Origin of the sequence: Acidisphaera sp. L21 (assembly GCF_009765685.1) — a bacterium.
In the GTDB taxonomy this organism is placed as follows: domain Bacteria; phylum Pseudomonadota; class Alphaproteobacteria; order Acetobacterales; family Acetobacteraceae; genus LMUY01.
Genome location: NZ_LMUY01000015.1, coordinates 160,876 through 218,546, shown reverse-complemented (window position 1 = coordinate 218,546; position 57,671 = coordinate 160,876). Strand labels below are relative to the sequence as shown.

The 57,671-nt window shown below is 67.2% G+C and carries 42 protein-coding genes (1 of these 42 running past the window's edge); 14 read left to right on the top strand and 28 right to left on the bottom strand.

Going from position 1 to position 57,671, the window contains the following annotated elements:
* The 4 genes in view from GSQ76_RS04165 to GSQ76_RS04150 are tightly spaced (at most 43 nt apart) and all read right to left on the bottom strand, a layout consistent with a single transcriptional unit that may run on beyond the window.
* A protein-coding gene (locus GSQ76_RS04165) for an MFS transporter (protein WP_216850887.1) crosses the window boundary here: on the bottom strand, positions 1-965 show its 5' portion. 454 nt of this gene lie to the left of the window's left edge; 965 of the gene's 1,419 nt are visible here — the first part of the coding sequence; the start codon lies at positions 963-965; the stop codon falls past the left edge of the window.
* A gap of 43 nt (positions 966-1,008) precedes the next feature.
* Positions 1,009-2,175, bottom strand: coding sequence for an acyl-CoA dehydrogenase family protein (locus GSQ76_RS04160; protein ID WP_158742639.1), 1,167 nt, complete (start codon positions 2,173-2,175; stop codon positions 1,009-1,011).
* Positions 2,176-2,189: 14 nt separating this feature from the next.
* Positions 2,190-4,271 (bottom strand): acetate--CoA ligase family protein, encoded by a 2,082-nt coding sequence (locus tag GSQ76_RS04155; RefSeq protein ID WP_158742638.1) that lies wholly within the window; start codon positions 4,269-4,271, stop codon positions 2,190-2,192.
* A gap of 13 nt (positions 4,272-4,284) precedes the next feature.
* Entirely contained in the window at positions 4,285-5,073 is a 789-nt protein-coding gene (locus GSQ76_RS04150) for an enoyl-CoA hydratase/isomerase family protein (protein WP_158742637.1), read from the bottom strand.
* Between the two features lie 117 nt (positions 5,074-5,190).
* Between GSQ76_RS04150 and GSQ76_RS04145 the strand changes: the two genes are divergently transcribed.
* Positions 5,191-6,609 (top strand): MmgE/PrpD family protein, encoded by a 1,419-nt coding sequence (locus GSQ76_RS04145; RefSeq protein ID WP_158742636.1) that lies wholly within the window; start codon positions 5,191-5,193, stop codon positions 6,607-6,609.
* A 7-nt stretch (positions 6,610-6,616) separates the two neighbouring features.
* On the opposite strand, the gene GSQ76_RS04140 is transcribed toward GSQ76_RS04145, so the two are convergent.
* The 5 genes from GSQ76_RS04140 to GSQ76_RS04120 all read right to left on the bottom strand — a co-directional run bounded on the left by GSQ76_RS04140 (position 6,617) and on the right by GSQ76_RS04120 (position 11,409).
* Positions 6,617-7,393 (bottom strand): GntR family transcriptional regulator, encoded by a 777-nt coding sequence (locus GSQ76_RS04140; RefSeq protein WP_158742635.1) that lies wholly within the window; start codon positions 7,391-7,393, stop codon positions 6,617-6,619.
* 71 nt (positions 7,394-7,464) lie between these two features.
* A complete protein-coding gene (locus tag GSQ76_RS04135; RefSeq protein WP_216850886.1) occupies positions 7,465-8,565 on the bottom strand; it encodes an ABC transporter ATP-binding protein in 1,101 nt (366 codons plus the stop codon).
* Between the two features lie 4 nt (positions 8,566-8,569).
* On the bottom strand, positions 8,570-9,652 hold the full coding sequence (locus tag GSQ76_RS04130) for a PotD/PotF family extracellular solute-binding protein (RefSeq protein WP_158742634.1): 1,083 nt from the start codon (positions 9,650-9,652) through the stop codon (positions 8,570-8,572).
* Between the two features lie 18 nt (positions 9,653-9,670).
* Positions 9,671-10,474, bottom strand: a complete 804-nt coding sequence (locus GSQ76_RS04125) for an ABC transporter permease (RefSeq protein ID WP_158742633.1) — start codon at positions 10,472-10,474, stop codon at positions 9,671-9,673.
* Positions 10,474-11,409: an ABC transporter permease gene (locus GSQ76_RS04120; RefSeq protein WP_216850885.1), complete on the bottom strand. Its 936-nt coding sequence runs from the start codon at positions 11,407-11,409 to the stop codon at positions 10,474-10,476. Before GSQ76_RS04120 ends, GSQ76_RS04125 begins: the two co-directional genes overlap by 1 nt.
* A 263-nt stretch (positions 11,410-11,672) precedes the next feature.
* On the opposite strand from GSQ76_RS04120, the gene GSQ76_RS04115 reads away from it, so the two are divergent.
* The 4 genes from GSQ76_RS04115 to GSQ76_RS04100 are packed head-to-tail and all read left to right on the top strand — an operon-like array spanning position 11,673 to position 19,102.
* A complete protein-coding gene (locus GSQ76_RS04115) occupies positions 11,673-13,748 on the top strand; it encodes a hydantoinase/oxoprolinase family protein (protein WP_158742632.1) in 2,076 nt (691 codons plus the stop codon).
* A complete protein-coding gene (locus GSQ76_RS04110) occupies positions 13,745-15,406 on the top strand; it encodes a hydantoinase B/oxoprolinase family protein (protein WP_158742631.1) in 1,662 nt (553 codons plus the stop codon). The genes GSQ76_RS04115 and GSQ76_RS04110 overlap by 4 nt, the downstream gene beginning before the upstream one ends.
* Complete coding sequence (locus GSQ76_RS04105; protein WP_158742630.1) at positions 15,403-17,481, top strand: hydantoinase/oxoprolinase family protein; 2,079 nt, start codon at positions 15,403-15,405, stop codon at positions 17,479-17,481. Before GSQ76_RS04110 ends, GSQ76_RS04105 begins: the two co-directional genes overlap by 4 nt.
* A gap of 10 nt (positions 17,482-17,491) precedes the next feature.
* Positions 17,492-19,102 (top strand): hydantoinase B/oxoprolinase family protein, encoded by a 1,611-nt coding sequence (locus GSQ76_RS04100; RefSeq protein WP_158742629.1) that lies wholly within the window; start codon positions 17,492-17,494, stop codon positions 19,100-19,102.
* 242 nt (positions 19,103-19,344) lie between these two features.
* Here GSQ76_RS04100 and GSQ76_RS04095 read toward each other — a convergent pair whose 3' ends face one another.
* The 6 genes from GSQ76_RS04095 to GSQ76_RS04070 form a co-directional block, all read right to left on the bottom strand.
* A complete protein-coding gene (locus tag GSQ76_RS04095; RefSeq protein ID WP_158742628.1) occupies positions 19,345-19,524 on the bottom strand; it encodes a hypothetical protein in 180 nt (59 codons plus the stop codon).
* Between the two features lie 44 nt (positions 19,525-19,568).
* Entirely contained in the window at positions 19,569-20,516 is a 948-nt protein-coding gene (locus GSQ76_RS04090) for a 2-hydroxyacid dehydrogenase (RefSeq protein ID WP_158742627.1), read from the bottom strand.
* 72 nt (positions 20,517-20,588) lie between these two features.
* Positions 20,589-21,791 (bottom strand): pyridoxal phosphate-dependent aminotransferase, encoded by a 1,203-nt coding sequence (locus GSQ76_RS04085; RefSeq protein WP_158742626.1) that lies wholly within the window; start codon positions 21,789-21,791, stop codon positions 20,589-20,591.
* A 17-nt stretch (positions 21,792-21,808) separates the two neighbouring features.
* A complete protein-coding gene (locus GSQ76_RS04080; RefSeq protein ID WP_158742625.1) occupies positions 21,809-22,915 on the bottom strand; it encodes an amino acid ABC transporter permease in 1,107 nt (368 codons plus the stop codon).
* Complete coding sequence (locus GSQ76_RS04075) at positions 22,912-24,087, bottom strand: amino acid ABC transporter permease (RefSeq protein WP_158742624.1); 1,176 nt, start codon at positions 24,085-24,087, stop codon at positions 22,912-22,914. Before GSQ76_RS04075 ends, GSQ76_RS04080 begins: the two co-directional genes overlap by 4 nt.
* Positions 24,088-24,106: 19 nt before the next feature.
* Positions 24,107-25,120 carry an amino acid ABC transporter substrate-binding protein gene (locus tag GSQ76_RS04070; protein ID WP_158742623.1) on the bottom strand — a complete coding sequence of 338 codons (1,014 nt, stop codon included), beginning with the start codon at positions 25,118-25,120 and terminating at the stop codon, positions 24,107-24,109.
* Positions 25,121-25,236: 116 nt separating this feature from the next.
* On the opposite strand from GSQ76_RS04070, the gene GSQ76_RS04065 reads away from it, so the two are divergent.
* Positions 25,237-26,160 (top strand): branched-chain amino acid transaminase, encoded by a 924-nt coding sequence (locus tag GSQ76_RS04065; RefSeq protein WP_158742622.1) that lies wholly within the window; start codon positions 25,237-25,239, stop codon positions 26,158-26,160.
* A gap of 1 nt (position 26,161) precedes the next feature.
* On the opposite strand, the gene GSQ76_RS04060 is transcribed toward GSQ76_RS04065, so the two are convergent.
* Positions 26,162-27,388 (bottom strand): PLP-dependent aminotransferase family protein, encoded by a 1,227-nt coding sequence (locus GSQ76_RS04060; protein ID WP_158742621.1) that lies wholly within the window; start codon positions 27,386-27,388, stop codon positions 26,162-26,164.
* 26 nt (positions 27,389-27,414) lie between these two features.
* Positions 27,415-27,837, bottom strand: coding sequence for a GNAT family N-acetyltransferase (locus tag GSQ76_RS04055; protein ID WP_158742620.1), 423 nt, complete (start codon positions 27,835-27,837; stop codon positions 27,415-27,417).
* Between the two features lie 146 nt (positions 27,838-27,983).
* Here GSQ76_RS04055 and GSQ76_RS04050 point away from each other — a divergent pair, with 146 nt between their 5' ends.
* Positions 27,984-29,888 (top strand): methyl-accepting chemotaxis protein, encoded by a 1,905-nt coding sequence (locus tag GSQ76_RS04050; RefSeq protein WP_216850884.1) that lies wholly within the window; start codon positions 27,984-27,986, stop codon positions 29,886-29,888.
* Between the two features lie 33 nt (positions 29,889-29,921).
* Here GSQ76_RS04050 and ltaE read toward each other — a convergent pair whose 3' ends face one another.
* Both ltaE and GSQ76_RS04040 read right to left on the bottom strand, forming a co-directional pair.
* Positions 29,922-30,965 carry a low-specificity L-threonine aldolase gene (gene ltaE, locus GSQ76_RS04045; RefSeq protein WP_158742619.1) on the bottom strand — a complete coding sequence of 348 codons (1,044 nt, stop codon included), beginning with the start codon at positions 30,963-30,965 and terminating at the stop codon, positions 29,922-29,924.
* Between the two features lie 17 nt (positions 30,966-30,982).
* The gene (locus tag GSQ76_RS04040; protein ID WP_158742618.1) at positions 30,983-32,752 is read right to left on the bottom strand and encodes an ABC transporter ATP-binding protein/permease; all 1,770 of its coding nucleotides are present in this window, start codon (positions 32,750-32,752) and stop codon (positions 30,983-30,985) included.
* 261 nt (positions 32,753-33,013) lie between these two features.
* Here GSQ76_RS04040 and GSQ76_RS04035 point away from each other — a divergent pair, with 261 nt between their 5' ends.
* Both GSQ76_RS04035 and GSQ76_RS04030 read left to right on the top strand, forming a co-directional pair.
* Positions 33,014-34,030: a hypothetical protein gene (locus GSQ76_RS04035; protein ID WP_216850883.1), complete on the top strand. Its 1,017-nt coding sequence runs from the start codon at positions 33,014-33,016 to the stop codon at positions 34,028-34,030.
* A gap of 80 nt (positions 34,031-34,110) precedes the next feature.
* Positions 34,111-34,803: a glutathione S-transferase family protein gene (locus tag GSQ76_RS04030; RefSeq protein ID WP_158742616.1), complete on the top strand. Its 693-nt coding sequence runs from the start codon at positions 34,111-34,113 to the stop codon at positions 34,801-34,803.
* A 66-nt stretch (positions 34,804-34,869) separates the two neighbouring features.
* Here the strand turns inward: GSQ76_RS04030 and GSQ76_RS04025 are convergent, their stop codons facing one another.
* The 7 genes from GSQ76_RS04025 to GSQ76_RS03995 all read right to left on the bottom strand — a co-directional run bounded on the left by GSQ76_RS04025 (position 34,870) and on the right by GSQ76_RS03995 (position 41,416).
* On the bottom strand, positions 34,870-35,697 hold the full coding sequence (locus tag GSQ76_RS04025) for an aldo/keto reductase (RefSeq protein ID WP_158742615.1): 828 nt from the start codon (positions 35,695-35,697) through the stop codon (positions 34,870-34,872).
* Between the two features lie 12 nt (positions 35,698-35,709).
* A complete protein-coding gene (locus GSQ76_RS04020) occupies positions 35,710-36,702 on the bottom strand; it encodes a WD40 repeat domain-containing protein (RefSeq protein WP_174247286.1) in 993 nt (330 codons plus the stop codon).
* Positions 36,699-37,673: a GTP-binding protein gene (locus GSQ76_RS04015; RefSeq protein ID WP_158742613.1), complete on the bottom strand. Its 975-nt coding sequence runs from the start codon at positions 37,671-37,673 to the stop codon at positions 36,699-36,701. The genes GSQ76_RS04020 and GSQ76_RS04015 overlap by 4 nt, the downstream gene beginning before the upstream one ends.
* Complete coding sequence (locus GSQ76_RS04010; RefSeq protein WP_158742612.1) at positions 37,673-38,881, bottom strand: O-antigen ligase; 1,209 nt, start codon at positions 38,879-38,881, stop codon at positions 37,673-37,675. Before GSQ76_RS04010 ends, GSQ76_RS04015 begins: the two co-directional genes overlap by 1 nt.
* A complete protein-coding gene (locus GSQ76_RS04005) occupies positions 38,875-39,876 on the bottom strand; it encodes a glycosyltransferase family 4 protein (RefSeq protein ID WP_158742611.1) in 1,002 nt (333 codons plus the stop codon). Before GSQ76_RS04005 ends, GSQ76_RS04010 begins: the two co-directional genes overlap by 7 nt.
* A 62-nt stretch (positions 39,877-39,938) precedes the next feature.
* Positions 39,939-40,775 (bottom strand): VOC family protein, encoded by an 837-nt coding sequence (locus GSQ76_RS04000; RefSeq protein ID WP_158742610.1) that lies wholly within the window; start codon positions 40,773-40,775, stop codon positions 39,939-39,941.
* On the bottom strand, positions 40,772-41,416 hold the full coding sequence (locus GSQ76_RS03995) for a glutathione S-transferase (protein WP_158742609.1): 645 nt from the start codon (positions 41,414-41,416) through the stop codon (positions 40,772-40,774). The genes GSQ76_RS04000 and GSQ76_RS03995 overlap by 4 nt, the downstream gene beginning before the upstream one ends.
* Positions 41,417-41,490: 74 nt before the next feature.
* Between GSQ76_RS03995 and GSQ76_RS03990 the strand changes: the two genes are divergently transcribed.
* The gene (locus tag GSQ76_RS03990; protein ID WP_158742608.1) at positions 41,491-42,816 is read left to right on the top strand and encodes an aspartate aminotransferase family protein; all 1,326 of its coding nucleotides are present in this window, start codon (positions 41,491-41,493) and stop codon (positions 42,814-42,816) included.
* Positions 42,817-42,846: 30 nt separating this feature from the next.
* Here the strand turns inward: GSQ76_RS03990 and GSQ76_RS03985 are convergent, their stop codons facing one another.
* A complete protein-coding gene (locus GSQ76_RS03985; protein ID WP_158742607.1) occupies positions 42,847-43,626 on the bottom strand; it encodes a DUF3108 domain-containing protein in 780 nt (259 codons plus the stop codon).
* Positions 43,627-43,721: 95 nt separating this feature from the next.
* Between GSQ76_RS03985 and GSQ76_RS03980 the strand changes: the two genes are divergently transcribed.
* The 4 genes from GSQ76_RS03980 (at position 43,722) to GSQ76_RS03965 (ending at position 57,043) form a co-directional block, all read left to right on the top strand.
* Positions 43,722-44,654, top strand: a complete 933-nt coding sequence (locus tag GSQ76_RS03980; RefSeq protein WP_158742606.1) for a 2-hydroxyacid dehydrogenase — start codon at positions 43,722-43,724, stop codon at positions 44,652-44,654.
* A 147-nt stretch (positions 44,655-44,801) separates the two neighbouring features.
* Positions 44,802-54,122: a non-ribosomal peptide synthetase/type I polyketide synthase gene (locus GSQ76_RS03975; protein ID WP_158742605.1), complete on the top strand. Its 9,321-nt coding sequence runs from the start codon at positions 44,802-44,804 to the stop codon at positions 54,120-54,122.
* Positions 54,123-54,125: 3 nt separating this feature from the next.
* Positions 54,126-56,132: a condensation domain-containing protein gene (locus GSQ76_RS03970; protein ID WP_158742604.1), complete on the top strand. Its 2,007-nt coding sequence runs from the start codon at positions 54,126-54,128 to the stop codon at positions 56,130-56,132.
* Positions 56,129-57,043: a dienelactone hydrolase family protein gene (locus GSQ76_RS03965; protein WP_158742603.1), complete on the top strand. Its 915-nt coding sequence runs from the start codon at positions 56,129-56,131 to the stop codon at positions 57,041-57,043. The genes GSQ76_RS03970 and GSQ76_RS03965 overlap by 4 nt, the downstream gene beginning before the upstream one ends.
* On the opposite strand, the gene GSQ76_RS03960 is transcribed toward GSQ76_RS03965, so the two are convergent.
* On the bottom strand, positions 57,009-57,671 hold a 663-nt coding region (locus GSQ76_RS03960; protein WP_216850882.1), incomplete at its 5' end, for a 4'-phosphopantetheinyl transferase superfamily protein. The two genes, GSQ76_RS03965 and GSQ76_RS03960, sit on opposite strands and share 35 nt — an antisense overlap.

Genomic DNA, 57,671 nt, shown 5'->3' with positions numbered 1-57,671 from the left:
AAGGCCAAGGCGATCAGTGAGCCGACCGGGCCGCCAAAGGACAGGATAGTGCTGAAGGCGAGCGAGGTGCTGACATCCAGGCCCTGATGCACCAGGAAGCTCGGCACCCATTGCACGAAGCCGTATAGGCCGAACCCAAGCACAATGTTGATGAGGATCCCGAGCATCGTGCGACGGATGACGGGCTTGCTGAACAGCACCCAGATTGAGACCGGGGCGGCTGCGACCACGGGGCGGGCGATGACGGGCGGCAGCGGGCCACGCTTGGCGGCCTCCGCCTCCAATGCACTGACGACCGCGTCGGCTTCGGCGTAGCGGCCCTTGCTTTCCAGCCAGCGCGGGCTTTCCGGCATGCCCTTGCGCGCCACCCACAGCGCCATCGCGGCGATGCCGACGCCGGCGAACATAGCGCGCCAGCCGAGGTTGGGGATGACCCAGAGCGAGATGACCGACGAGACGGCCAGGGCGGAGTTGGTGGTCGTCGCCACCACCACCATCCAGCGGCCCCGGCTGCGGGCGGGCACGAACTCCGCCAGGGTCGCGTAGCCGACGACGATTTCGGCCCCCAGCCCCATGCCCATGACGAAGCGCAGCGCCACCAGGATGGTCATTGTGGGTGCAAAGGCGGCGGCTATGGAGGCGAGGCCAAAGAGGGCCAGGTTGAACTGGTAAGAGAAGCGGCGGCCGTAGCGGTCGCCCATGACGCCTGCGACCCAGGAGCCGACCACCATGCCCAGGAAGGTGGCGGAGATGAAGCTGGCATTGGCCGTCATCGTCGACCAGCCGCTTTTCACCAACGCGGCCAGCACGCCGCCGGCCAGGTAGATGTCGAACACGTCGATGAACAGGCCGAGCGCAATCAGCACCACGACGCGGGTGTGAAAGGAGGAGAACGGCAACCGGTCCAACCGGCTGCCGATGGTGCTTCGGTGATCCACTGTTGCAGACATGGACGTTGCAGACATGGACGTTCCTCTCTGGGACTCGGTCTTGGACAGCAGGCTTAGGCTAGGAGAACGACTTCAGCATCTTGCGGGCGATGGACATGCGGTGGACTTCGGTCGGACCTTCGTAGACGCGCATCAGGCGGACCTGCTGGGCGAACAGCTGCAATGGCATTTCTTTCGTCATGCCCATGGCGCCGAAGGATTGCATGGCGTTGTCGACCACCGTGGTCGCCATCTCCGTGCCAAACACCTTGATCATCGATGCCTCGGTCCGCACGTCGCCACCACGGTCCAGCGTGGCGGCGGCAGCCTGCACCATCAGGCGGCAGGCGTGGATTTGCGTGGCGGCGTCGGCGATCCACCACTGGATGGCCTGGCGGTCGGACAGCTTGACGCCGAATGTGCTGCGCTGCTGGGTGTATTCGCACATCATCTGCAGCGCACGCCGCGCGATGCCGACGCAGCGGGCGCCCATCTGCAGGCGGCGCACGTTCAGGCGCAACTGCATCGGTTCGTAGCCGCGGCCCAACTCGCCTAACACCTGGGTTTCGGGGACGCGGCAGTTTTCGAACACCAGCTCGTAGGTGCGGCGGCCACCGAGCATCTGGATTTCGCGTTCGATGATGAAGCCGGGCGTGTCGCGCTCCACGATGAAGGCGGTGACGCCCTCGGCGCGCTTGCCCTCGCCGGTGCGGGCCATGAGGATGATGAAGTCGGCGGAAGGCACCCGGCCGACCCAGATCTTGCGGCCGTTGATGACCCAGTCGGTGCCATCCTTGACGGCGCGGGTGATCATGCCCGCCGGGTCACCGCCAGCGCCGGGCTCGGAGATGCCGATGGCGGATTTCATGCGGCCCTCGGCGTAGGGTTTGAGGTATTTTTCGGTCTGATACTCGTTGGCGACGGCGAGCATCATGTGCAGGTTCGGCGAGTCCGGCGGGAAGGTGAACGGCACCAGGGTTCGGGCAAGTTCCTCCTCCACCCGCATCAGGGCCGTGGCCGGCAGATTGGTACCGCCGAGGGCTTCTGGAACGTCCAGGGCCAGCAGGCCGAGTTCCTCGCACTTGGCGAGAAGGGGCGCTTCTTCCTCGTCGGTGAGGGAATATTTGCCGCCGGAGGCTTCGCGGGCGAGGATGATGGATTCGAGCGGCATCAGTTCCTTGTCGACGAACTTCGCCACCAGGTCCTGCAGCATCTGCTGTTCATCATTGCCGACTTGCATGTCCATGTCTGCGTCTTCCTTCAATTCGCTTTGGTTGCGGCGACGACCACCAGGCCATCCACCGCGACGGCGCCCTGCCCCGCTGCCCGCACGATCAGGGGGTTGATTTCGGCGTCCTGCACATCCGTTGCGGCCAGCATCGACAATGCGCTCACGGCGCGGGCGAGCGCGGTGACGTCACCGCGAGGCAGGTTGCGGAAGCCGTCGATGAGGCGGAGTTCGGGGAGTTCGGCGATCATTTCGCGGGCCGTTGCCTCGTCCACCGGGGCGAGGCGGACGGATAGGCTGCGCTTAAGTTCGGCCAGCACGCCGCCCATGCCCAGCATGACCACGGGGCCGACTTCCGGGTCTTGCCGGTAGCCGAGGATGACCTCCACCAGGCCGCGTTGCATCGGCGCGACCAACACGCCTTTGATGCGCGCCTGCGGGAAGGCTTGTTTCGCGCGGGCCAGCAACTCGGATACCGCGGTGGCGATCGCTTCGCGGCCCTGGACGTTCAGCCGCACCAGGCCAGCGTCGGTCTTGTGCAAGATGTCGGGCGAGAGAACCTTCACTGCCACGGGGCCGTCGAAGCTGCCGAGTTGTGCCGGGTCGGTGACGACTTGGCTGCCTGGTCCCGCTATCCCGAGTTCGGCGAAGACGGCGCAGGATTCCACCTCGTCCATCGCGCCGGCGCCGTGCGCGGCCAGCATGTCGGCGGCACGGCCCAGGACCGGTTGCGGCATCGGGCGCGGCGTTTGCCAGGTGAGGTAGGCATGCAGCGCATCGGCACAGGCCTCGGGCGTGCGGAACCCGGCGACGCCGGCATCGTCCAGTTTCTGCAAGCCCGCCTCAGCCTGCGGGGCGATGAACACGGCCAGCGGCTTGGTGCCGCGCTCGACGGACAGGATGTTCTCGTCCACCTGGCCCGGGCGCAGCCGCGTGGTGGAGCCCAGCACCGCGAGCACGGCGTCGCAATGGTCGGAGGCGCAGAGTTCGGCCAGCACGGCGTTGTATTGCTGGCGGGTGCCGCCCATCGGAAGGTCGATCAGCGGCACATCGGGCAGCACGACGATGGGCGCCAGCTTGTCCCGTATTTCCTTCGACGGACCGACGACGCTGTCGCCCAAGCCGCCCAGCCGGTCCAGCACCAATGCCGCCGCCCCGCCCGTGCCCGTGATGGCGCCGACCCGGCGGCCCTTTGGCGGGGATTGGCCGAGGATGAGGCGCGGCAACTCGACCAACCCTTCCAGCGAGTCGGCGCGCATGATGCCGTGGTCGCGGAAGAAGGCGCTGGCCAACTCGTCGCCGCCGAGCATGGCGCCGGTGTGAGAGGCGGCGAGTTGGCGGCCAGTTTCGGAGCGGCCGAGTTTGAGCGCGACGACAGCTTTGCCGAGGTCGTGGGCGCGCCTCGCCGCGCGGGCCAATGGCGCGGAATCACGGAACGTTTCGATGAACAGCATCAGCACGCGGGTCTGCTCGTCCTCGACCAGCATTTCCGCCAATTCGCCGACGCCGATGTCGCACTCGTTGCCGACCGACACCATGCGGGAGAAGCCGAGGCCGCGGGATTGGATGCGCGTCATCAGCGCGCCCATCATGCTGCCGCTTTGCGAGACCAGGCTGATGTAGCCGGGGCGCAGCGGCTCCGCCTCCATCGCCGCGTTCACCGTCAGCGGCACGCTGCCGGCGACGTTGAACAGGCCCAGGCAGTTCGGCCCGAGGATGCGTACGCCGCCGGTCCGGGCGATATCGAGCACACGCTGTTGCAACACGGCGCCATCGGCCCCGAGTTCGGCGAAGCCGGCGGTGAAGATGGTGGCGACTTTGACGCCCGCCGCGACGCATCCGGCCATGGCATCCGGCACCGCGGCAGAGGGCACCATGATGAAGGCGTGGTCGATCGGGCCAGGCGCATCCTGCACGCGGGGGAACGCGGGCAGACCCATCACCTCCGACCGGGTTGGATTGATGGGGATGATGCGGCCGGTGTAGCCAACCTTGTTCAGCAGGCGTTGCGCGCGGGAGTTGTTCTTCGCCGGGTCGGCAGTGGCGCCGATGAGCGCGACGGAGCGCGGTTCGAACAGCGCTTGCGACAGGCTCGCCTGGGTGGGGGTTATCATGCCATCCATCCGCCTAGGCTCCGGTGAAGTTCGGCGTGCGACGGTCCTTCATCGCGGCGACGCCCTCCACGTAATCGGCGGTCTGGCGCTGCCAGGCCTGCTCGGTGAACTCGCGTTCCGTGGCGGCCTCGTAGGCGTCGGCGAGGCCGCGTCGCAGCGTTTGCCTGACGCCCATGACGGCAAGTGGGGCGTTGGTCGCAATTTCGGCGGCCAGGGCCATCGCCGTGGCCCGGACTTCGGCTTCCGCAACCAGGATGTCGGCCAGGCCCATCGTCACCGCCTCGTCACCGGCGATACGGCGAGCGGTGTAGAACAACAGGGCAGCGCGCTGCTTGCCGATCAGCGCCGGTAGCGTGGTGGTGAGGCCGAAACCGGGATGGAAGCCCAGCCGGGTGAAATTGGCGCTGAAGCGCGCCGTGGCGCAGGTGACGCGAAAATCCGCCGCGACCGCCAGGCCGAGCCCGGCGCCGATCGCTGCGCCATGCACCGCCGCCACGATCGGCTTGCGCGTGCGCAGCAACCGAACGGCCTCGGTATACAATGTGCGGCCGGTCTTTTCGTCGCGCGGGACAGAGGCGCCGGGGGCGCGGTTCACCAGGTCGGCCCCCGCGCAGAAATGCCGGCCGCGACCGGCCAGCACGATGGCGCGGGTGTTCGGATCCTCGTCCAGCCGCTCTAGCGTTGCCGCGAGCGTTTGCACCAGGGTGATGGTGATGTGGTTGTTCGGCGGCCGATCGATCTCGAGCAAGGCAACGTGATCTGAATGGCTAACATGCAGCTCGGTCGAGCTTGCATCGTCCATGGTGCTTTCCCCCTCCGGCGAAAATTTCTTTGCGCCGCCGCTTGTGAGCTTTATATTGCTGTACGGACAGCATGACAAGCTCGCGGCGCGCGCGACGGTTTAACGAGGAGACGAAATATGGACCTTCCCGTCCAGCACGAAGTCCTGTTGCAGCCCGGCCCAACCCGGCAGTTGGCCGATTTCGTCGCGAATTTGCGCACGGGCGAGATCGACGCCTTCGCCCGCCGGGCCGCGACCCGCCACCTGATCGATACGCTGGGCGCCATCATTGCCGGGGCGCCGCAGGATTCGACGCAGGCGGTTGCCAAGGCGTATGCGCGCGCCGGCGTGGGTAGCGGGCCGATCGTCGTGCCGGGTATGGCCACGCGGTTCGACGCATTGCACGCCACCTATATCGCGGGTGCAGCCGGGCATGGGTTGGAGGTGGATGACGGCTACCGCCCCGGCTCCGTACATCCCGGCGGGGTGGTCGTGCCAGCAGCGTTGTCGCTGGCGGCGCGCACGGGGGCATCCGGGGAGGATCTGATCCGCGCCATCGTCGCCGGGTATGAGGCAGTTTGCCGGATCGCAGCAGCCTGCCATCCGCGGGCGCGGTGGCGGGGGTTTCATAACACGGGGATTGCCGGCGTGTTCGGGTCGGCGGCCGCGGCGGCGGTGCTGCTGGGGTTCGATGCGGACCAGGTGGAGAATACGTTCGGGCTGGCCGGGTCCGGGGCGGCCGGGCTGTTCTCCTTCGCCGCGGGGGGCGACGTGAAGCGCATCCATCCGGGGCATGCGGCGCGCGAGGGCCTGCTGGCCGCGCTGCTGACGGAGGGCGGATTGGCTGGGCCCCGCGGCGTGTTGGAGTTCAAGGAGGGGTTCTTCAACGCGTTTGCCGGCGGCGATAGCGGGGAGAAGGATTATCGGGCGATCGACCTGCTGGGTACTGGCAACAACAACCCGAAATCACCCTTCGCGGTCGCCAATTGCTACATGAAGCCACATGCCTGCTGCCGGCACATCCACTCCGCCATCGATGCGGTCCTGGATATTGCCGAGGCAGAGGCCATCAGCGCCGAGGATGTGGAAACCGTCCGCATCGGCACCTATGCGGTTGCAGCCTCGCACGCCAAGATCGGCTGGTCGGAGATGACGACGGCGCAGATGAGTTTCCCCTTCGTCATCGGCATCGCGCTCACGCGCGGCCATGTCGGGCTGCATGATTTCGACGACGCCGCGCGGCATGACGCAACTGTATTAGGGCTCACCCGGCGCATTCAGGTCTCTACCGACGCCGAATGCGATGCGGATTACCCCCGGCTGGGCGCCGCGCGGGTGGAATTGGAAACCAAAGGCGGCAAGCGGTTCAGCCGTTACGTGCCGGAGCCCTATGGCGGCGCCGACAAACCGCTGAGTGACGCTGCGCTGGACACGAAGTTCCTGGGCCTGGCTATACCGCAAATTGGCGAGGCGAAATCCCGCGTGGCGCTGGGCATGCTGTGGGGTGTGGAGACGCTGCCGGACGTGACGGACCTGGCGGAAGCGTTGGCGGGATAGGCGGCGCCTACTCCGCCTCGCCGCCAAGACGCAGGGCATAGGCGAACCGGTCGGCGGCGGCGTGCACGTTCAGCGTCGCCTCCACCAGCCGGCCGCCCGCGGCGTAGAAGCGCCGGCGGATGTGCAAGCCAGGGCTGCCGGGTGCGCTGCCCAGCACGGCGGCTTGCGCCTCGCTCAGGGCGATGGCGCCGATCTCCTGCTTGATCTCCGCCACCACAATACCGAGCTGCTGTGCAACCAGGCGGTAGGCCGCGATGGTGACGAGCGCCGGGTCGTCGGCGATGGCGGCGAATTCGGCCGCGATATACAGGTCGACGCAGGAAATTGCCGCCTTGTCCGACCGGCGCACGCCCACGACGTGGCACCAGCCGGAGCCTTCCTCGCATCCCAGCCGATGGGCTAGGGCGGCGTTGGCGACGACGTCGTCGCGCCCGGTGATCTCCAGCGATGTCGGCCCGGCATAGCCCATGACGTCGGCGATGGATTGCGCAGCCAGAACATAATTGCTGCGCGGCTGGTCGGCGATGATGCGGGTGCCGACACCGCGGATCGCCTCCACCAGCCCCAATTCCCGCAGGCGCCGCAACGCCTCCCGCACGGTGGAGCGGCTGACGCCGTAGGTGACGCATAGCTCGCCTTCGGGCGGCAGCATCTGGCCGACCGGGCGGCGGCCGTCCAAAATGTCCGTTGCGATGGCGGTGGCGACCGTGGCGTAGCGGGGCTGCAGATCGCCCACGGCCTGGAGGGCGCGGGCGGCGGGGGCCGTCGGGTCGGTGTTTGACAAGGGCTCGGCTCAGGGTTTCAGGAGGCCTCGTTGTGGCGTGATCTGGGCCAGGACACAAATCGGCCGTGCGGCTAGCGATCCGCCACCAGGTGGTTGTTCTCCTCCGTCCAGCGGGCCACGACGCGGCCGCCGGGTGACAATTCGGCCGGCGCACGCTCCCCGGCGCGGTTCTGGTGGAAGGCCAGCAGAGGCGCGCCATCGTCCAGCCGCAGATACAGATGGGTCAGCGACCCGCGGTAGATGATCTGCTCGATGGTGGCCTGGGTGGTGTTGGGGGCGGCGTCGTTCTGGCCGGCGAAGGGCTGCACCTGGATCGCCTCCGGGCGCAGGGCGACCATTACCTCCCCGGACGCGCCGGCCTGCGTCGGCACCGTGACGCGGGCGCCGCCCTGCAGCGCCACCAGCGTCGTGCCGCCATCGGACCCGGCGACGTGGCCGCGCAGGAAGTTGGACGCGCCGATGAACCCGGCGACGAAGCGGGAGACCGGACGGGAATAGATCTCCTGCGGGGTGCCGATCTGCTCCAGCTTGCCGGCGCGCATGATGACGATGCGGTCGGCGAGCGTCAGCGCCTCCTCCTGGTCGTGGGTGACGATCACCGTGGTGATGCCCAGGCGCTGCTGCAATTGGCGTAACTCGACCTGCATGCTCTCCCGCAGGCTTTTGTCCAGCGCGCCCAATGGCTCGTCCAGCAGCATGACGCTGGGCTCGATCACCAGCGCACGCGCCAGTGCCACGCGTTGCTGCTGGCCGCCAGACAGGGCGGTGGGCAAGCGCTCGGCCAGATGGTCCAGTTGCACCAGGGTGAGTGCGTCCGTCACGCGCCGGGCAGCTTCTGCCTTGCGCACGCCGCGCATTTCCAGCCCGAAGGCGACGTTCTGCCCCACGCTCAGATGCGGGAACAGCGCGTAGCTCTGGAACAGCATGCCGATGTTGCGCTTGTGCACGGGGACATTCACGATCGACCGGCCGCCGATGAGGATGTCGCCGCCGCTCGGCTCGATAAGCCCGGCGATCATCCGCAGCGTCGTTGTCTTGCCGCAGCCGCTGGGGCCGAGCAACGCCACCATCTCCCCAGTGCCGATCCGGACCGTGACATTGTCGACGGCGAGCGAGTGGCCGTAGGTCTTGGTCAGTCCCGAGAGGGCGAGGTCGGCGGATTTTATCTCCAACGGTTCAGGACCCGAAGACCTGGTTGTATTTTTCCACGATGGCGCCGCGCTTCGGATTGATCAGGCTCCAATCGATCGTCATCAGCTTCATCTCGTCCATCCGTGATTCCGGGTAGGCGGCGATGGCGGCGGTTTCGGCGTTGAGCGTGATGTTCTTTACCGTGGGGGCGGAGAAGACGTATTCCGCCAGCGCCTTCTGAATGCCGTCATCCAGCATCCGGTTGGCAAAGGCGGCTGCCAGATCGGGGTTGGGGCAGTTCTTCACCACGGTGACGGTGTTGACCCCACCGAAGACACCCTCCTTCGGGGCGGACATGGCGAGGGGCGCCTTCTTCATGGCGTAGGGCATGATCGTCTTGGAGAAATCCGGGCCGCCGATATCGGCCTGGCCCTGCGCGATCTGCAGCACGGCGGTGACGTTGTTGTCGTAGACGGTCTGCACGTTCGGCTTCAGCGCGGCCATTTTCTCCCAGCCGGAATCGATCAGGTATTGGGCTTCCTGGAACGTCTTCTTCGTCGCCAACGCGGTGGCGGCGACCAGCAATTGCACGCTCTGCGTCTGCTTCGGCGTCACCAGCATGACGCGGCCCTTGTATTTCGGGTCCCACATGTCCTCCCACGTCTCGATCGATTTGACCGCCTGGGTGTTGTAGAACGGCGCGATCGTGGATACGGCGAAGGCCGCGGCATAGCCATCATTCAGCACGAAGCGAGGAATGACGTTTGCCAGGTTCGGCATCTTGTCTTTCGGCAGCGGGGCGATCAGGTCTTCGTCCTTGGCGACGGGCACGCCGACATCGTCCATGAACATCACGCTGTAGGTCGGGTTCGCCTTCTGCGTCCGCAGGATGGCAATCTGGCCCAACGTCACGTTCTCGGTCTGGAACACGCGGCAGCCGAATTCGGACTGGAACTTAGGAATGACCTGGCGACGAATGAACTCGCCCTGCGGGCCGGTGTAGGTGCCGACGTTGATCGACTTTGCCTGCGCCCAGCCATTGCGGATGAAGAACATGGGCGCGGCCAGCCCGGCGCCCAGGACGGTGACGGCACGACGGCGGCTGAGCTTGTAATCGAAATCCATCATGCGTCTCCGTTGCGTTGCTTAGATACCCATGGCCCGGCGCAGCCCGACCAGCCGTTCCAGCACGACCACGGCGGCGGCGCCGACCAGAATCATCAGGCTTGCCATGGCGGCGATGGAGGGGTCGAATACGCTGGACATGCGCTGGAATAATAGGATCGGCAGCGGCACCGCGCGTGCGTCCGACAGCCACATCGAAATCGGGTAGTTGTCCAGCGACACCATGAAGGCAAATAGCGCTCCAGCGGCGACGCCGGGTGCGATTTGCGGAATGGTGACCCGTCGGAATGTGCGCCAGCGGTCGGCGCCAAGGGTGCGGGCAGCCTCCTCCAACGAGCGATCGACCAGTTGCAGGCTGGCGGTGACGGTACGCACCACGTAGGGAAGCGTCACCAACGTATGGCCGATGTAGAGGTTGACCACAGCCTGCTGCATGTTGGCGGCGGAATAGAATTGCAGCAGCGCCAGGCCGGTGATGAGCACCGGGAAGATCAGCGGCGATAGCAGCACGCCTTGCATCACAGACGCCGCCGGAATGTTGGACCGTTGCAGCGCCAACGCCGCGGGCAGGCCCAATGCGACCGATGTAACCGTGGACGCCAACGCCAATCCAATGCTGAAGCTGAAGGCGTCGATGAAGTCCGGATCCACGAGCACCTGGCGATACCAGTCGAACGTGAAGCCCTGCGGCGGGAAGCTGGCGAAGGGGGCGGCGGAGAACGAGATCGAGATCGCCACAAGCAACGGCGCCATGACGAACACCATCACGCAGGCAGTGATGCCGTAGACCAGCCAGGCGGTGCCACCGGACAACCTGCCGCCCATCAGCGTGCCTCCGACAAACGGCGCCGGGTTTTGAGGCGGCGTTCGAGCAGGAAGACGGACAGGCCGTTCACGACGAAGGTCAGCACCACCATCACCACCGCGATCGCGGAGCTGAGCGGCCAGTCGTAGACGCTGACGACCTGCTGCTCCAACAAATTGCCCAGCATCTGCGCGTAGTTGCCGCCCAGGATGGCTGGCGTGACGTAGGAGGCCGCCGTCAAGGAGAACACGATGGTGAGACCGGCAATCAAACCGGGGATGCTGAGCGGGAAGGTGACCCGGGCGAACACCCGCCAGGCAGGGGCGCCGAGGGTGCGGGCGGCTTCCTCCAGCGACGGGTTGATCCGCGCCAGGGAGGAGGCGAGCGGCAGCACCATCATCGGCAGGAACACGTGCAGGGAGCCGACGACGACGGCGGTTTCGGTATACATCACGCGTAGCACCGCCGGGCCGAAGCCCAGGAAGCTGAGCACCCAGTTGGCGACGCCAGAATGGTTGTTGGCCAGCACTAGCTGCCAGCCATAGGTGCGGACCACGATGCTGACGACCAACGGCGCGACCAGGATGATCGTGACGATCCGCCCCACCAGGGGGGTGCCGCGCACGATGGTGAGCGCCACCGGGTAGCCCAGCAACACGGATAATCCGGCCGTCCACAGGCTGATGCGCAGGGTGATGGCCAGCACGTGGAGATAGAGCGGCGTGTCGAGCAGGTGGCCATAATGGCTCAGCGTGAGCGGCAGGCCGATGACGCCGTTCTGCGGCTGCGTGAGCACGCTGTAGGAGAACAGGATGGCGACGGGGACGATGAAGAACACGACGAGGAAGATCAGCGCTGGCAGCACCATCAGTGCGCCGCCACTGCGTGCACGGCCAAGCGGGCGGCGCGCGCCAGCCTGGGGCAGTGCGAGGGACGGTGCGGTATCCGTGGTCACTGGGCTCCTTCCCGCGAGGTCTGCGGTTCCGTGGTAATCTGCGGTTCCGTGCTAACATGCAGCAAGGCGCATGCCACGGCGCTCGGGCACGATTTGACGGGCGTTTGCGCAGATTGGTGCTGGTTGATTGTGCAATGCACACAGGATAGCCAGAACGGGGCCGGTTATTGGCCAGTTACAAAGCATCTGCGATTTTTCGCCTTGTCAGCGCCGTGTCATGCGCGGACAGTCCGGCCGGATTTTGCAGGGATGTGCGACGACCCATGGCCTCATCCACCCGGCTTGCCGTCGACATAGGCGGCACCTTCACCGATGTCGTGCTGGACCACCACGGCACCATCGTTTCGACCAAGGTGTTGACCACCCATGAGGCGCCCGAGCGGGCGGTGATCGAGGGAACGGCGGCGATCCTGGCGCAGGCCGGCGTTGCGGCGGCCGAACTGGGTCTCGTGATCCACGGCACGACGCTGGCCACCAACGCGCTGATCGAGCGCAAGGGCGCGCGGACCGCGCTGGTGACCACCCAGGGGTTCCGGGATTCGCTGGAAATCGCCTACGAGCACCGGTTCGAGCAGTACGACCTGTATATGGAACGGCCGATTCCGCTGGTGGAGCGGGATTTGCGGTTCGAAGTGCCGGAGCGTCTGGCGGCCGATGGCTCCGTGTTGTTGGAATTGGACGAGGCGGCGGTGCTGGCGCTGGTCCCTGCCCTGCGCGCGCACCGGGTGGAGGCGATCGCGATCTGCTTTCTGCACGCCTACGTCAACCCGGCGCACGAGGAGCGGGTGCGCGACATACTGGCGGCAGCGCTGCCGGATATGGGGATCTCGATTTCAGCCGAGGTGTGTCGGGAAATCCGCGAGTATGAACGGACGTCGACCACCGTGGCCAATGCGTATGTGCTGCCGTTGATGGCGAGCTACCTGGCGCGGATGCAGGACGGGTTGGCAGCCTTGGGGGCGGCGTGCCCGTTGCTGCTGATGATGTCGTCGGGCGGGATTACGACGGTGGAGACGGCGCGGCGGTTTCCGGTACGGTTGGTGGAGAGCGGGCCGGCGGGCGGCGCGATCCTGGCGCGGCACGTGGCGGCTCGGAATGGCGTGGACCGGGCGATCGCGTTCGACATGGGCGGCACCACGGCGAAGCTGACGCTGATCGACGATTATACGCCGCAGCAGTCGCGACATTTCGAGATTGCGCGGGCCTATCGCTTCGTGCGGGGCAGTGGCATCCCGGTGCGCATTCCGGTGATCGACATGGTGGAGATCGGGGCGGGCGGCGGGTCGATCGCGCGGGTGGACCAGTTGCGGCGGATCGCGGTCGGGCCGGATAGCGCCGGGTCCGAGCCGGGGCCGGCGTGTTATGGCCGCGGCGGCACGCAGGCGACGGTGACGGATGCGGATGTGGTGCTGGGGCGGATCAACCCGGCGCGGTTCGCTGGGGGCAAAGTCACGCTGGATGGGGCGGCGTCGCACAAGGCGGTGATGACATCCGTGGGCGAGACGCTGGGCATGGAAGCGGCGGAGGCAGCGCGGGGGGTTGCGGAGATCGTGGACGAGACGATGGCCAGCGCAGCGCGGGTGCATGCGGTGGAGAATGGCAAGGAGACCGCGGGGCGCACGCTGATTGCGTTCGGTGGCGCGGCGCCGCTGCATGCGGTGCGGCTGGCGCAGAAATTGGGCATCAAGCGAGTGTTGATCCCGGCCGATGCCGGCGTCGGCTCCGCCATGGGGTTTCTGGACGCACCAATCGCCTACGAGGTCGCGCGGACGAAGCTGGTGCGGATCGAGGGGATGGACACGGAAGCGATCGACGCGCTGTTTACGGAAATGCGGGCGGAGGCGGCGGAGGTCGTGAAGCTGGGCGCACCGGGTGCGGTGCTGGAGGAAATTCGCACCGGGTTCATGCGGTATCGCGGTCAGGGGCATGAGGTGGCGGTGGCGCTGCCCGTATCCGGCACGATCGACCCGGCGGCGCTGCGTGCCGCGTTCGATGAGACCTATGCGCGGCTGTACGGGCGGGTCATTCCGGGGCTGGAGGTCGAGGCGCTGACCTGGATCCTGTCGCTGTCCGAGGCGCATGCGCTACCATCGAAAGGGCTGATGCCGGCGGATGTGTCGGCGGGGACGCCGAGCGGGACGCAGTTGGTGGTTGACCCGGCGACTGGCATTGCGGCGCAGGCAGCGATTTACCAACGCAGCGATCTACCGCCGGGCGCGCGGCTCGCTGGCCCGGCGGTGGTGTTGGAAGACGGGACGTCCACCATCGTGCCCCCCGGGTTTACCGCCAAACTGGCCGCGGCGGGGGAATTACTGATCGAGGAAGGGGCAGTCGCATGAGCCGGGCCATCTCCGAGGTCGAACTGCAGATCATGTGGAACCGATTGCTATCGGTGGTGGAGGAGCAGGGGCAGACGTTGGTGCGCACCGCGTTCAGCACCTCGGCGCGGGAGGCAGGTGATATTTCCGCCGGGGTGTTCGATTTGCGCGGCCGGATGCTGGCGCAGGCGGTGACGGGGACGCCAGGGCACATCAACACGATGGCGCTGTCGGTGGGGCATTTCCTGCACGATTTTCCGGTGGAGACGTGGCTGGAGGGCGACGTGTTCGTCACCAACGACCCTTGGAAGGGCACGGGGCACCTGTACGATCTGGTGGTGGTGTCGCCGACCTACCTGGACGGCAAGATGGTTGCGATCTTCGCCTGCACCACGCATCTGGTGGACATGGGCGGCGTGGGGCAGACGCCGGAGGGGCGGCAGATCTGGCACGAGGGGCTGTATATTCCCCTGATGAAACTGGCCCGCGCCGGGGTGATGAACGAGGATCTGCTGGGCATTATCCGCGCCAATGTGCGCGAGCCGGTGCAGGTGATCGGCGACGTGTATGCGCTGACGGCATGCAACGACATCGGTAGCCGCCGCCTGGTGGAGATGATGCGCGAATTCGGTTTGTCCGAAGTCGAGACGCTGGGCGAGATGATCATCCGTCGCAGCCGCGCCGCCATGACGGAGGCGATCGGTAAGCTGCCGAAGGGGTCGTGGCAGGCATCGATGCGGATCGATGGGTATGAAGGGCCGATCGACCTGGTGGCGAAGGTGACGATCGGGGAAGACACGATCGAGGTGGATTACACGGGGACGTCCGGCATGTCGTCCTACGCGATCAACTGCCCGCTTTGTTATACCGAGGCGTATACGACGTTCGGGATCAACTGCGTCGTGGCGCCGTATGTGCCGAACAATGCGGGCACGTTGGATGCAGTGAAGGTGACCGCACCGCCCGGCTGCATCGTCAACGCGACGTATCCGGCGGCGGTGTATGCGCGGGCCAGCATGGGGCATATGCTGCCGGACGTGGTTTACGGGTGTTTGGACCAGGCGATACCTGGGCGGGTGCCGGCGGAGGGGACGTCGAACCTATGGACGCTGAAGTTCGTCGCAGGGCATGGGCTGACCAGCGTGGGGGCCGGCAAAGGATCCTCCTTCATGGTGATGAGCTTTCATTCCGGTGGCGCTGGGGCGCGGCCGGAGCAGGATGGATTGTCCGCGACCCCCTTCCCCAGCGGCGTTCGCAACGTGCCGGTGGAGGTGACGGAGGCGATTACGCCGCTGGTGGTCTGGCGCAAGGAATTGCGGGCCGATTCCGGGGGCGCCGGGCGGATGCGCGGCGGGCTGGGGCAGATCATGGAAGTGGGTAGCCGGGAGGACGCGCCGTTCGGGTTGTTCGCCGGGTTCGAGCGGACGAAGTTCCCGGCGCGCGGTCGGTCTGGCGGCGGGGCCGGGGCGCTGGGGACGGTGGCGCTGAAATCCGGAGCGAAATTGGGGCCGAAGGGGTTGCAGATCATTCCTGCGGGGGATCGGGTGATCGTGGAGATGCCGGGCGGCGGCGGCATGGGCTCGGCGGCGGAGCGGTCCCCGGCGGCGGTGAAGCGCGATGTGCGGCTGGGGTATTTGACCGAAGAGGCAGCGCGGCGGGATTACGGGCTGGCGGAATGAGCATCGCGACGCATTGGCTGGGCATCGATATCGGCGGCACGTTCACCGATGTGGTGCTGTATGACACGGCTGGCGGGACCAGCGTTTCGCTGAAGGTGCTGACCACGCCGGGGGACCCGCAGCGCGCGGTGCTGCGGGCGGTGCGGGAGATGCTGGAGCGGGCGGCGCTGCCCGCGTCCGCCATTGGACGGGTGGTTCATGCGACGACGCTGTTCACCAACGCGCTGATCGAGCGGCGCGGGGCGGTGACGGGCCTGATCACGACCGAGGGTTTCCGCGACACGCTTGAGATCGGGCGCGAGCGGAAATACGACCTCTACGACATCGCGATCGAAAACCCAGCGCCGCTCGTGCCACGCGCGTTGCGGCAGGAAGTGGCGGAGCGGATCGGGCCCGACGGCGACGTGATCGTGCCGTTGGACCTGGCGGATCTGCGGGCGAAGCTGCGCGTGTTGCAGGATGCCGGCGTGGCGTCGGTCGCGATCATGTTTTTGCACTCTTACGCCGATCCTACGCATGAGAAGATGGCGGCGCGGGCGATTGCGGAATGGGCGCCGGGATTGCCGGTGACGCCGTCGCACGAGGTAGCGCCGGAGATCCGCGAATACGACCGGGCCAGCACGACCGTCGCCAGTGCCTATGTGAAGCCGTTGGCGGCGCGGTATCTGCAGAGCCTGTCGGACGAATTGGCCGCGATCGGGGTGACGGCGCCGCTGCTGCTGATGCTGTCCAATGGCGGGTTGACGCATATTGGCGAGGTGATCCGCAACCCGGTGCAGATGCTGGAGTCCGGGCCAGCCGCGGGGGCGCTGGCGGCGGCGTTCTTCGGCGCACGGGATGATTGCAGTGAGTTGCTTGGGTTCGACATGGGCGGCACCACCGCCAAGTTGAGCCTGGTGGAAGGCGGGGAGCCGCTGATCGCCTATGGGTTCGAGGCGGGGCGGCAGAAACGATTCATGGAAGGCAGCGGGCTGCCGATCCGCATTTCGACGGTGGAGTTGATCGAGATCGGCGCGGGCGGCGGCAGCATTGCACGGGCGGATGCGCTGGGGCTGTTGAAGGTGGGGCCGGATAGCGCCGGGTCGGAGCCGGGGCCGGTGTGCTACGGCCAGGGCGGCACGCAGCCGACGGTGACGGATGCCAATTTGCTGCTGGGGTATTTGAACCCGGACTTCTTCGCGGGCGGGACAATCCATATCGATGTCGCGCAGGCGGATGCGGCGATGCGCATGCTGGCCGAACGGCTGGGGCTGACGCGAGACCAGGCGGCATCCGGCATCCACACGCTGGTGAACGAGACCATGGCTGGGGCGGCCCGCGTGCATATTGCCGAGCATGGGCGCGACCCGCGGGGGTATGCGCTGCTGGTGACGGGCGGCGGCGGGCCGGTGCATGGGTATGGTGTGGCGAAGCGCCTGGGGATTACGCGGCTGATCTGCCCGCCCTCACCCGGCGTTGCGTCCGCCTGGGGGCTGCTGGTGGCGCCAGCGCGGGTGGATCGGGTGCGAACCATCACTTTCCCGGTGCAGACCGGCGATCTGGCGGCGCTGGAGGCCGCGTATGTGGCACTGGAGCGGGATGCGAGCCAGGTGGTGGCGGATGCCGGTTTGGGCACGGCGCCGCTGGTGCAGCGGTTGGCGGATGGCCGGTATGTTGGGCAGGGATTTGCGTTGGTGGTGCCGCTGCCGCCGGGGCCTTACGACAGCGACGACTCTCGTGCGGCACTGACGGCGGCGTTCGAGGTGGAGTATCGGCGCAAATTCGCTCGCTCGCCACCGGATGTGACGCTGGAGTTCATTGCGGCCCGCGTGGCGGTGCGGACGCCGGCGCATGATGGCGATTTGGCGGGTTTGGCGGCGGAAGCCGGCGGGGCGGTCAAGGCGCATCGCCCGGCCTGGTTTGCGGAGGCCGGCGGGTTCGTCGACACGCCGGTTTATGATCGCACCCGGATGGCCGCCGGTGACACATTCTCCGGTCCGGCGTTGGTCGAGGACCCGGGGTCCACATTGGTGATCGGCCCCGGGGGGCAATGCCGGGTGAGCCAAAGCGGCAGTATCCTGGTCGAACTTGCGTAAGGAATTTCCTATGCTGGATGCCGTCACGATCGAGATCATGTGGACCCGGATCGTCTCCATCGTGGACGAGGCGGCCAAGGTGATCGCGCGAACCGCGTTTTCCACACTGTCCAACGACGCGAACGACTATGCCTGCGTGCTGACGGATGCGGATGGTGCGTCGCTGGCGCAGAATACCTACGGCATCCCCTCGTTCATCGCGACGCTGCCGGCGACGGTGCGGCATGTGCTGGCGGAATTCGGCGCGGCGTCGATGCAGGATGGCGACATCTACATGACCAACGACCCGTGGCTGGGCACGGGGCATTTGCCGGATGTCTGCCTGGTGAAGCCATTGTTTCACGCTGGGCAGTTGGTGGCGTTCGCGGCGACCACGTCGCATGTGCCGGATATTGGCGGGCAGGTCCGGTCCATCGCGCCACGGGAGATTTACGAGGAAGGGCTGCATATTCCGCCCGTCCTGTTCCTGCGCGGCGGCATGCCGGATGCGTTGCTGGTGAAGCTGATCCGGCTGAACGTGCGCACGCCGGACCAGACGATGGGCGACGTATGGGCGCAGGTGGCGGCGCTGGAGGTAATGGAGGCGCGGCTGCGGCAGTTGATGACGGATTACGCGCTGACGAGCCTGAGCACGCTGGCGAACGAGATTTACGACAGGTCCGAACGTGCCATGCGCACCGCGATCCGCACCGTGCCGGAGGGCGTGTACCACTACGAGATGCAGACGGACGGGATGGCGGGCGCGGGCATGGTGTCGCCGTTCACGCTGCGGGTCGCGTTGACGGTGAAGGACGGGCGGATCGATGCCGATTACACCGGCACGACGGCGCAGCAGCCCTGCGCGATCAACTGCCCGCTGACCTACACCTATGCGATGACGGCCTATGCGGTGCGCTGCGCCTTGCTGCCGGATCTGCCGAATAACGAGGGCATGTTCCGCCCCGTTGGCGTGCACGCGCCGGAGAAGACACTGCTGAACCCGATCTTCCCGGCGGCGGTTGGGGGGCGTGCGGCCACGGGGCATTACGTGCCGGTGCTGGTGTTCGGCGCGCTGCATCAGGCGCTGCCGGGCAAGGTGATGGCGGCGCCGGGTTCGCCGCTGTGGAACATGACGTTGATCGGGGAAGACCAGGGGCGCCGCTATGCTTGCGTGCTGTTCTTCAACGGCGGGTTGGGCGGGCGCGCCGCCAGCGATGGGGTGAGTTGCCTGTCATGGCCCAGCAATATTTCCACGACCCCCGTCGAAGTGGCGGAACGGGCGGCGCCGGTGTTGATCCGGTACAAGCGGCTGACACCGGGCTCTGGCGGGGATGGCACGCATCGCGGCGGGCTGGGCCAGGAGGCGCTGGTGGAACTGCGCGGGGCGGCGGGCAGTTCGGCGTTCTTCATGACGGAGCGGACCAGCATCGCCGCGCCGGGGCTTGGTGGCGGGGATGCCGGTGGGCTGGGGGCGGTGATCATCGATGGGGTGGCGGCGGATACGCGCCGGCCGCACCACTTGCAGCAGGGATCCACGGTGCTGATCCGCACGCCGGGCGGCGGCGGGTACGGGCCGGTTGCAGCGCGTGACCCGGCGTTGCGGGAGCGGGATCGGGCCCAGGATTACGTAAGCGTCGGGTAAACTGAATGGCCCGTGGGCAAACCGTTCGCAGTTGCGAAGCGTTGGCAAGGGATGAAGCATTGCTACACTACTCCCCGCGTTATCGCTCTCCTGCCGCTATTGGCCGGGTGTGCGATCCAGGATTCCCATCTTGCGCACCAAGCGCAGGACAGATTAATTGGGCTCAGCGAGGTGGATCTGGAAACCTGCCTGGGTGTGCCAGATCAGCATAGTACATTCGGATCCACCGATATCTTGACCTACTACGCCAACTCAACGGCCAGTACCAGCTTCACCGTGCCGATCGTGGGTGGGATTGGTATGTCGAATGGCGCGTATTGCCATGCGACATTCCGGCTGGACCAAAGCCACGTCACCAACATCCTGTATTCCGGTGAGAAGAACGCGACGCTAGCGCCGGACGCGTATTGCGCGCCGATCATTCGCACCTGCCTCGGCTATCTGGACAGCCACCCGCCGGCGACGGCTACGCCGGCACCGGCGTCAGCACCGGTTGACCGCCAAAATGCGCCGCCAAGTTCTCGATAACCAGGCCGATCGTCGCGGCAACCGATTCCGGGGAACGGCCGGCCATATGTGGGGTCAGCACGACGTTCGGCAGCTTACATAGCGCATCGGGCACTTTCGGCTCGCCGTCGATCACGTCCAGGGCGGCGCCACCCAGGCGGTGTTCCGACAGGGCGGAGATCAATGCATCGGTGTCGACGACGGAACCGCGGCCGACGTTGACCAGGAAGCCGTCCTTGCCCAGGGCGTCCATCTCGGCCTTGCCGATCAGGTGGCGTGTGGCAGCGCCGCCGGGTAGCACGCAGATCAGCACGTCCGACCACTCGGCGAGTTCCAGGGTGGACGCGACGTAGGTCCAGCCTACATCGGGTAGCTTGCGGCGATTGTGGTAGGCGACGCTCATGTTGAAGGCCTCGCAGCGCTTGGCGATACGGCCGCCGATATCGCCAAGGCCGAGGATGCCGACGCGCTTGCCGCTGGCGATCGGGCGCATGGTGGAACCGCTGCGCCACTTGCCCGCGCGCACTGCTGCGTCGCTGACGGGGATATCGCGCATTGCGGCCAACATCAGCGCCATCGTGTGATCGGCGACCGACTCCCCGTTGGTGCCCGGGCCATGCGTTACCGTGATGCCCCGGGCACGGGCTGCCGGCACGTCGATGCCTTCGAACCCGACCCCCTGTGCCATCACGATGCTGAGGTTGGGAAACGCGGCCATCACCTCGCCGGTCAAGCCAGTGGTGCCGTTGGTCAACACCGCGCGGATGCTGCCGGCGTGGTCGGCCGCAACGGCCAGACAATCCTCGCGCGTTCGACCCTGAATGATGGAATAATGCGATTCCAGCTTGGCCAGGCTGACGGGATTAAGGTCTATCAGGACGAGAATGACAGGGGCGGTGGATGACATGCGGCGTCTTCTTCGGATGCTGGTGGTTGGCAGGCGCCCTCCCCCGGATGGAGAGGGCGCGGCATCGCCGGGCTAGACCAGTTCGTTGCAGTAGCGGCGCAGGCGATCCATCGCGATGCGCAGTTGCTCGGTATCCAGCGAGTAGGACAGGCGGAAATACGGCGACAGGCCAAACGCGCTACCCGGCACCAGCGCCACCCCGGCGAATTCGATCGAGCCCATGACGAAATCCTCATCCGTCTCGATCACCTTGCCGTTCGGCAGCTTGCGGCCGATCACGCCGGAGCAGTCGCCGAACAGGTAGAACGCACCCTCCGGCGTGTGGCAGCGCAGGCCGGGCGTCTGCTGCAGGGTCTGCAGCGCGATGTCCCGCCGCTCCTGGAAGATGGCGGCGTTTTCCTCGATGAAGCTTTGGTCGCCGGTCAATGCCTCCACCGCGGCGGCCTGGGCGATGGCGCTGGGGGAGCCGACGAGTTGGCCGATGATGAGCTTGATCGCCTTCATCATCGGCACCGGGCCGCCGGCGAAACCGATGCGCCAGCCGGTCATCACGTAACCCTTGGAGAAGCCGTTCGCCGTCACCACGCGGTCGTAGATTTCCGGATCCAGCGCGGCGATGGAGGGGGCGACGTGGCCGTCGAAGCGGATGTGTTCGTAGATCTCATCCGTCAGGACCCACACGTTCGGGTGGCGCTTCAGCACCGCAATCAGCGCGCGCAATTCGTCTTCCTGGTAGGCGGTGCCGGTCGGGTTGTTGGGGGAGTTCAGGATCAACACGCGGGTGCGCGGGGTGATCGCCGCCTCCAGCGCCTCGGGCGACAGGCGGAAGCCGGTTTCGGATGGGCATGGCACGGTGACGGGGACGGCGCCGGCGATGCGGGCGATGTCGGGGTGGGATACCCAATGCGGCGCGGGGATGATGACCTCGTCCCCCGGGTCGGTCATGGCCAGCAGGGCAGCGTGCAGCAGCGGCTTGGTGCCGCTGGTGACCACGATCTGGTCGGGCTTGTAGTCCAGGTTGTTCTGCGTCTTGAACTTCTCGGACAACGCGGTGCGGAGGGCGACGGTGCCGTCGACGTCGGTGTAGCGAGTGTTGTTGGTGGTGATGGCGCGGATGCCCGCTTCCTTGATGTTGTCGGGCGTGGCGAAATCCGGCTCGCCGCCCACCAGGCCGATGATGCTGCGGCCCTCGGCCTTCAGCTTGCGCACCAGCGCGCTCATCGCGACGGTTGGGGATGGGCGATACTGGCCCATGCGTGCGGATAACTGCGTCATGTCGTGTCTCCCGGAAATTAAGCGGTGCTGGCTTCGGATCGGATGGCCAGGCGGGACGCGTAGGCTTGTTCCACTGCCGCGGCGCGGGCGATACGGGCGCCATCCTGCAACCGCCGCTCCAACCAGGCGGCGTAGCGGGACGCGCTGAAGCAGAAGGTGAAATACACCAGCGCCGCGAAAACGTAACCCTCCACATCGTGCCCCAGCCACACCGGGTCGCGGGAGGCAGCACCGACGGCGCCCAGCAGGTCGGTCAACCCGATGACGGTGACGAGGGAGGTGTCCTTGAAGAAGCTGATGGCGACGCCGACCAGGGATGGTACGGAGACGCGCAGGCATTGCGGCAGCACGATGCGCTGCATGGTGCGCCAATAGCCCAGGCCTAAGGCGGTTGCGGCCTCCGCCTGGCCCGGCGCCACCGCCTGCAACCCGCCGCGGATGATTTCGGCGATGAAGGCGGCGGCGACCAGGGTGAAGGCGAGGTAGGCGCGCAGCAGCTTGCCCGGCGTCACGCCCGCCGGCACCAACAGCGGCATCATGACGCTCGCCATGAACAGCACCGCAACCAGTGGCAGACCACGCTGTAGCTCGATGAACACGGTGCATACCATGCGGAAGAACGGCAGCTTGGATGTGCGGCCCAGGGCGAGCAGCACGCCGAGCGGGAAGCCCAGCACGAGCGCGAAGCTCGCGATCAGCAACGTGAGCGGCAGGCCGCTCCAGGATTCGGTGGGCACGGGTGGCAGACCGAGGCCGCCGCCCAGGATCCATACCACCAGGGCCAGGATGATGGGCCAGGCGATCAGCAGGCGGCGATTCCAGAAGCGTGGCACCAGGTTGCCGGCCAGCAACGCCAGCATCAGGAGCAACGCGAGCAGCGGACGCCAGCGGGCTTCGGACGGGTAGAAGCCAAAAAGGAAGAAGCCGTATTTCTGCCCGACATAGGGCCAGCACGCCCCGGCGGCGGCGCGGCATGCCTCGGGCCCGCCGGACCAGGCGGCGTCCAGCACGGCCCAATGCAGCAGCGGTGGCACCATCCAGGCGAGCAGCGCCAGGCAGGCGAGCGTTATTCCGATATTCACCGGGGAGTTCACCAGGGCACGTAGGCGTAGGAAGCTCCTCATCGGGCGCCGCGGCGGATCATGCGGCTGTACCAGGTGTTCATCGCACCCGATGTGCCGAGCGTGAGGACGAGGTAGCAGACCATCATCAGCGCCACGCCTTCCACTGCATGGCCGGTGACGTTGATGGCGGTGGAGATGGCCCAGAACAGATCCGGATAGCCGATCGCGACGGCAAGGCTGGAATTCTTGACCAGGCCGACATACTGGCTGGTCATCGCCGGCAGGATGACGCGCAGCGCCTGCGGCAACACGATGTGCCGCAGGATGGCGCCGTTGCGTAGGCCAAGGCTGCGCGCGGCCTCCCACTGGCCGCTCGGGATGGCGAGGATGCCGCCGCGCACGATCTCGGCAATGAAGGCGGCGGTGTAGGCGGTCAACCCCGCCAGTAGGGCGCAGAATTCGGGGGTGAGCGTGAAGCCGCCGGTGAAGCCGAAGAGTTTGCGCACGGGGCGCTCGACGCCCACGGCGCCTTGGGCGCTCCAGACGACCAGCAGCGCGAGGATGGCGGCCAGGACGCCCAGTGCGATCGCGGCGGCGCGGTTGCGACGCCGGGCCAGCAGGAAGGCTGCGATTCCGCACAGGATGGCGGCGATGGCGCCGGGCCATAGCGCCACACCGGCATGGAGCATCAGGCTGGGCAGTTGCAGGCCGCGCTGGCTGAGAAACGCCCAGTCGCCGAGGCTGATCGCTTGGCGGATCGCTGGCAGCTTCAGCAGGATGGCGGACCAGAACAGGATTTGCAGCAGCAGCGGCGTGTTGCGGAACACTTCGACATACACGGTGGTGACGCCGCGCAGCAGCGGGTTGCTGCTGAGCCGCATGATGCCGATCGCGGTGCCGATGATCGTGGCCAGTACGATGCCGGCGACCGCGACGCGGATGGTGTTGAGTATGGCGGCGACGACCGCCCATGCGAAGCTATCCGACGGCGCCAGGGGGAAGACGGACTCACCGATCTTCATGCCCGCCGGGCGCCAGAGGAATTCAAACCCCGTGGTCAGGTTTAGGCGCGCGAGATTGCCGATCAGCGTCGTCGTCAGCAAAATTGCGATGGCGACCAGCGCCACCGCGCCCAGCACCTGCGCCAGGATCGCTTGGGTTCGCCGGTTCGCCACCCATCGCCCCCAACCCGGCGGCAGACAGGTTGCAACGGTTAGGGCGATGGATGCCACGCGCCGGGTCGCCCCGGGCCTACAGGAAGGGCGGCGAGTAGAGCAGGCCGCCGTCGCTCCACAATTTGTTCAGGCCGCGCGGGAGTTTCAGGCTGGAGCCGTCGCCCAGGGTGCGGTCGTAGATCTCGGCGTAATTGCCGATCTGCTTGATGACCTGATACGCCCAATCGTCGTTCAGGCCCAATTGCTTGGACATGCCCGGCGTGCCGCCCAGCATACGCTTCACCTCCGGGTCGGTGCTGGTGCGGGCGGAGTCGACATTGGCCTTGGTGATCTTCTTTTCCTCGGCCAGGAAGGTGACGTTGACGACCCATTTCACGATGTTCAGCCACTGGTCGTCACCCTGGCGCACCATTGGGCCCAGCGGGGATTTCGCCAGCAGATCGGGCAGCACCACGTAATCCGTAGGGGTCTTCGCGATCGAGCGATTGGACGACAGCATCAACCGGTCGCCGGTGAACACGTCGCAGCGCCCTTCGAAAAAGCTGCGGCGCAAGGCGTCGGCGTTGTCGATCGAGATCGGGGTGTATTTCAGCCCGTGCGACTGGAAGTAGTCGGCGATGTTCAGTTCGGAGTTGGAGCCGGGGAACACGCAGATGCTGGCGCCGTCCAGATCGGCGAGTGATTTAGCCCCGGTCTTGGCCGCAACCAGCGCGCCCTGGGCGTCGTACATGATGGTGTTGGCGAAGATCAGGCCGATCTGCGTGTCGCGGCTGAATAGCAGCGTGGTTTCGCGGATCAGCACGTCGACATCGCCGGATTGCAGCACGCTGAAGCGGTTGAGCGTGGAGGTGTGGATGAACGTCACCTTTGACGCATCGCCGAACACGGCGGCGGCGATGGCGCGGCAGTATTCGATGTCGATGCCCTGCAACACGCCATTGCTGTCCGGCGCGCCGGAGCCGGGGGTGTCGTTTTCGGTGCCGCAGCGGAGCACGCCCCGCGCCTTTACGGTGTCCAATGTCGAGGCGGCGTGGCTGAGCGTCGGCACAAGACCCAACGCCAGCATGATCAGTAACGCGGCAAGGCGCATCTGCAAATTCCCCTATCTTGTGCCCAAAACGATGCCCAGAGCGATGCAAGGCGCGCGCCATCTTACTGGAACGGCGCTTGCACGGTAGTGGCGAAGCAACAGGGAAGTCGCGTGCCATGGCCCAGCCCCGCTATCTCTCGTTCAACGGCGAAATCGTCCCCTACGCCGATGCCAAGGTGCACGTGCTGGCGCCGGGCGTGAAGTATGGCGCCGGCGTCTTCGAGGGCATTCGCGGCTACTGGAACGAACGCAAGGGCGAAATGTTCCTGTTCCGCCTGAAGGAGCATCTGGATCGGCTGCAATACTCGATGCGCGTCATGCGATACGAGCACAGCCTGACCAGCGAGATGGTGGAGGCGCAGATCCTCGCCGTCGTGCGCGCCAACGCGTTGCGGGAGGATGTGCATATCCGGCCGATGGTGTGGGTGGATGGCGATGGGGAGATGCAGTCCCCCGGGCCGATCGGCTGGATGGTCGCCGCCCTGCCCCGCCCCAGCAACCCGGCGGTGCAGAATGGCGTGAATGTGGGCGTGTCGTCCTGGCAGCGCATCCCGGACACCAGCATGCCGGCGCGGGTGAAGGCGACGGCGAACTACGTGAACGGCCGACTGGCCGGTATGCAGGGCAAGTTGGACGGCTACGACAATGTCCTGCTGCTGACCAATCGGGGGCATGTGGCGGAATCGCCGGGGTCCTGCTTCTTCATGGTGCGCAACGGACGGCCGATTACGCCGAGCATCACCAGTTCGATCTTGGAGAGCGTGACGCGCGCCACGGTGATCGAGTTATTGGGTGAGATCGCAACGGCGCCCACGGATGAGCGGGAGATCGATCGGACGGAGTTGTATGCCGCGGATGAGGCGTTCTTCTGCGGCTCCGGCCAGGAAGTGCAGCCGATCCTCACGGTCGACCGCCTGCCCGTGGGCGATGCGAAGCCGGGGCCGATCACGCGGCGGCTGCAGGAACGGTATTTCGCGCTGGTGCGGGGCGAAACCAACGACCATGCGGAGTGGCTGACGCCGGTTTGGAACCCGGGCTAGCCTAACGGGCGGCGAGGTATTTCAGGACCGCGGCTTCCAGCCGGCGCACGCCTTCGCGGATCAGGTCCGGGTGGCTGCGGGTGAAGTTCAGCCGCATGGCGAAGCGGTCCTGCCCGTCGAAATCGAACACGCTGCTGGGGACGAAGGCGACCTTCTTCTCCACGGCGAAGCGGTAGAGTTCGTCGGTGTCGATGGCGTTGTTGCGGGCGCGCATCCACAGGAACATGCCACCGACGGGCTTGTCCCACTCGAACCATTCGGCCAGGCGCAGTGCCGCTTCGTCGCATAGGACGTCGCGGCGTTCGCGGTAGGTGGCGGTGGTGGTTTGCGCGTGGGTGCGGTCGAACCCGTCTTCCAGCAGCGCCAGGGTGATCGCCTGGGTGAGCATGCTGCTGCTCATGTCGGAGGCTTGTTTGGCGAGGGCCAGGGCCTGGATCATGCCGGGCTCGGCGATTACCCAGCCGCAGCGCAGGCCGGGAACCAGGCTTTTGGACACGGTGCCGAGATAGATCACCGGGCCGGCATAGGGGCCGCGCGCCCGGGCCGCGCAGAGCGCCAGGATGCTGCGGCCGGGCGGCTCGTCCAGGGCGATGGTTTGGTAGGGGTCGTCCTCCACCAGCCAAGTGCCGGTTTCGACCACCTTGTCCAGCAGCGCGGCCCGGCTTTCCTGGGAGACGAGGATGCCGGTGGGGTTCGAGTAGTTGGGCACGGTGTAGACGAATTTGGCGCGGCGGAATGGATCGTCGGGTATCGGGTCCGGTAGGGTCCAGTCCAGCTTGGCATAGGTCGGTTGGCGGGGGCGCCAGGCGTCCAGCGCGCCCAGATAGGTCGGGGATTGCGCCACGACCAGATCGCCCTCGTCCAACAGCACCGTGCCGACCAGGGATAGGCCTTGCAGGGACCCAGTGGTGACCAGCACGTTTTCTGCGGTGAATTGGCCGCCGGTTTCCTGGGAAATGCGAGCCGCGAGGTGCTCGCGCAGATCCTGCAGCCCGGCGACCGCGCCATATTCCAGGGCTGCGGTGCCATGCCGGGTCAAGGCGCGTTCGGTGGCGGCCTGGATCGCGGCGATCGGGTATAGTTCGGCCGCGGGGAGGCCACCGGCGAGGCTCACGACGTCCGGCCGGCCACCGAAGGCGAGGAATTGCTGGGTGATGTCGTTGGTGGAGCCGAGCCAGCGGGCAAGGTCCGGGCGGCGCGTGGAGATGTCGCGATTGGGGATCGTCATGGCGGCCTGCATAGCATGAGGGCAGCCTAGGTGACGCGGCCGATGTCCGCCTCGAACAGCACCTGGCCGTTCTTCATGCCGGCGCGCTCCCAACCGGCGGCCAGATAGAACCGCTCGGCCCGGGTGCCGGGCTGGGTCATCAGCCAGATGCGCTTGTGCCCCGTCTCCTTGAGCACAAGGCAGGCGCGGGCGAATAGGGTGCGGGCGATGCCGCGGCCCTGATGCGCCGGGTCCATGAACAGGGCCCAGATGCTGCCGTCCCGCGGATCGGCAGCGGAGAAGCCGAGGATCGTCCCCGCTTCCAGCCACAGATAGATCCCCGGGTTGTCGATGAACCAGCGGAGTTGGGTGGGTGTCACGAGCGATGGGCTGGACAGGCGGTTCTCGGTGACGGAGTTCCGGATCTGGTTGATACGGGGGATGTCATCCTCGGTCGCTCTGCGGATCAAGCCTCATCTCCCTCATGGTGCGGCATAGTCGGGCGATAGCATCGACGAGATTGCCCGGCTGTGAAACCCGGCACTTCGCCAAATTGGGGCCGTCAACCTTAATTAATCCTCCTATGGGACAGTCCTCCGACTCCAGTGAGGGCTGCATGATAGGCTGGCTGAACAACAAACGCGTTGGCACGAAGTTGAGCGCCAATATCGCGGTAACGGCACTCGCGATCGTGGCGGTGGGTTGCCTGTCGCTGTGGGTGGTTCGCGAGCAGATGATGGATGACCGCCGGGTCAAGATCCGCAATGCTGTCGAGATGGTTGCGGGCTGGGCCACGACGCTGAACAAGCAGGTCGCCGCTGGCACACTGACGAACGATGCCGCGCGGGCCAAGCTGGTCGAGGTGACCAACGCGCTGCGCTACGACGGCGACAACTACGTCAACATCTACACCGACACCGGCATCCAGATCGCCGCCCCATCCGAGCCGGAGCGCGTTGGAGGCCAGCGGTTCGGGCACAAGGACCCGGACGGCGTTCCCATCGTCGAATCCGGTCGCGACATCGCTCGCGACAAGGGCCATGGGTATTACTGGTACAAGACGAACCGACCCGGCTCCAAAATCCCTGAGCCGAAGCTGACCTATGCCCAGGCGCTGGCGCCGGGCGGCGCGGTGTTCGCCATCTCCGGCATCTATGTGGACGATGTGGATCGCGCGATGTGGCGGATGGGCGCGATATTCGGCGCTGCCGTGGCTGCGGTGCTGCTGCTGGTCGGTGGGTTCAGCCTGCTCATCCAGCGCTCGGTCGCGGGCGGGCTGGGGCGGTTGTCGCGCAGCATGGTGCAGTTGGCGGAGGGCGATACCGCCACCGCCATCAGCGACACGGCGCGGCGGGATGAAATCGGCGCGATGGCGGCCGCGGTGCAGGTGTTCAAGGAGTCGATGATCCGCGCCGCCGATCTGGAACAGATCGCTGTCACCCACCGTGCCGAGGCGGAGGTGGAGCGCCACCGGGCAGAGGCCGAGCGGGCGGAGGCAGAGGCACGCCAGACGTCCGTGGTGGACGGCCTGGCCACCGGGCTGACCCGGCTGTCGCATGGCGACCTGACGGTGCGGCTGTCCGACCCGTTCGCGGCGGAGTACGAAAGCCTGCGCCGCGATTTCAACGCTGCGGTGGCGCAGTTGCAGTCCACGCTGGCCGTCATCATCGAGAACACTGCCGGGCTGCGCTCGGGCACCGGGGAGATCACCCAGGCGGCGGACGATCTGTCCCGCCGGACCGAGCAGCAGGCAGCGAGCCTGGAGGAGACCGCGGCGGCGCTGGACCAGATCACCGCCACAGTGCGCAAAACCGCCGAGGGGGCGGAGAAGGCGCGCGGCGTGGTGTCCACCGCGAAGGCGGATGCAGAACATTCGGGAAAGGTCGTAGGGGACGCGGTGAGCGCGATGGGCGCCATCGAGACCTCCGCACGGCAGATTAGCCAGATTATCGGGATAATCGACGAGATCGCGTTCCAGACCAATCTGCTGGCCTTGAATGCGGGGGTCGAGGCAGCGCGCGCGGGGGATGCCGGGCGGGGGTTTGCCGTGGTCGCCAGCGAGGTTCGCGCCCTGGCGCAACGCAGTGCGGAGTCCGCGAAGGAGATCAAGGCGCTGATCTCCACGTCGTCGCAACAGGTGGATCGCGGGGTCGCGCTGGTGGGCGAAACCGGCCGATCGTTGGCGCGGATCGTCGGCCAGGTGGCGGAGATCGACGGCGTCGTCGCGGAAATTGCGGCCAGCGCGCACGAGCAGGCGAGCGGGCTGGCGCAGGTGAATACAGCGATCAACCAGATGGACCAGGTAACCCAGCAGAACGCCGCGATGGTGGAGCAGAGCACGGCGGCCAGCCACTCGCTCGCGCAGGACACGCTGCGGCTGGAGGAGCTGACGGCAAAGTTTCGGGTTGTTGAGGTGACGCAAGACGGGGCGCGAAAGGCACAGGTGGTGCCGATGCTGCGTGGTCGGGTTGATGCACCGAAGCGCGTGGTTGCCAAGGCGGAGAGTTGGGAGGAGTTTTGAGCGATGGGGGGTGGGCCGATCGCCCACCCTACGTTAGGCGGCGCGGGATTGCTTTGCGGGCCAGATCGATTGGAAGGCTGCGAGTGCGGCTTCGATGTCGGCGTCGGAGATGTCGGCGTGGGTCAGAAGTCGGACCTGGGTGGCACTATAGGGTTTGCACGTGATCCCGGCGGTGCCCAGGCGCTGGCACCATTCCGGGGCGGATAGGCTGGAGGGGGCGAGGTCGACGTAGACGATGTTGGTTTCCGGGGTCTCGCAGAGGGAGGGATGGATTGCCTGTAGCCCCGCGGCCAGGTGATTTGCCCGGCGGTGATCATCGGCCAGGCGGCCGACCATCGTGTCCAAGGCCACCAGCCCGGCGGCGGCCAGCACGCCGCTTTGACGCATCGTGCCGCCTAGCATCTTGCGGGTTTGGCGCGCACGGCGGATCACCGCCTCTGGCCCGCAGAGCACAGACCCGACTGGCGCACCGAGGCCCTTCGACAGGCAGAACGTGATGGTATCGGCGTGCTGGGCGATCTCCGCCACCGGGACCCCAAGGGCGATGGCGGCGTTGAACACGCGGGCGCCGTCGATGTGGACGGCGATGCCATGCTCGGTCGCCAAAGCACGCACGGCTGCCAGATAGTCTAGCGGAAGCACGGTGCCGCCAGCGGCGTTGTGAGTGGTTTCCAGGCATAGCAGCGCCGGGTGCAGGCGGGTGCTGTAGCCACTGCCGGCGATTTCGGATTGCAGCCGCTCGAACGGAACGGCACCGCGCACGCCGGGCAGCACGCGGTAGGGCACACCGGCGAGCGAGGCCATGCCGCCCTGCTCCGTTCGATAGATATGGGCGGTGGATTCGACCAGCACCTCGTCGCCCCGGCCGGTTTGGGCGAAGACGGCGGTGATGTTGCCCATGGTGCCGGTGGGCAGCAGCAGCGCCGCCTCCTTGCCAAGCATGTCGGCGGCCTTGCGCTCCAGCGCGTTGACGCTGGGATCGTCGCCGTAGCCGTCGTCACCGACCTCCGCCGCGGCCATGGCCGCCCGCATGGCCGGGGTGGGGCGGGTTACGGTGTCGCTGCGTAGGTCGATCATCACGGGCTCTCCCATCGTCATTCGGCCGCAGGCAGCGGCTCGTGCGTGATCACGCCGCCTGCCGGGGTTTTTTGCAAGACCAGGTGGGTTTCGTGCTGGGCCACAACGTCCGGGCGGTGCGCGATGGAAAGCAGCGTCGTGCCGGGCAGGCGCTCGCGCAACAAACGGTAGAGGTCCGCCTCGCCGTCTGGGTCCAGGTTGGCGGTGGCCTCGTCCAGGAACAACCAATCGGGTTTGGACAGCAGGGCGCGGGCCAGGGCCAGGCGTTGCTGCTCGCCACCCGACAGGCGTTGGCCCCAGGCCATGTCGACGTCCAGTTCCGGCGCCAGGAAGCCCAGCCCAGCGTCGCCCAGCGCCGCCACGATCTCCTGTTGGGAGTACGCGTCGATCGCCGCCGGGTAGGCGACGGCCCGGCGTAGGGTACCCAGCGGGATGTAGGCCTTCTGCGGCAGGAACATCACCTTGCCCGCCGGTCGCTGCACCGTGCCGCTGCCGAACGGCCAGATGCCGGCCATCGCCCGGAACAGGGTGGATTTGCCGCCGCCGGACCGGCCGCTGAGCACCGTGGTGGTGCCTGGCGCCAGCGTGAGGTTCGTGTGCTCCAGCAGGGTTGCCTGATTCGGCAATTGCAGATGCAGGTCGCGGATTTCGAAGGTTTTGCCGGTGCCGATAACCTGCGCGATCCCGGTGCCGAGCTGCGCCTGCATCGCGTCCAGGCTGCGGCCGAAAGTGGCCAGACGTTCGACGGTGGAGGCCCAGTTCGCCAGCACCATGTAGTTGTCGACGATCCAAGAGGCGGAGGACTGCACCTCCCCAAACGCCCCGGCGACGCGGGACAGGGTGCCGAACGAGATCTGCTTGGCAAAGTACAGCGGTGAGGCCGCCAGGAACGGAATGATGCCGGCGACCTGGCCGTAGGAATAGGTGAAGGCGTTCACCAGCCAGTTGCGCGACATGATGCTGCGGAAATTGGCAACGATAGCGGTGAAGCGGCGGCTGAGGATCTGGCCCTCGTCCTTCTCCCCGGCATAAAGGGCCACGCCCTCCGCATTTTCACGCAGCCGGACCAGGGCAAAACGATAATCCGCCTCCAGACGCTGGCGGATGAAGTTCAGCGACACAAGCGGCCGGCCGATGAGTTGGGCCAGCAGGGTGCCGATCACCGAGTAGCCGAAGGCGACCCACACCAGATAGGCGGGGATGTTGAAGCCGAACACGCTGACCGGGAAGGAGAGCATGTAGAGGATCTGCAGGAACGAAACGAGCGAGACGATGTTGGTCAGCAGGCCGAAGCCCAGCACCAGCGCGCTTTCGACGAAATCGGCGATGTCTTCGCTGATCCGCTGGTCGGGGTTGTCGTTGCCCAGTGTCTCCGGCTGCAACTGCATTTGGTAGTAGGCACGGTCGGCCAGCCATTTGTCCTGGTAGTACGCCGTCAGCCAGCGGCGCATGCGGATCTGCAGCCATTGGCGCATGTAGCGGCCATTGACCCAGATCAGCAGCGCCACCACCACCAGGGGAACGAAGCCGGGGATGATGCCGAAGGGGCCGTCCTCACTCGGCTCGTAACTGAGCAGAAGGTGAAAGAACGTAACTGAGTCGTATTGCTGAAGCGCGTTGACCCACGCGCCCCCGTTCAGATTGACCAGGACGTTGATGCGCACGAGCGCGAAGTCGGCGGCCAGCACGAACAGCAGCAGGCCCCAGGCGGACCATTTCTCCTGCGAGCGGAAATACGGCGCGGCGAGATAGCCGATATTTCTGAGAAAACGCCCTAGTCGCCGCATCAAGCCGGTCCGACGCGATCGTGGAAGGCTGCGCGTTGGACTGGGCGGCAGGCGGCCGGATAGGGCGCCGGAAAACGCTGGGATTTCATCGGCCAAGGCTGGCTCAGGCGGCTGCCGGGTGCAAGGCGGCGTGGCGCAGGTGGCAACAATGTAACTCGCGGGCAAGTCGCGGACGTCTCAGACGTCTCGATAATAGGACGATCCGGCAGGGATTTCTTAATCTCTATCCCACAATTTGGGGCACGTCCCGTCGAGTGAAAAATGTCCGCATTAGCCACCCAACCTCCCCTGCCTGAACGCTGTGTGCTGCAAAGCCACGTGTTCACCACGTTTGGTGAGATCAGGTTTCGCCGCTCGGACACCGACGGCAAACCCATGATGGCCGTGACGCTGGGTGAGCGCGAGGCGCAATTGCCGCTCTCGTCGCTTCGGCGCGAGTTCGGGATCGAGGAAGATTCGCCGGATGGCCGGATGCTGGACCTGATCGGCTCGGCGCTGGAATACGTGCCCAGCCTGGCGCCGGGCGACCGGTTGCCGACCGAGGTGTTGACCGGGGAGGCAAGCTGGCGCCCGAGCCCGCAGCACATACGGCTGGCGACGACGCGGATCCGGCTGAACCTGGTGGCCTGGCTGTCACCCAACAGCCGGTGGGCCAATGCGGAGCGGGACGAGATTACCCTGCTACGCCTGGCGGATGACCAGGGGCTGAAGGACGAGGTGGTCGAAGTTGCCATGCCCGCCGCCCAAAAGCTGGATCTGCACGACGCGACCAACGTGCTGCGCCTGTTGGAAGAGATGTCGCACGAACTGGCCTATATCGAGGCATTGCGGCAGCGCCTGCTGGCCCGGGTGGAAGGGCTGTGCCGCCGCATGGCGCAGGTGCTACTGGCCCGGCGTCGCATGACCACCGCGTCCGACACGCTCGGGCAGGTTCATCGGCTGGCGATGCTTGCCTACAAGCAATTGCGCGATCGGTTCGACGACGTGGACGCGCAGACCGGCGAGTTCAGCAGCATGATGCGCAACGTCGACAACCAACGCGCCTTCATCCGCAGCAACCGCGATTGGCTGTATCGCAACCAACGCAGTTGGGACCCGCTGCTGGGCCAGTGGGACGGCGTGGACGAAATGGTGGACGACATCACCGCGCTGCTGGCCAAGACCTACCAATTCCTGGCGCCGCGGTTCATGCCGACCAAGCAGTGGCAGACGCCAAAGCAGCAGCATCGCAGCGCCGGCAGTGGCACGACCGGCTTGCGGCCGCAGATGGCCTGGTGACGAAGGCATCGTGATCGCGGCACGCGTGATCTCCCGCTGCCGCTCCGATATAGCAGCGGCGGGAAGAACGGAGTGCCCCGATGATCCAGGTTTGGAGTTGGCCGACGCCGAACGGACATAAGGTCCATATCGCGTTGGAGGAGTTGGAACTGCCCTACGAGGTCGTGCCGGTGAATATCGGCGCCGGGGAGCAGTTCAAGCCGGAATTCCTGGCAATTACCCCGAACCACCGCATCCCGGCCATCGTCGACGACGACGCACCCGGCGGCCCGCTGTCGCTGTTCGAGTCGGGCGCGATCCTGATCTATCTGGCGGAGAAGACCGGCAAGCTGATGCCGACCAGCCCGGCGGCCCGGTATCACTGCCTACAATGGCTGATGTTCCAGATGGGCGGCGTTGGGCCGATGTTCGGGCAGTATGGCCATTTCGCCAATTACGCCGTCGAAAAGCTCCCCTACGCCATCGAGCGCTACACCAACGAGGTGGCGCGCCTGCACCGGGTGCTGGAGGCGCAGTTGGCGAAGACGAAATGGCTGGCGGGGGATAGCTACTCCATCGCCGACATCGCCACCTTCCCCTGGATCCGGAACCCGGAGCGGCGGAATATCGATCTGGCGGCGTATCCCAACGTGAAGCGCTGGCACGACTCGATTGCAGCGCGGCCGGCGGTGGAACGTGGGGTGGCGGTTCTGGCGGAGAACCAGCGCAAGGGCGCGATGACGCCGGAGGAGCGCGAGGTGATGTTTGGGGCGAAGCAATTCGCGGCCCGGTAAGGCAAGCAGCAGGGTTCCACCCTGCACCCGGGAGGGGACAGTCGTCCCCTCCACCCCTTGGCGCGCCTAGGCGGCTTTATCCCAGGCTGGCGCGAAGCCAGGATTAACCATGCGCTGCGCCTTTGGCAGGGCCGCGATGGCGGCGCGGTCGGCGTCGTCCAGCACGATCTTCATGGCTTCGAGGTTGGCGACCTGGCTTTCGCGGCGGCCGGCCTTGGGGATGGCAGCGACGCCGGGTTGGTCCAGCAGCCATTTCAAGGCGATCTGGGCCGCGGTGGAATTGTGCTTCTTGGCGATGACGCCCAGTTCCTCATGGTCGGCGAGCTTGCCCTGGGCAATCGGGCAATAGGCCGTCAGCGCCATGTCGTGCGATTGCAGGAAGTTGCGCACGGGGGTCTGGTCCAGCAGCACGTGGTATTCCACCTGATTGGCCACCAACGGCGCGCCGATCTCCTCCACGGCCTGGCGCAGCAGGGCGACGGGGAAGTTGCAGACGCCGATGGCGTGGGCCAGACCCTCCTCCTTCAGCTTGATCAGCGTGGCCAGGGCTTCGGGGAGATCCATGTCCTTGGCGGGCCAGTGGATCATGTAGAGGTCGACATAGTCGGTCTGCAGCTTCTTCAGGCTAGCATCCATGGAGCGGCGCATCGCGTCCGGCTTCAGGTTTTCCCACCACACCTTGGTGGTGACGTGGATGTCGCTGCGGGGCAGCCGGGCGCCGTTCAGGGCGGAGCCGACGGCTTCCTCGTTGCCATACATCTCGGCCGTGTCGATGTGGCGATAGCCGAGCGACAGGGCACGCTCCACCGCCTCCCGACACTCATCCCCCTTCATGCGCCAGGTGCCCAGACCGAGCTTGGGCATGCGCAGGCCGCCGTTGGTAATCATTTCCATGGAGGGAGACTCCTATCGTTTACTAAGATCGACCAAGGCCGCGAAACCTGATTCGGTTCCCAGCGCCAGGCGCGAGCCGTCGGCGCTCCAGGCGAGGGCGGAGACGCTGCCGTGGCCGGGTGCGGCGACGGGCAGGATGCGCTCGGATGCGATATCGGCCAGCACCACGAGCCCGTCCGCGAACCCGGCAGCCACCACCTCGTGCTGCGGATGCGCGGCCACGCGGGTGCAGATGACGTTGTCGCCGCCGGCCATTTCGGAGGGCGCCTTGCCCATCGGGCCGCCGCCGAAGAACGGCCACATGACGATCGTGTCGGCCCCGGCGGTCACCAGCCACTTGCCGTTGCGGGTGAACCCCATCGACTCGGTCTTGGACGGGTAGCCGGACATGCGCATGTGCTGCCCATCGGCCAGGCGCCAGCCGTGCAGAGAGTTTTCCTGCATGCTGGTCACAACCGCCTCGCTGGCGGGGTGAATGGCGACGCCCGTGTGGCTGCCCTTCCACTCCAGTTTGCGCGGGCTGTCCACCTTGGCACCGACGAACCACAGCGTGGCGCCATTGTAGTGGGAGGCGGCGATGCGCTTGCCCTTGGTGTCGAACACCAGGCCGGTGACGCTGGAGGGATGGTCGAGCTGCTTCAGCTTCACCCCGGCCTCGTAGACATGCGCGGTCTTGCCGACGGCGCAGGCGATCAGCTTGCCATGGGCGGCGACTTGTTCCACCCATTTCAGGCCGAATTCGGCGATCGTCTCGCTGTCGCCCTCAAGGGGCGTGCGGCGGAAGGCGCCGTCGTCGCCGCCGGTGATGAAGCCGTCGGCGGCGGCGGCGAGCGAGAGGATGGCGCCGTCATGGGCGGCGACCTCCCGCCAATCGGCCATCACCAGGCGCCCGTCGCCGAGCGCGAAGGCGGGCTTGTCGCCGACCCAGGCGGCGGCGACTACGAACGCATCGAGGTCGCGGGATTCGCCTCTGGTATCGAGGACGAAGTTGGCGGTCTCGCTCATCCGGCCTGACACGACTCGAAGCCGCGGCGCAGTTGCGGGCGGTTGAGGTTGCGGCCGATGAAGACCAGGCGGGACTTAGGCGCCTCCCCGGCTGGCCACGGGCCGATGAAGTCGCCGTCGGCGATCATGTGGACGGCCTGGAAGGCGAAGCGGCGGTCCTCGCCGGTGTAGTGCAGGATGCCCTTGGTGCGCAGCAGATCCTGGCCCTTCTCCGCCAGCAACTGGCCGATCCAGGCGTTGAACTTCTCCGGGTCGATCGGCTTGGTCAGCTCGAACGACATGCTGTTGATGTCGTCGTTATGCTCGTGCTCGCTGTCGGTCAGGAAGTCGGGCTGCACGTCGGACAGGATGCGCTGCAGGTCGAAGGCGCCCTGGTTGAGCACGGCGGTGACGTCGACCGCCGACTTCTCGGTGCGATGGATCTTGGCGAAACGGTTGATTTTGCGGATTTCGGCCTCGACCGATTCCAGCTCCGCAGGCGTCACCAGGTCGGTCTTGTTCAGCAGGATGACGTCGGCGAAGGCCAATTGGGCCGCGGCCTCGGTGCTGTCGGCCAGGCGGGCGGGCAGGTTCTTGGCGTCCACCACGGTGACGATCGCGTCGAGCCTGGTGCGGGAGCGAACGCCCTCGTCGACGAAGAAGGTTTGGGCGACGGGGGCTGGGTTGGCGAGGCCGGTCGTCTCGACGATGATGCCGTCGAACTTGCCGCGCCGCTTCACCAGGCCGCCGACGATCCGGATCAGATCGCCGCGCACGGTGCAGCAGATGCAGCCATTGTTCATCTCGAACACTTCCTCGTCGGTATCCACGACGAGGTCGTTGTCGACGCCCAACTCCCCGAACTCGTTGATGATCACGGCGTATTTCTTGCCGTGATTCTCCGTGAGGATGCGGTTGAGCAGGGTCGTCTTGCCGGCACCGAGGTAGCCGGTGAGCACGGTGACGGGAATTAGGTCGGCCGGGTCGGACATCAGACGCCTCGAACAGTTCGCGCCGTCATATAGGCGCGGCTCTCGGCAAGCCCCAACCCCAACAGCAGGAAGAACCAACCGGAGAGCGGCATGGATAGCAGATCGCTGCTGCTGGCGATGGGCCATTCCTGCACCAAGGCGGCCACGAACAGGCCGACGCGGAGGGGCGCCGGGTCACGCCACAGCCCGGCCGCCAGCGGGCGCAGCCAGGCCAGGACAAGGGCGCAGAACAGGATGAGACCTGGAAACCCAGATTCTACGGCGGCTTGCAGGTAATGGTTATGCGGGTGCTGCACGCAGACATTCGCGCCACCGCCATCGCCGCCGCGCCAGCCCCGGAAATATTCCGGCTCCGCACAGTCGCGGCGGAAGCCGTCGAAGCCAAGGCCGGTGACGGGATGCGCCTCGATCATGGCAGCCGCGCGCATCGCTATCAGGCCGTAGGGGCTGTCGGGGAAGTGCTCCATCTGGTTCGAGAATTTGTCGACCAGGCGGTAGAAGGTCGGGGGCACCACCACGGCGGACGCAGCCACCAGCAAGACCGCGCCGACGCAGGCGGCCAGCACGCCGGCGCGCAGACGGGGCAGCAGCAGGGCGGTGACGAACAGGCCTAGCCCGGTGAGCAGCAGCGGCATGCGCTGGCCGATCAGCACCACCACCAGGACGGAGGCGACCAGCAGCGCCCTGCCCGCCCATCGGTTCATCCATGCCATCGCCGGCAGGACCGCTGGGAACAGCAAGCGACTGAACGGGGCGCCGGCGCGGGGGTGTTCGAACGGGCCGGTGATTTCGCCGTCGCCCCATCGGCGGTAGCCCTGCAGGTTGCGGCCGGTGACCACCTGCAGCAGCGATTGCAGGGCGATGTAGAGGGCGGCAATAGCGGTGATCCGCGCCAGCCATGCGCGGCGCCAGGGGATACGAAGAACCCAATGCTCGGCCGCGGCGACGAACACGAGGAAGCGGACGGCGACCACAGCCTGCATCAGCCCGCCCCGGACCGAGCACGCCAGCAGCCACAGCCACCACACCGCCGCAACGATAACCCAGCCGGTGCGCAGCCAGGCCCAGTCCCTGGTGATGGCGCTGCGGGCCAGGAAGCAGAGGCTGGTCAGCACCATCAGCACGTCCGCCACGGCCCGGCCGTGCAGCAGGAACACCGGGCAGACGAGGATGCAGAGCACCGCAATACGATCCAGCGCCATCAACATGCCAAAAGCTCGCTTCGTAAGGCGAGCAGCCGGGCGACTGCCACCGGGGTATCGTATGTCTGCGCCCGCTTGCGCGCCGCGGCGGCCAGGGCGGTGCGGCGGTTCGGATCGTTCGCCAGGGCCAGGATCGCGTCCTTGATTGCGCCGGGCGCGTCGGGGTCGGCATAGACGGCGCAGTTGCCCGCAACCTCCGGCAGGCCGCCACGGCGGGAGCAGATGAGGGCGGCGCCGTGGGCCATCGCCTCCAACGCGGTCATGCCGAACGGTTCGGGCCAGCGGCTGGGCACGACGACGATGGCCGCACGGCCCATTCGCTCCATGGCGGCGGCGTGGGACAGGTAGCCGGTCGTGGCGACACCGGCCTGTTGCGCACGATCCGCGATGTGGGCGGTGAAATCGGTGCCTGGACTGTCGGGGGCAAAGCGATCGGCGCCGACCATTTCCGCCTGCCAGCCGGGCAGTTGCGGCAAGGAGGCGGCGCAGGCTTCGACGAAGGCGTCGGCGCCCTTGTCGGCGACGACGCGGCCCACGAACAAAATCAGCCGCTCCCGCACCTTGCGCGACCGCTCCGGCACATCGATGCAGTTCGGCATGACGGTGACGTCGCCTTCCACCCCTTCGAGGAATTGGCGGCGCAGATGGGCGGATACGGTGATGACGCGGTCGACCTTCTGCAACAGGGTGGCACGCTGGGCGGCCGTCCTGGCGCCGCGCATGCCCTGGGGGTCGTTGTGGAGGAACAGCGCAACGCGGGGGAAACGCCGCGCCAGGCTGAGGGCGATTTCCGGGCGGTTGTGCACCTCGACCAGGGCCGGGCCGATCCCGCGCAAGGTCGCGGCGACCCCGGCGGTGTAGCGCGACGTCGCCGTGAAGCCCCAGCCCGGCGTCGACGGATGGAAGGTGGCGTCGGTGAACGGGTGTTCGACCGGTCGGCCCACGACTTCGCCCCCGGCGTCGCGGGCCAGACGATGCACCAGCAGGCCGATCGCGCCCACTGCGCCGGCAGAGAAGCCTTCTTTCGGCGGCAGAACCGTCGCGATGAGGCCGCCGGGCGACGTCAGGTGAACAACACCGCAGCGCCCCCGGCTGCGACGGGACGCACCAGAACACCGTCGCCCACCTTATCGTGCGGTACGTCGCCCAGCAGGTTGCGCAGGGCGGCGCAACCATCGGCGGTGCGCACCGTCATGCCCACCATGGACGGCAGCGCCGGGGCTGCGACGCCAGGGTAGACGGCGCCGATCGCCTCTGTCGGCAAGATGCGCATGCGGCCGCGGTCCATCGCCAGGACGAAGCCGCCCGCCGGGTCTGGCGAGACCGGCAAACCGGCCAGGCGGGAGAAGCGGGCGGCCGCCTCCGCCGGGTCGGGCACGGCGAGCACGACCTCCTCCAGCGCCGTTGCGGCGTTGGCGTGGGCGGTGAAACGGGGCTGCCAGATCGCCTCGCGCGTCAGATGTTTGATGAGCTGGATGGTGCCTTCTGGCGCATCTGGCAGGGGAATGCGTTCGAAGCGGGCTTGCAGGCCGGTGGGGTCGGCATCGTCCACCGGGCGTTCCAGCGGGGTGATAGCGGGGATGGCGAGCCCAGCCTTGTTCAGCCGGTCCAGGGTTGCCTGGCTGTCCTGGATTCCTAGGGCAATGATGTGCAGTCCGGTGTAGCGGTCCAATTGAGCGTGCAGGCGATCGGGGATCGAGGGGTCGATGAGCGCGATCAGTTCCACGTAGCCATGCTGCAACATGATGCAGCGATTGCCGGTGGCCTTGCCGCGGTGCCGGGCGGGTGGCGTGAGGGTGAAACCCAGTCGTTCGTAGGCGGCAGCAAGGGGCGCCAGGTCGCGCGCGCCGACGCCGACATGGTCCAGTTCGAAGGCAGTGTTGCCCAGGGTGCCGGTCACGGCACGTCCTCGTATCGCGCCAGCATCCACTCGGCAGGTTCGGCGGCTGCGGCGTCATACCATTGCACCACCAGGGGGTGCTCCCGCACGGCCTGGCAGTAGCCACGGGATTCGGCCGTCAGGTCCGGCAGGTAGGAGAGAAAGCGGGCGACCACCGGGGCATACATCGCATCGGCAGCGCCAAACGTGTCGCTGTAGAGGAAGCGCGTGCCGTGCCGGGCGTCGCGCCAGATGGTTTCGATGCGGGCGATGTCGACCAGCACCTCCTCCGTTGCCGGCAGGCTTCGGATGCGGCCCAAATTCATCGGCATCGCCTGGCGGACGGCGCGGAAGCCGGCATGCATCTCGCCGGCGATGGAGCGGGCGGCGGCGCGGGCGATGCGATCGGCCGGCCACAAAGCGGGCTCGATTTCGGCGCAGTATTCGCAGATGGACAGGCTTTCCCACACCCGGGCGCCGTTATGCTCCAGGTATGGGACCATCCCGGCGGGGGTCGCCCCCTTGATCGCGGCGGTGCTGCCGCCGGCCAGGGGGATCAGGTGCTCCACCACATCCAGCCCGGCCAGGCGCACGGCCAGCCAGCCGCGCAACGACCAGGACGAGTAGCGTTTGGTGCCGATGACGAGCGTTCCGTCGGCCATGACAACTCCGCGGTTGAGATTGGGGGGCGACAATGCCACGCTGCCGGTCTGCCGCAAACGGGGTTGCCGCCGCTATGAACGAGATCAGCCGTCCCAACAACCTTGACGCGTTTTGGATGCCGTTCAGCTCCAACCGCGGTTTCAAGCCGAACCCGCGCCTGCTGGCCCGGGCGGAGGGGATGTTCTACTTCACAAACGACAACCGCGAAGTGCTTGATGGCACCGCAGGTTTGTGGTGCTGCAACGCCGGGCACGGGCGTCGCGAGATCGTGGAGGCGATCCAGAAGCAGGCGGCGGTGATGGATTTCGCGCCGACCTTCAACATGGGGCACCCGATCGCCTTCCAAGCGGCGGCACGGCTGGCGGAGATTACGCCGGACGGGATGGACAAGATCTTCTTCACCAACTCCGGTTCCGAGAGCGCGGACACGGCCCTGAAGATCGCGCTGGCGTATCATCGGGCCCGCGGCGAGGCTGGGCGGACGCGGATGATCGGGCGGGAGCGTGGGTATCACGGCGTGGGCTTCGGCGGCATGTCCGTGGGCGGGATCGGCGGCAATCGCAAGCAGTTCGGCGCATTGCTGCCCTATGTGGACCACCTGCCCCACACGCACGACCCGGCGCGCAACGCATACAGCCACGGGCTGCCGAGCCATGGCGTGGAGAAGGCGGACGCGCTGGAGGCGTTGGTGGCCCTGCACGGGGCGGAGACGATCGCGGCCGTGATGGTGGAGCCGGTGGCCGGGTCGACCGGGGTGCTGCCGCCGCCGGTGGGGTATCTGCAGCGCCTGCGCGATATCTGCACGAAATACGGCATCCTGCTGATTTACGACGAAGTCATCACCGGCTTCGGCCGCATGGGCGCCAATTTCGCGGCCGAGAAGTTTGGCGTGGTGCCGGACATCATGACCATGGCGAAGGGATTGACCAACGCCGCGGTGCCGATGGGCGCGGTGGCGGTGATGAACGGCGTGTACGACGCCGTGGTAAATGGCGCGCCCGATGGGATCGAGTTGTTCCACGGTTACACGTATTCGGGGCACCCGCTGGCCTCGGCGGCGGCGATCGCGTCGATGGATTTGCAGCGGTCGGACGATCTGCCGGGCCGGGTGGTGGCGATCGAGCCATATTGGCAGAAGGCGATGCACTCGCTGCGCGGGCTGCCGAACGTGATCGACATCCGCAATGCCGGGTTGATCGCGGGGATCGAACTGCAGGGGATCGAGGGCAAGCCGACGAAGCGGGCGATGGATATTTTTGGCCGTTGCTTCGACGCCGGGCTGCTGATCCGCACGACCGGCGACATCATCGCGCTGTCACCGCCGCTGATCATCGAGGAATCGCATGTCGACCGCATCGTCGACACGCTGACCAACGCGATCCGCGCCGAAGCGGCGTAACCATCCGGCCGCGCCTGCCCCGGGGGTTGGTTAGGACGGCCCGGTGACGTAGATCGTCGCCTCGCCGAACGCGCGTAGCCCGAAAGTGATGCGAACGGGCACCGGAGCCGCGCCGGGTACCACGCGCGCGAACCAGGCGGAGCCGTGTTGCGGCTTGCGCAGGCTGTCCTGGTCGGTGTCGCGCAGGAAGCCGGCGGTTTGGTGCCCCTCGAAATCGCAGCGCAGGGCGGGGCCCTGGAATGACGACCTGGTCGTCGGGGCCAGCACTTCTTCGCCGACCGTCTGCGCCCGCAAATCCGACAACCGCCGGCCGTCGAAGGTGGTGAACGCGCCGTCACAGCGGCCGGTGGCGGCAACCTGGTGGAACAGCCACGCCATCGCGCTGAGCGCATCGATGGTGTGCGCCTGGTCCGCGACTGGCACAGGCTCCCGCTCCTCCTCCACCGGGGGGATGAGCTGGGTGATGACGGGGTTGCCGTCCTTCCACTCGATCGCAGTAACGCGGTGCTTTCCGCGAAACACGCCGGTGCTGACCATGCGGCTGGGCACCGGGGTGTTGCCGCGGAACTGGCCGTCCACCGTGCTGGTTGCCTGCCCGCTGAACAAGGTTCCGACCAGGCCGGTGAGCCTGTAGGACAGCTGCAACTGGTAGTGCTGCGCCGTCAGCGCGACGACCGCCTCCATATTCATGGCGTTGAGGCCGTGGACGTAGGTCGCATAGGTGAGGGTGAACGGCGCGGGTTGCGCCGAAGCGGCATGGTGGGACAGCGGCAACAGCAACGCCGCCCCTACAAATGCACCGCGCGCCACCGAATGATCCATGCTGGCATGATGGCCTGCGGACGCTTTGTCTGTAACCTCACATCTAAGCGTGCTGGGACACGTGTCCGAGGGAGAGAACAACCATGCCCACATTGTTGCAATTGACGTCGCTACGGCCGGAGATCCAGTCGGTGCTGGATAGCCAATTCACCGTGCACCATTACGCCAAGCTGCCCGACGCCGCCGCCTGGGTGACGGCGCATGGGGCGGAGGTGGATGCGGTCGCCACTGGCGGCGGCAACGGTATTCCGACCGCGCTGATGGTCGCGTTGCCAAACCTGAAGATCGTCGCGATCAACGGCGTCGGGTTCGACAAGGTGGATCTGGAGGCGGCAAGGGCGCAGGGCGTTCGCGTGACCAATACGCCGGACGTGCTGACGGACGACGTGGCGGACCTGGCCGTGGGATTGACCATCGGGATCATGCGCCGGCTGCACCACGCGCATCGCTTCGTGACCGCCGGGCATTGGCCAACGAAGGATTGGGGCCTGGCACGCAAGGTCAGCGGGAAGCGGTTCGGCATTTTGGGCATGGGGCGGATCGGCCAGGCGGTAGCCCGGCGGCTGAGTGGGTTCGACGGCACAATCAGCTACACCGATGTCGCGGCGAAGGACGTGCCGTACCATTTCGTGCCGGATCTGGTGCAGTTGGCCGCCGGGTCGGATGTGCTGGTGGTGTGCGCCGCTGCCTCCACCGCCACGCGGGCGATCGTCAACGGGCCGGTGCTGGATGCGCTGGGGCCGGAGGGCGCCCTGGTCAATATCGCGCGCGGGTCGATCGTGGACGAGGTGGCGCTGGTGGCGGCACTGCAGTCCGGCGCCTTGGGGGCGGCGGCGCTGGATGTTTTCGTTGACGAACCAAATGTGCCCGCAGCGTTGCTGGGGATGGAGAACGTGCTGTTGACGCCGCATATCGCCAGCGCAACGACCGAAACACGGCGCGCTATGGGAATGTTAATGCTCGACAATCTATCGTCGTTTTTTGCCGGCAGACCGCTGCCGACGCCGGTCGTGTAGCGGTCGGCCGCACCACCCTATGTAATCCCGCTCGTTACCAAAAATTAGGGACTGATCGCGTATTTTAACACTTAGGGCACACGGCATAATAGGGTCCCAAGAGTGTTACGACAGTTCCAGTCTATTGTGGTCGCGCGGTCGAGCGCCGTGGCGATTACAGGTGCGGGCGAGTACACCTACGCGGGATTAGCCGAACGGGTGGACGCGATTGCGCGTGCCGCCTGGCAGGCTGGATTACGCCCTGGCGGCCGTGCAGCGCTGATGACCGGGCGCTCGGCCGAAGCGGTGGCTGCCATGCTAGCGGTGCTGCAGGTAGGCGCTGCCTATGTGCCGGTCGATCCTGGGTTGCCCCCTGCCCCGCTGGCGGCGCTGCTGGCTGATGCCGACCCGGCGCTGATCCTGGCTGATCACGATGCGGTGGTGGATCGGCCGGTGCTGCGGTTGGACCTGCCGCTTGCGGATGCGCCCGGGTTCGAGGCGCCCGAGCTGGACGCCAATGCGCCGGCCTATGTCATGTATACCTCCGGTTCTACTGGGACGCCGAAGGGCGTGGTGGTGCCGGGTCGCGGGATTCTGCGGCTGGTGATGGCGCCGGATTACATCCGTCTCGGTGCGGATGATGTGATTTTGCAGGCGGCGCCGCTGGGGTTCGATGCCAGTACCCTGGAGATTTACGGCGCCCTGCTGAATGGCGGCACGCTGGCGATCCTGCCGGATGCGGTTCCCTCACTAGACGCGATTGGCGAGGCGATCGCGCGGCATGGGGTGACGATGGCTTGGCTGACCAGCGGGCTGTTCCATGCGATGGTAGAACAGCGCGTGTCGGCCCTGGCGCCGTTGCGGCAATTGCTGGCGGGGGGTGACGTGCTGTCCCCCTCGCATGTGGCGCGGGCGCTGGCGGCGTTGCCGGATACGACACTCATCAACGGCTACGGCCCGACCGAAAATACGACCTTCACCTGCTGCTACCGTATCCCGCGCGACCATGGCGCGGATGTGCCCGTGCCGATCGGGCGGCCGATCCGCGGCACCGATGTGCAGATCCTGGGCGAGGACGGCCAGCCGGTGGCGCCGGGCGAGTATGGCGAATTATGCGCTGGCGGCGATGGCGTCGCGCTGGGCTATCTGAACCGGCCAGACCTGACAGCGCGCGCGTTTCGGCCCGGGCCGGATGGGCGGGTGCTGTATCACACCGGGGATCGGGCTCGGCTGCGGGCGGATGGCGTTGTCGAATTCGGCGGCCGCACCGATCGTCAGGTAAAAATCCGTGGCAAGCGGGTGGCGCTGGATGAGATGGAAGGCGAGTTGCGTCGCGACCCGGCGGTGCAGGACGCCGCGATCCTGATGCAGGACGGGCGCGCCGCCGCCTATGTGACGGGCACCGTGGACGGCGTGGCCCTGCGCCGCGCGCTGCTGACCCGCCTGCCGGAGCATATGGTGCCGGCCACCATCACCGTGCTGGACGCGATGCCGTTGACCAAGAACGGCAAGCTGGACCGCAAGGCGCTGCCCGCCGCAGCGCCCGGCACCGCGACCGAAGGCCTTCAGGGTCGGCTGGCGGCGATTTGGCGCAAGGTGCTGGGGCGGGACGATTTGCCGGTGGACGCCAATCTGTTCGATGGCGGCGCGAGTTCGATCGACCTAGTGCGCGCCCATGCAAACATGGTGGATGCCGGGCTGGACGTGACACTGACCGATTTGTTCGCACATCCCAGCATCAGCAGCCTGACGGCGCATCTGGAGGGTGGCGGGCCGGCTGCCGGCGGTGCGCGCGCGGCGCATTCCAGCGAACCGATCGCCATCGTCGGCATGGCGGCACGGCTGCCGGGTGCGGAGAACCTGGCGGCGTTCTGGCGAAATCTGTGCGACGGGGTGGAGTCGATCAGGCGGTTCGCGCTGGACGAGTTGCAGGATGCCTATGACCCCGCGACCCGGGAATCGGCCGACTTCGTCGCGGCGCGGCCGATCCTGGATGGGATCGATCAGTTCGAGCCGGGCTTTTTTGGGATGTCCAAGCGCGATGCCGAGCTGACCGATCCGCAGCAGCGGCTGTTTATGGAAATCGCCTGGGAAGCGCTGGAATCCGCGGGATACGACCCGGCGAACTATGCGGGACGCATCGGCGTGTTCGCAGGCAGCAGCCCGAACAGCTACCTGCTGCGCAACGTGCTGGCCGACCGTAACGCAGTGCTGCGTTACACCAGCGAATACCAGACCGGAAGTTATGGGACACTGCTGGGCGCGGGCGCCGACTTCATGGCCACGCGGATTGCCTACAAGCTGGATCTGCGCGGGCCGGCGATCACGGTGGCAACGGCGTGTTCCACGTCGCTGGTGGCGATCGCACAGGGATGTGCGGCGTTGCGGGCGGGCGATGCGGACATGGTGCTGGCGGGAGGTGCCTCGATCACGTTGCCGCAGCATCGGGGGTATTTGCACGAGCCGGGCGGGTTGGCGTCGGCGGACGGGCATGTGCGGCCGTTCGATGCAGCGGCGAGCGGCACGGTGTTCGGCAGTGGCGCAGGCGTGGTGCTGCTGAAGCGGCTGTCGCAGGCGGTGACGGACGGCGACCATATTCATGCGGTGATCGCGGGCATTGCCACCAATAACGACGGCGCCAGCAAGGTCGGATTTACCGCGCCAAGCGTGGGCGGGCAGATCGCGTGCATCGCGGATGCTCATGCGCAGGCCGGGTTTGCGACTGCGAGCATTGGGTATGTGGAGGCCCATGGCACCGCGACGCCGCTGGGCGACCCGATCGAATTTGCCGGGTTGAGCCAGGTGTTCGGGTCGGACGGCACGTGCGTCCTCGGCTCGGTAAAGGGCAATGTGGGGCATTTGGATGCCGCCGCTGGGGTTACCGGGCTGATGAAGGCGGTGATGGCGGTGGAATACGGCGTTGTGCCGGGCACGCTGCATTATCGCTCGCCGAACCCGGCGATGACGCTGGATGGCACGCCATTCCGGATTACGGCGGAGACGCAGGAATGGTCCGGCGCTTTGCCGCGGCGGGCGGCAGTGAGCGCGTTCGGGGTCGGCGGGACCAATGCCCATGCGGTGCTGGCCCAGGCGCCGGACGTGGTGGCCACGGCGGGCAGCAGGGCGCATCAGGTGTTGGTGCTGTCGGCACGGAGCCAGGCCGGGTTGGCGGAGGCACGCGCTCGGTTGGCAGAGCATTTGGCAAGCCACCCGGCGCAGGAATTGGCGGATGTCGCCTACACGCTGCAGAGCGGGCGGCGGCGGTTCGGGCATCGGGCGGCCCTGTTTGCGAGCGATGCGGCGGACGCGATCGCGGCGCTGGAGGATGGGCGCACGGTCACTGGGCAGGGATCGGCGGGAGCGGTGGCATTCCTGTTCCCGGGCCAGGGCTCACAATACGCGGATATGGGGCTCGCGCTGTACCGGGACGAGGCGGTGTTCCGCGCGGCGGTGGATCGGTGTGCCGCGATATTGCAGCCGTTATTGGGGCTGGATCTGCGGCGCGTCATCTACCCCGTCGATGATGCGGCGAGGGACGCGCTGATCGGCACCGCCATCGCGCAGCCGGCGCTGTTCACGATCGGCTATGCGACGGCGCGGCTTTGGATGTCCTGGGGGATCACGCCGGGGACCATGCTGGGGCATAGCGTCGGCGAGTTCGTGGCGGCGTGCCTGGCCGGGGTGTTCACGCTGGAGGACGCGCTCGGCCTTATTGCGGCACGCGGGCGGTTGATGGCGGGCATGCCTGGCGGCGCAATGCTGGCGGTGCGGTTGCCGGAGGCAGAGTTGGTGCCGCTGCTGGGGGAGGCGATGGATCTGGCGGCGGTGAACGCGCCGTCGCTGAGCGTGGCGGCTGGATCATTCGAGGCGACCGAGGCGCTGGAGGCGGTGTTGACCGCACGCGGCGTGATGTTCCGGCGGCTGCACACGAGCCACGCGTTTCACTCGCGCATGATGGATGCGGCGGTGGATGGGCTGCAGCAGGCGGCGTCGCGCGTGATGCTGTCGGCGCCTGCAATTCCTTTCGTGTCCGGTGTGACAGGGCTGCCGATTACGGCGGCGCAGGCGATGTCGCCCGATTACTGGGCCGGGCATTGCCGGGCGCCGGTGCGGTTTGCTGCCGGGTTGGACGCGCTGTTGGCCGCCAAGCCCGCCGCGCTGTTGGAATGTGGGCCGGGGCGCACGCTGAGCACGCTGGCGCTGCAGGGCGCGGCGCGTGGGGCGGCAGTCGCGGTCGTACCCTCGCTGCCCGATGCCGGGCGGGCGCGGGATGACCATAGCACCATGGCCGAGGCGATCACCCGGCTGGTGGTTGCTGGGATCGAGCCCGATTGGACTGTCTTGCATTCGCCCGGACGTCGCCGGGTGCCGCTGCCGACGACACCCTGGGATCGGATCCGCTGCTGGATCGACGAACCCGAACTGACGCAACCACGCTCGCTGGAGACCACACCGCCCATGGACCAATCATTTCCCGTCGCTTCCGATGAGACGCTCCCGGAACTGATCGCGCTGTTCGAGGATTTGTCGGGCGATGCGTTGGCCGGCGCGGACCCGGCGGCCAGCTTTCTGCAGCTTGGGTTCGACTCGCTGTTCCTGGGGACGGTGGCGCAGCAGGTGCGGGCCAAGTTCTCGGTCGCGATCACATTCCGGCAGTTGATGGGCGATCTGGGCAGTTTTGGCGCGCTGGCGAAGTATGTCGGCGCCGGGCGTCCTGCCCGTGTTGCCGCGCCGGCTGTGGCAGCGGCCCCGGTGCAAATGAGCCCGGTGCAGATGAGCCCGGTGCAGATGAGCCCGGTGAGCGCACCGGTGGCGTTGGTCGCCGGACCGGCGCCGGAGGGTGCGGCGTCGCTGATGCAGCAGCAAGTTGCGGCGATGTCGGCGCTGTTCTCGCAGCAACTGAGCGCGCTCGGATCTGCGCCGGCGGCGGTGCCGGCGGCAGTCATGGCGCCTGCCCCGGCGAAGGCCGCGCCTATTGCGGCACCGGCGGCGGAGAATACGGCGCGGTTCGATGCGTTCAAGGTGGTGGCGACCGGCGCAAGCGGATTTACGCCGGCGCAGCTTCGGCATGTGAAGGACCTGGTGGCGGCCACGGTGGCACGCACGCCGGGGTCCAAGCGGATGACGGCGGAGGCGCGCAAGCGGCTGGCCGATCCACGCGCGGCGGCCGGGTTCCGGCCCGAGTGGAAGGAGATGACGTACCCGATCGTCGCGGTTCGCTCCGCCGGGCCGTTCATTTGGGATGCGGATGGGAACGAATATGTCGACCTGGTGAACGGGTTCGGGCAGACCGCGTATGGGCATGCGCCGGCCTTCGTGACGGAGGCGGTGAAGCGGCAGTTGGACAAGGGGTTCGAGATCGGGCCGCAAGCCGAATATGCCGGGCGCGTCGCGGACCGGTTCTGCGCCATGACCGGCAACGAGCGGATGACGTTCTGCAACACCGGGTCCGAAGCGGTGATGGCGGCGATGCGGATTGCGCGCACCGTCAGCGGACGCAGCAAGATCGCGACGTTTGCCGGCAGCTATCATGGGCAGTTCGACGAGGTGCTGGTTAAGGCGGCGCCTAAGGGCACGCGGCCGGTGGCGCCAGGCATTCCGCAAGAATCGGTCGGCAACAACGTGGTGCTGGAGTACGCATCGGCTGCCTCGCTGGCGTGGATCCGCGACCATGCGGACGAGTTGGCGGCGGTGATGTTCGAGCCGGTGCAGAGCCGGCATCCCGGCATCCAGCCGCGCGAGTTTGCGTTGGAGCTGCGGGACATCACGGAGAAGGCCGGCATCTGCCTGATCTTCGACGAGGTCGTCACGGGGTTCCGCACGCATCCGGGCGGGATGCAGGCGATCTATGGCATCCGCGCGGATTTGGCGACGTATGGCAAGGTGGTCGGCGGCGGGATGCCGGTCGGCATTCTGGCCGGGCGCGCGGCGTATATGGACGCGCTGGACGGCGGCGACTGGCAGTTTGGCGATGACAGCACGCCGGAGGCCGCGGTGACGTTCTTCGCCGGCACGTTCGTACGGCATCCGTTGGCGCTGGCGGCGCTGGACTCGGTGTTGAACCATATCGAGACCAGCGGCCCAGGGCTGCAGTCCGAGATCGGCGGCCGGGTGAGCGCATTCGCCGCCCGGTTGAACGACGCGCTGGCGGCGCGGCACCTGCCCCGTTGCATCGAGCATTATGCGAGCTGGTTCTACTTCAAGTTCCCGGATCCGCTGGCGACGTTGTTCTATCCCAACATGCGGCTGCGCGACGTGCATATTCAGGAGGGCTTCCCCTGCTTCCTGACGACGACGCATGGGCCGGCAGAGTTCGAACGGATCTATAGCGCGTTCGTCGACAGCCTCGACGCGTTGCAGGCGGTTGGGATCCTGCTGCCCGCGGGCGCGCCGATACCGAAGCTGGCCGCCCCTACCGAGGCGAAGTTGACCGAGGCGCAGATGGAGGTCTGGCTCGCGTCGCAGCTTGGGCACGCAGCGTCGTGCTCGTTCAACGAGGGCATCAGCCTGCACATGCGCGGCGCGCTGGATTTCGGGGCGCTGCATGCCTCGATCAATCGCGTATTCGCCCGGCATGACGCGCTGCGGGCGCGGTTCACCCCCACGGGTGACCGGATGATCGTTGGCCCCGCCAGCTCAATCGACCTGCCGGTGACCGACCGGGTGCTGGACAGCGTGCTGGAGGAGGAGGCGCGGACGCCGTTCGACCTGGTGGCCGGCCCGCCGGCCCGGCTGCGGTTGGTGAGGATTGCGGCGGAGCACCACGTGCTGGTGATGACGGCGCATCATATCATCTGCGACGGCTGGTCCATCAACACGCTGCTGTCGGAGTTGGCAGAACCGGGGGCGCTGCCGCCCGCGCTTTCCTTCGTGGAATACGCGAGCCGGCAGACCGGCATGCGCAGTGCGGCGGACCTGGCCTGGTGGAAGGCGCAGTACGCGACCATTCCGGCGGCGCTGGACCTGCCGTCGGACCGGCCGCGGCCGGCGCTGCGGTCGTTTCGTGGCGGTACGCGGCGGTTGGTGATCGACGCCCCGGCCATGGCGCGTGTGAAGGCGGCGGGGGCGTCCAGCGGCTGCACGTTGTTTGCCACCATGTTGGGTGCCGTAGGCGTCACCTTCGGTCGCTTGGCGGATCGGACGGACGTGGTGATCGCCGTGCCGGCCGCTGCGCAGTCGCAGTTGGAGGACGAGGTGCTGGTTGGCCATTGTGCCAATCTGCTGCCGATGCGCGCCACCTGGACGGACGAGACGCCGTTTGCCGCGCATTTGGCGAAGATGCGCCACACCGTGCTGGACGCGTATGAGCATCAGGATTGCACGCTGGGCACCATCGTGCGGGCGTTGGCGCTGCCGCGCGACATCAGCCGGCTGCCGCTGACGGATGTGCAGTTCAACCTGGAGCGGCTGGCAGACGGGATGGCGATGCCGGGGCTGACGATCGCGTGTGAGGCCAATCCTAAGGCGTTCGTGAACTTCGATCTGTTCGTGAATGCGGTGGAGTCGAAGGCCGGGTTGGCGATCGACTGCGACTACAACGCCGATCTGTTCGATGCGGCGACGGTGGATCGCTGGCTGGCACATCTGCGCACCGTGCTGGAGGCGGTGGCAGCGGACCCGGCGCTGGCGATTGGCGCCATCCCGCTGCTGTCCGCCGCCGACCGGGATGGATTGATGCACGGGATGAACGATACGAAGGCGCCCCTACCCTCCGCGCCGGTCCATCGGTTGATCGAGCAACAGGCGGGCCGGACGCCGGACGCCGTTGCCGCGCGGTTCGGCGACACATTGGTAAGCTACGCGGCGCTGGATGCGCGGGCGAACCAGATGGCGCGGCTGCTGCTGAGCTATGCGACGCCGGGTGACCGGGTGGCGGTGATGCTGGACCGGACGCCGGACATGCTGGCGGTGCTGCTGGGCGCGTGGAAGGCAGGGCTGACATATGTGCCGCTGGACCCGTCGCACCCGCCGGCTCGGCTGGGGCATATCATCAACGATGCGGCGCCGGCCGTGCTGGTCACGGATGGGTCTGGCCCGGTGCTGAATGCGCCGCTACTGGATCTGCGGGATGCGCAGGAAGCGCTGGACGCCCAGCCGGCCAGTGCGCCGGTCGCGGAGAACGATGTTGCGTATGTAATCTACACGTCTGGTTCCACGGGGCTGCCGAAAGGCGTCGCCATCGGGCACATGGCGCTGGGAAATCTGCTGCTGTCCATGGGACGGGAGCCGGGGATTGCGGCTGACGATGTGTGGCTTGCGGTGACCACGATCAGCTTCGACATTGCCGGGCTGGAGCTGTGGGGTCCGCTGGTGGCGGGCGCGCAGGTGGTGGTTGCCTCCCGTGCCGATGCGGCGGATGGGCACCGGTTGCGGGAACTGCTGGGCAGCACCGGCGCGACCATCATGCAGGCCACGCCGGCCACCTGGCGGCTGCTGCTGGAGACGGGTTGGATCCCAGGTCCGCTGCGCATGCTGTGCGGTGGCGAAGCGCTGCCGCGAACCCTGGCCGACCGTCTGCTGGCGGATGGCGGGGAGCTTTGGAACATGTATGGCCCGACCGAGACCACGATCTGGTCGGCGGTGGAGCGGGTCGGCGCGGGGCTGATCACGGTTGGGCATCCGATCGCCAACACGGTGCTGCACGTGCTGGACGCGCAGGACCGGCTGGTGCCGGTGGGGGTGCCGGGGCATCTGCATATCGGTGGCGCCGGGCTGGCGGAGGGGTATCGGAACAAGGCCGACATGACGGCGGAGCGGTTCATCGCCGATCCGCTGACGCCGGGCGAGACGCTGTATCGCACCGGGGATTCGGCGCGGAAGCTGCCGGATGGCCGGGTGCAGGTGCTGGGGCGCATCGACAGCCAGATCAAGCTGCGCGGGTACCGCCTGGAAGCGGGCGAGGTCGAACACGCGCTCACCACCCAATGTGGGCTGGCGGAGGCGGCGGTTGCCTTGCGGGACGGGCCCGGCGGGGATCCGCGGCTGGTTGCCTGGGTCATGCTGCGGCCGGGCGAGGATCTGAACGAAGCGTCGATCCGCGCCACCCTGCGCAGCCAGTTGCCGGAATACATGGTGCCGGCGGTGTTCATGCAGGTCGACACGCTGCCGCTGACGCCGAACGGCAAGGTGGACCGTGGGGCACTTCCGAACCCGGCAGCCACGGCGGCGCCAACAATGGTCGAACCGCCGCGCTCGGCGCTGGAGCGCACGCTGGCCGGGATCTGGAGCGAGGTGCTGCATCGGCCCGTGGGTCGCAATGACGACCTGCTGGCGATGGGGGCAGACTCCATCCAATTGTTCCAGATCACGGCGCGGGCGAATGCGGCGGGGGTCACACTGCTTGCGCGGGATCTGCTGCAACATCGGACGGTCGCAGCGGTGGCGGCAGCCCATGGGGATAGCGCGGGACATGCGATGGTAGGCGAGGAGTCGAGTGTGCCATCGCTGAAGGCGTTCAGGCGGGACCGCAAAGTGGCGGCGGGGGACTGAGCCATGGATATCGGCACCTCCCCCTCCAGCGAAGGCACCGGGGTCAGCTACCCGGCCTCGCTCGCGCAGACGCGGTTCTGGCTGCTGGATGCGCTGGACCCCGGCACCCCCGCGCTGAACGTCGCGGTGCGGTGGAAACTGCTTGGCCCCGTCACGCATGGCGCGGTCGAGGCGACCATGCGGCGCATCGTCGGGCGGCACGAGATCCTGCGGACGGCGTTGCATAACGAGGATGGCATCCCCACCCAGCTCGTGCAGCCCGCCCTGCCCTTCCAGGTGCGCCACCATGACCTGACGGGGATGCCGAAGGAGGCCGCGTTGGCCGAGGCGGACCGGATCGGCGCCGAGGAGGCCCGCAACCCGTTCGCGCTGGAGGCCGCGCCGCTGATGCGCGCGACGCTGATCCTGTTGGAACCCGGCGAGTCGCGCCTGTTGCTGACGCTGCATCATGCGATCTGCGACGGCTGGTCGATCGGGGTGCTGGCGGAGGAAATCACCAAAGGCCTGGCCGGCGAGCCGCCACTGCCGGAACTGCCGCTGCAGTATGGCGACTATGCCGAGTGGCAGCAGGCGTGGCTGGACAGTCCCGCCCCGCGCGTCGCCTCCGCCTACTGGACCAGCCAATTGGCCGGCCTGCCGTACGTGATCGTGCCGCCAGACCATGCGGCGCAGGAGCGTGGCGGCGGCGCCATCATCTCCACGCTGCTGCCGCGCGCCCTGACGGACGGGATGGTGGCGATGGCGGCCCAGCAGGGTTGCACCCCGTTCGCAGTGGCACTGGCGGCGCTGGGCCAGATGCTGCAGGCCCGCACCGGGGCCAACGACATCCCGATCGGCACCCAAGTGGCCGGGCGGACCGAGGTGGAGCTGGAGGGCATGATCGGCCCGTTCATCAACACGCTGGTGCTGCGATTGGACCTGGCCGGGCAGCCGGATTGGGCCGAGCGCGTGGCGCGCACCGCCCGCATCGTGGCCGGTGCGCTCGACAATCACACCATGCCGTTCGAACTGCTGATCCGGGCGCTGAACCCGGCGCGGGATGCCCGGCGCACGCCGCTGTTTTCGGTGAATTTCATCTTCCAACGCTCGTTCGTGGCGCCGTTCGAGGGCGGAGGCATTACCCTGGTGGATTTGCCCAGCCACTCCGCCGGGGCGCTGTACGACCTGAATTTCTTCATGGTGGAGCGGCCGGACGGGTGGCGCGCGTCGTGCGAATACGACGCGGCGTTGTTCGAGCCGGCGACGGTGGCGGCAATGCTGGCCGATTGGCGGCAGGCGCTGTCGGGCCAGCCTGTCGCGGCTTCGGCGCCGGCGGACCCGGTGTTGGAGACGCTGGGCGCCATCTGGTGCGAAATACTGGGCGTGCCCGGCGTTGGGCCGACCGATGGGTTCTTCGACCTCGGCGGCCATTCCCTGCTGGCGGCGCGGATGTTGGCCCGGGTGGAGGCGGTGTTCGGCCAGCGCGTCGGCATGGCGGCGCTGTTTGCCGATCCGACGCTGGGCGGCCTGGCCGCGCGGCTGGCCATCCCGATCGCGGCCAAGTCGTCGATCGGCACGCCGTTGGTGGCTGTGGGCAACCCGGTGGATTGGATCGGCCTGCAAGACGCGCTGGGCCGCAAAAGCCCGTTCCAGTGCCTTTCCGACGCTGCCCCGGGCCTCGTGACACGCCTGTATCCGACCGGGCCGATCGCTGTGCTGGGCACTGGGAATGAAGGGATGCTGGCGATGAGCCTGGCGCGGGCGCTGGGCGCGGATGGTCGCAATGTGACACTCGTGCTGGTCGACGTGATGCCGCAGCAGCCCCGCAGTTTCTGGCGCGGGTTGCTGTCGGCACGGGATTTGGGGCCGCGGTTTGACGGCCCCGCGATCCTGTTCCGCCGCCCTGATAGCTCTCCGGACGAAACCGATGGGTGGTCGGGGTACTTGAACGGTACGCTAGACGTCGTGCCGCTGCCTCCGGGCCCCTGGCACAACGTCGTGGCGCAACGAATTGGGGCGTTTGTCGGGTGACATTGGCTGTATTGCGAATCGCGCCGGGGTTGCCCGGGAAGAAGTTCATCCGGCGCGTGGCGCTCGCCCTGGGGGGCATTGCCCTGCTGGGAGGCGCCGGGCCGGTGACGCGATCGCTGGCCATTCCAGCGCGCGATGGGGCACCGGCGCACGAGGTTCGGGTGCTGCTATGGCAGGCGACGACGCCCGGGCCGCATCCGCTGCTGGTGTATCAGCCGAGTTGGGGCGGGCGGGCAGACGAGAACTCCCGAATGGCGGCGATGCTGGCGCAGGCCGGGTTCACCGTTGCCGCAGTCGACTACGCAACAGAGCAGCCGTCCGGATTCGCCAGCCAGATGCAGCGGATGCAGGTAGCGCTGGACCTATCCTCCGATGCCGCGGTCGCCCGCACCACGGCGGAGGGCGACTGGCGCGCGGTCCTGATGGCGTCCGATTCCTCGGTCGTGATGGATCTGCTGCCCGCGGCCTTGCAGGCGCCCGCTGCGGGGATCTTCGGCTGGTCGTTTGGCGGGGCGGTCGCCGTCGAGGCTTGCCGGCAAGACCACCGGTTCAAGGCGTGCCTGAACATGGATGGCTGGATGTTCGGTCCGGCGGCGGATGACCCTTCGCCGCAGCCGTATCTGGTGATGAGCGGCGACCCCTATCCTGCCACCGACGAGCCGGCGCATGACCCGGCGGGCGAGTTGGACCGTCGGGATGGCGCCCGGTTGCGCGCCCGTTTCGCCGCAGTGGGCGGCAGTTACGCGCAACTGGACGGATTGCAGCACACCGGGTTCAGCGACGCGGGGAACAACCCGGCGGTGGGCGCATTGGTGGAGGCGTTTTTCGCGCACGCCCTGATGGGCGCGCCCGAGCCGGCGGAGTCGCCAGCGGGCGTCACCTGGCATCGTGTGGCGGGTCCTGCAGGCTAACCGTCCAGCCCAGCCGCGGCGCTGCGATGGCTGCGGCGTAGCCCGGGACGATGGTTAGGTCGGTGACTTGCCAGCCGGGCCGGACTGGCTGCGGTAGCACCACGATGTGCTGCAGGTCGGCGATGCTGCCGCCCTGGGCCTTGATGATGGCCTCCTTGCGGGTCCAGCCGCAGAAAAACGCCGCGGTCTGGTCCGACGCGGAAAGGCCGCCCAGGTATGCCAATTCCGTGGGCGCGAAAACGATGCGGGCAAGACCGCCCTCGACAGGGCGCACTGCCTCCACGTCGACCCCCACGGGAAAATCGGCGACGGCGAATATCGCCACCGGGCCGGAATGGCTGAGGTTAAAGTCGGGACCGCCTGCGAGGAACGGCTTGCCATTCGGACCGATCGCCAGCGGCACCGTGGCGGGTGAGCCGCCGCATAGGACAGCCAAGGTGCGGCGCATCGCGGCCCGCGCGGCAGTGAACCGACGGGATGCATGAGGCACGATGAAGCGATCGGCGCGCGCTTGCTCCTCCGCGGACAGGGCGCTGCGGTCATCTGCGTCTGGGCGATCCAGATCCCAGCGCCAGAGCGCGATGGTGCTCAATGGCCCTGGAACGCCGGTCGCTTGCCCTGGCGGAAG

Coding starts and splice junctions, on each gene's coding strand:
- GSQ76_RS04110 (WP_158742631.1), top strand. CDS start 13,745: ATGAGCCGGGCCATCTCCGAGGTCGAACTGCAGATCATGTGGAACCGA.
- GSQ76_RS04115 (WP_158742632.1), top strand. CDS start 11,673: ATGGCCTCATCCACCCGGCTTGCCGTCGACATAGGCGGCACCTTCACC.
- GSQ76_RS04095 (WP_158742628.1), bottom strand. CDS start 19,524: ATGATCGGCGCGCAATACGCGTCCGGCGCTAGCGTCGCGTTCTTCTCA.
- GSQ76_RS04015 (WP_158742613.1), bottom strand. CDS start 37,673: ATGTCCGACCCGGCCGACCTAATTCCCGTCACCGTGCTCACCGGCTAC.
- GSQ76_RS04050 (WP_216850884.1), top strand. CDS start 27,984: ATGATAGGCTGGCTGAACAACAAACGCGTTGGCACGAAGTTGAGCGCC.
- GSQ76_RS04060 (WP_158742621.1), bottom strand. CDS start 27,388: ATGACGATCCCCAATCGCGACATCTCCACGCGCCGCCCGGACCTTGCC.
- ltaE (WP_158742619.1), bottom strand. CDS start 30,965: ATGATCGACCTACGCAGCGACACCGTAACCCGCCCCACCCCGGCCATG.
- GSQ76_RS03980 (WP_158742606.1), top strand. CDS start 43,722: ATGCCCACATTGTTGCAATTGACGTCGCTACGGCCGGAGATCCAGTCG.
- GSQ76_RS04070 (WP_158742623.1), bottom strand. CDS start 25,120: ATGCGCCTTGCCGCGTTACTGATCATGCTGGCGTTGGGTCTTGTGCCG.
- GSQ76_RS04040 (WP_158742618.1), bottom strand. CDS start 32,752: ATGCGGCGACTAGGGCGTTTTCTCAGAAATATCGGCTATCTCGCCGCG.
- GSQ76_RS04025 (WP_158742615.1), bottom strand. CDS start 35,697: ATGGAAATGATTACCAACGGCGGCCTGCGCATGCCCAAGCTCGGTCTG.
- GSQ76_RS04035 (WP_216850883.1), top strand. CDS start 33,014: ATGTCCGCATTAGCCACCCAACCTCCCCTGCCTGAACGCTGTGTGCTG.
- GSQ76_RS03995 (WP_158742609.1), bottom strand. CDS start 41,416: ATGGCCGACGGAACGCTCGTCATCGGCACCAAACGCTACTCGTCCTGG.
- GSQ76_RS04145 (WP_158742636.1), top strand. CDS start 5,191: ATGGACCTTCCCGTCCAGCACGAAGTCCTGTTGCAGCCCGGCCCAACC.
- GSQ76_RS04065 (WP_158742622.1), top strand. CDS start 25,237: ATGGCCCAGCCCCGCTATCTCTCGTTCAACGGCGAAATCGTCCCCTAC.
- GSQ76_RS04105 (WP_158742630.1), top strand. CDS start 15,403: ATGAGCATCGCGACGCATTGGCTGGGCATCGATATCGGCGGCACGTTC.
- GSQ76_RS04150 (WP_158742637.1), bottom strand. CDS start 5,073: ATGGACGATGCAAGCTCGACCGAGCTGCATGTTAGCCATTCAGATCAC.
- GSQ76_RS04125 (WP_158742633.1), bottom strand. CDS start 10,474: ATGGGCGGCAGGTTGTCCGGTGGCACCGCCTGGCTGGTCTACGGCATC.
- GSQ76_RS03970 (WP_158742604.1), top strand. CDS start 54,126: ATGGATATCGGCACCTCCCCCTCCAGCGAAGGCACCGGGGTCAGCTAC.
- GSQ76_RS04085 (WP_158742626.1), bottom strand. CDS start 21,791: ATGACGCAGTTATCCGCACGCATGGGCCAGTATCGCCCATCCCCAACC.
- GSQ76_RS04020 (WP_174247286.1), bottom strand. CDS start 36,702: ATGAGCGAGACCGCCAACTTCGTCCTCGATACCAGAGGCGAATCCCGC.
- GSQ76_RS03990 (WP_158742608.1), top strand. CDS start 41,491: ATGAACGAGATCAGCCGTCCCAACAACCTTGACGCGTTTTGGATGCCG.
- GSQ76_RS04130 (WP_158742634.1), bottom strand. CDS start 9,652: ATGATGGATTTCGATTACAAGCTCAGCCGCCGTCGTGCCGTCACCGTC.
- GSQ76_RS04080 (WP_158742625.1), bottom strand. CDS start 22,915: ATGAGGAGCTTCCTACGCCTACGTGCCCTGGTGAACTCCCCGGTGAAT.
- GSQ76_RS04160 (WP_158742639.1), bottom strand. CDS start 2,175: ATGGACATGCAAGTCGGCAATGATGAACAGCAGATGCTGCAGGACCTG.
- GSQ76_RS04030 (WP_158742616.1), top strand. CDS start 34,111: ATGATCCAGGTTTGGAGTTGGCCGACGCCGAACGGACATAAGGTCCAT.
- GSQ76_RS04100 (WP_158742629.1), top strand. CDS start 17,492: ATGCTGGATGCCGTCACGATCGAGATCATGTGGACCCGGATCGTCTCC.
- GSQ76_RS04155 (WP_158742638.1), bottom strand. CDS start 4,271: ATGATAACCCCCACCCAGGCGAGCCTGTCGCAAGCGCTGTTCGAACCG.
- GSQ76_RS04090 (WP_158742627.1), bottom strand. CDS start 20,516: ATGTCATCCACCGCCCCTGTCATTCTCGTCCTGATAGACCTTAATCCC.
- GSQ76_RS04010 (WP_158742612.1), bottom strand. CDS start 38,881: ATGTTGATGGCGCTGGATCGTATTGCGGTGCTCTGCATCCTCGTCTGC.